The following is a 55,780-nucleotide window of genomic DNA, read 5'->3' on the forward strand; positions in this document are numbered from 1 at the left end:
AGTCTGCGGAATTTTCCCGCCCGATCGGGGTAGGGTCGGCAGGTGCACGTGACCGCCGTGACGCCCTTGGCCGCCGACAGCGGACGGACCCGCCGCCGAGGGAGCCGGAAATGCTGACTTTCGTCTTCAAGCGCCTGGCGTCGGGGGTCCTGCTGCTCGTGCTGGTCACGAGCGGGACCTTCTTCCTCGCGCACCTCGCCGTGGGCGACCCGACCGCCGGGTTGCTCGGCAACAGCGCGACCCCCGCCCAGCAGGCGGCGCTGCGCGCCAAGATCGGCTACGACCAGCCGCTGCTGACCCAGTTCTGGACCTGGTTCTCCCACGCCGTCACCGGCGACTTCGGCACGTCGTGGCGCAGTTTCCAGCCGGTCGGCGACCAGATCGCGCTGCGCGTGCCGGTGACGCTGTCGGTGGTCGTGGCCGCCACCGTGCTCGCCGCCGTGGTCGGTGTCGCTGCGGGCGTGGCGTGCGGGCTGCGCCCGGGCGGCCTCGGCGACCGCGTGCTCAAGCTGGCGTCGGTGGTGCTGTTCGCGCTGCCCGGGTTCTGGCTCAGCCTGGTGCTGGTGACCTGGTTCGCGCTGCGGCTCAAGTGGTTCCCGGCGGTCGGGTACGTCTCGCCGGAGGAGTCGGTGGGCGGCTGGCTGCAGTCGATCACGCTGCCCGCGATCGCGCTGGCGCTCGGGGCGATCGTGCTGATCGCCGAGCAGCTGCGCAACAGCTTTCTGCAGGTCGCCGGCCAGGACTTCGTCCGGACCCTGCGGGCGCGCGGCCTGTCGAAGGCCCGGGTGACCGCGCACGTGCTGCGCAACGCCGCCCCGGCCGCGCTGACCGTGCTGGCGTTGCTGTTCGTCGGGCTGCTCGGCGGCGCGATCGTCGTGGAGATCGTGTTCAACCTGCCCGGCATCGGCAGCCTGACGCAGTCGGCGTCCCAGATCGGCGACATCCCGGTGCTGCTCGGCCTGACCGCCGTGACCGTGGTGTTCGTCGTCATCGTCAACTTCCTGCTCGACCTCGTGCTCGGGTGGGTCAACCCGAAGGTGCGCCAGCGATGACCGCCGTTCCGCTCCCCGCCGGCCCGGTCCCCGTCAAGCGGGTGTCGCTGGGCCGGCGCTACCTCCGCCGCCCGCTCGGGGTGGCCGCCCTCGCCGTGTTCGCGATCGTGGTGGCGGTCGCGGTGCTCGCCCCCTGGCTGGCGCCGTTCGACCCCGACCACCTCGACTTCGCGCTGTCCCACGCCACCCCGGGCAACGGGCATCCGCTCGGCGGCGACTCCGCGGGCCGCGACATCCTCAGCCGGCTGCTGTACGGCGCCCGGACCACGCTCTACGGCGCCCTGATCACCTGCCTCACGTGCGTGGTGCTCGGCGTCCCCGCCGGGGTCGCCGCGGGCTACTTCGGCGGGGTGACCGACCGGGTCGCGTCCTGGCTCAGCGACGCGCTGCAGTCGGTGCCGGTGATGATCGTGCTCCTGGTGGTCGCCGCGGGCACCGGCCAGAACTTCGCGGTCCTGATGGTCACCCTGGGCGTGCTGCTCGCCCCCGGCCACTACCGGATCGCGCGGGCGCGAGCGCTGACCGTCGGCCGGGAGCCCTACATCGACGCCGCACGCGTGTCCGGCGTGACGACCGTGCGCATCCTGCGTACGCACATGCTGCGCGCGGTGTACGCCCCGGTCATCGTGCAGACGGCGTTGACCGCCGGGATCGCCATCGGCCTGCAGGCCGGGCTGCAGTTCCTCGGCGTCGGCTCGGCGTCCACGCCCAGCTGGGGCCAGCTGATGAACGACGGCTTCCAGACCATGCTCAGCTACCCGCTGATCCTGCTCTGGCCCTCGATCGCCCTCGGCCTGACGATCGCCGCGCTGGCGTTCATCGGGTCGACCCTCGCCGACCTGGTCAGCGTCCGGGTCGAGCTGCCGACCGCCCGCCGTCGCGCCCGCGTCCGCCGTGAGCTGGCCGCTGCCCCGTCCGCTCTGCCCGAGGCCGTGGCCAGCGGGACGCACGTGCACGAGGTCGCGGACAGCGCTCTGCGCGTCGAAAACCTCCGGGTGGGGTACGCGACCCGGGACGGCGTCGACGAGGTCGTGCGCGGGGTGTCGTTCGACGCGGCCCCCGGCGAGGTGCTGGGCATCGTCGGCGAGTCGGGCTCGGGCAAGACGCAGACCATCTTCTCCGTGCTCGACCTGCTCCCGGCCGGCGGCACCGCGGTCGCCGGCGGCATCTGGGTCGGCGGCGAGGAGGTCGGGCGCCGGTCGCCGAAGGAGCGCGCCGCCCTGCTCGGCCGGGCGATCGGGTACGTGCCGCAGGAGCCGATGACCAACCTCGACCCGTGCTACCCGATCGGCCACCAGCTCGCCGAGCCACTGCGGCGGGTGCACGGGCTGTCGAAGGCGCAGGCCCGGCAGCGGGCCCGGGACGTCCTCGTGCGGGTCGGGATCCAGGACCCCGACCGGGTGCTGAAGGCCTACCCGCACCAGATCTCCGGCGGCATGGCCCAGCGCGTGCTCATCGCCGGGGCGGTCGCCGGACGGCCGTCGCTGCTGGTCGCCGACGAGCCGACGACCGCGCTCGACGTCACGGTCCAGGCGGAGGTCCTCGAGCTGCTGCGCGAGCTGCAGCGCGAGTACGGGATGGCGCTGGTGATCGTGACCCACGACTTCGGGGTGGTGGCCGACATCTGCGACCGCGTCGTCGTCATGAAGGACGGCCGGGTCGTGGAGACCGGCCCGGTCGAGCGGATCTTCCGCCGGCCGGAGAACCCCTACACCGCGGAGCTGATCGGCGCCTCGCTGGACGACGCCCCTTGCCGCGACGAACTCGACGAAGCGTGTTCCCCGGCCGGGGTGCGCGGAGAGGAAGCCGCCCGATGACCGCACTGCTGGAGGTCGACGACCTCGTGGTGGACTACCGGCTGCGCCGCGGGGTCGCCTTCCGCGCACTGGACGGCGTCTCGCTGTCGGCCGGGCCGGGGGAGTGCGTCGGCCTGGTCGGGGAGAGCGGTTCGGGCAAGTCGACGCTCGGGAAGGCCGTGCTCGGCCTCGCCGGGGTCACCGCCGGGCGGATCACGTTCGCCGGCCGGGACATCACGCACCTGCGCGGCGCCGCCCGCCGCCGGCTGGCCGGCGACGTCCAGGTCGTGTTCCAGGACCCGTACGGCTCGCTGGACCCGACGATGACCGTCGGGGAGGTGCTGGCCGAGCCGCTCGTGGTGGCGGGGACCTCCCGCGCCGAGGCGCGCACGGTCGTGGCCGCGATGCTCGACCGCGTGCGGCTGCCGGCCGGCGCGGTGCACCGCTACCCGAGCGAGTTCTCCGGCGGGCAGCGCCAGCGCGTCGCGATCGCGCGGGCCCTGGTGCGCCGGCCCCGCCTGGTCGTCTGCGACGAGCCGGTCAGCGCGCTGGACCTGACCACCCAGGCGGCCATCCTCGACCTGTTCGTCGACCTGCAGCGCGAAACCGGGGTGTCCTACCTGTTCGTCTCGCACGACCTCGGCGTCGTGCGGCGGGTCTGCCACCGGGTGTGCGTGCTTTACCAGGGGAAGATCGTGGAAACGGGGCCGACCCGCGCGGTGACCGAGGTGCCGGAGCACCCGTACACGCAGCGCCTGCGGCTCGCGTCCCCCGTCGCTGACCCGGCTCGCCAGGCCGAACGCCGCGCCACGTGGCTCAGCCTGCGCGAGCCGGCATGACCTAGAGTCGGTAGCCATGCCGAAGGTCATCGACCACGACGAACGACGCCGCGAAATCGTGGCCGTCGCCAAGAAGCTGATCATCGAAGGCGGCTTCGAGGCGGCGACCATGCGCAGCATCGTCACCGCCGCCGGGTTCGCCAACGGCGCGCTCAAGCACTACTTCGCCAGCAAGGACGAAATCATCGCGGCGACGTTCGAGAGCGTGCTGCGGGAAACCGAGGCGCTCCTGGCCGGCCTGGACCCCGGGCTCGGGCCGGTCGAAGCGCTGCGGGGCTTCGTCGAAGGTGCCCTGCCGCTGACCCCGGACCGGATCGCGGCCGGACGCGTGCTGCTGGCGCTGTGGGACCACTCCGTGGCCAACCCCGGTCTCGCGGCGCAGTACCGCGAGCTGCTGACGAGCTGGCGGGCCGAGCTGTGCCGTCGGCTGGCGGCCGCGCGGGGCAAGGGCGAGCGGACGAACGCGCGCGCGGTCGGCGTGCTCGCGGACGAGATCATCTCGGTGACCATCGGGGCCACGGTGTCGAGCCTGATGTACCCGGTGGGCGAGCTGGTGGCCCGGTACCGCGCCTACGTCGACGGGTTGCTGGCGCGGATCACCGAATGAGCCCTTTTCGTCTACGATTGTAGAATGAACGCTCTCCCCGTCACCCGCACCCCGTCGTCCGGCGCGCCCGTCGGCCCACCTGTCGTGCTGCTGCACGGCTTCGCCTCCAGCGGTGCCGCCGACTGGCCGGCGCCGCGGTGGGCCGGTCCGCTCGCCGAAGCCGGCCGCGAAACCTTCGTCGTGCACCTGCCGGGCCACCGGGACGGACCCGCCGTCGCGGCCGTCGAGGACGTCACGACGGGGGTGGTGCTGCGCCGGCTGGCCGCCGCCGTGCCCGCCGGCGAGCTCGACGTCGTCGGCTACTCCCTCGGCGCCCGGCTGGCGTGGAGCCTGGCGGCCGATGAGGTGCTGCCCGTCCGCCGGCTGGTGCTGGGCGGCCTGAGCGGGATGGACCCCTTCGCCGCGCTCGACCCGGCGGCGCTGCGGGCCGCGGTCCGCACGGGGGCGGCAGAGGACCCGCTGACGGCCGGGATCGCGGGGCTGGTCCGGGCCGGGGACGCGGAATCCCTGTTACGGCTCGTGGAAGGTCTGGGCCGGGAGCCGTTCGACCCGGCGGGCGCGGTCCCGAAGGTGCCGACGTTGTTCCTCGCGGGTGCGGCCGACCCCATGGCAGCGGGCGTTGAGAAGATGGCCGGCCGCCTCCCGGACGCCCGGCTGCAGCACGTGCCCGGCGACCACCAGGGCGCCCTGGCGGCCGACGAACTGCGCACGGCCGTGTTCGGCTTCCTCCTGAACTGACCGGGCTGACCGCTGCGCCGAACGGCGGCATAACACCTCGCGACGGCGGAAGTCATGCCCCCGCCGACCGGCCGCGATGCCGTCGAACCGCCGAAAGTCGGTGCCGCACAACAGAAAGCGCGTCCTAGCATCCGGATCCCCGTGGGCGGGCACCCGGCCGCCCCGTGACGAGGGAGACGCGCCGATGCGGAAGCTGCTTGCCGTTCTCTGCTGTGCCTTCGTGACCACGATCGCGGTGGCCGTCCCGGTGTCCGCGGCACCGGGCGGCACCGTGCCCGGCCTCACCGGCGCCGCCGCCCGAGCGGCGGCCGGGCCGATGGCCGACCGGTTCCGCCAGCTGCGCCAGGCGGATTCGCTGGCGCAGCGGCACACGTTCTGGGGCCCGGAACCCCAGCTGTCCTCGGGCGCCGACGGTGTGGTCGTGACCCAGAGCATCACGCCGGGCCTGCGGCTCTCCAACACCGACGACGTCGTCTACGCCCCGACGATGAAGCCCACCGGACACTCGTGCATCGAAGTCGTGACCGCGTACGGGCTCGGCGAAGCCGCGCAGGTCTGGGCCTGGGACTGGTGCCGTTCGGTGTCGCCGGCGAAGGTCGTCCCGATCGACAGCGCCTTCCTGGCCACCTACACGAGCACGGTGGACGGGCACCCGGCCTACACCGTCCAGGAGGTCCGGACCAGCCCGTCGGGCAACAGCTGGACGGCGTCGCTGCGCAACGTGAAGACGGGCGCGTGGGACAAGCTGTTCAGCCAGAGCGGCAGCGACCAGAGTTCGCTGAACGAGGGCTGGGACATCTTCGAGCTCTACGCGACCCGCAATCCCGCCACCGGCAACGCCTACTACTGCTCGGACGCGCGCGGCGCGGTGTTCGAGTCGAGTTCGCTGCAGCTGCGGATCGGCGGGCGCTGGACCGCCGCGTCGCCGTCGAACTCGCCGCTGAGCCCGACGGCGAACCCGCGTCCGTCCGACTACGACTGCTCGACCCTGCGGTTCGACGTGCCGTCGCCGAACAGCACCTGGCGCGTCACGGTCTGAGCTCAGCCGGCCGGCAGGAGCTCGCGGCCGCCCGCGTGCCACCAGGCGTCGAACGCGGCGCTGCAGCCCTGCCGGCCGGCGTAGCTCGCGACGACGGCCGCGTGGATCTCCTCGGCGTGCGCCGCCACCGGCGTGCCCGGGCGGTAGCACAGCCGCAGCTCCTGCCACAGGGGTGCGCCTTCGATGGCCCGCACGGCGATCGTCCCGGGCCGGTCCCGGCGCGTCGCCAGCGCGGGTGCGACGGCCATGCCGGCGCCGACGAGGTCCAGCAGCGTCGCCAGGCACTGCGGCCGGTGCGGCTGGTCGAGGGCCACACCGCGGCTGCGGCACACCCGCTGCAGGTACGCCGACCACCGCGTGGTGCCCGGCGGGTCGTCGGCCCACGGGTGTTCACCGAGGCCGGCGAACGGCACCGCGCGCGTCCCGGCCAGCGGGTGGTCGGGGGAGAGGATGACGAAAACCGGCTCCCGGGGGTGCACCACCAGCGTTTCGACGCCGTCGGGGATCACGGAACCGGGCAGCGGCGGCAGGTAGACCAGTGCGAGGTCCAGCCCGCCGGCGGCGAGCTGGGCGAGCGTGGCGGTCTCGTCCGGGTCCTCGTGCACGCTGACCCCGTGGCTCCACGGCCGGTCCTGCAGCCAATGCGACACGGAGAGGTGCAGGAAACCGCAGTACCCGCCGACGCGCACGGGCCCGGCGGGCGCCCGCCGTTCCCCGATCCGCTCGGTCAGCGCGGACACCCCGGCCAGCACACCCCGCGCATCGGCCACGACGTCGGCACCGAGCCGCGTGGGCACGCACCCGCTGGGCGACCGGACGAACAGAGCCCCACCGACGGTCCGTTCGACCCGGCGCAGCAGCCCCGAGAGGGCGGGCTGCGAGACGTGGAGAAGCCGAGCCGCCCGGCTGAGACTCCGCGCATCGGCGACGGCCACGAGCGCGCGCAGGTGGCGCAGTTCCAGCTCCACAGGCCCAGTTTAGGCGGCTTGATCACCGGGGACATCCGACTCGAGTCGGGCGGTCCTGCTCGGATGCGGGCGGTGCGGTCAGCGACGCACCAGCTCGACGACCGGGATGAGCCGGTCCACGTTGGCCTGGTACTCGCCGAACTGCGGGCGCTGTTCGACGTTCTTCGCGTAGATCTCGTCCCGTTCGGCCCCCGTGATCTCCACGGCGCGCACCGGGAAGGTTTCGTCGCCGAACTCCACGGTGACGTCGGGGTGCGCCATCAAGTTGTGGTACCAGGCGGGGTTCTCCGGCAGGCCCGCCTTGCTCGCGAAGACGAACAGGCGCGGGCCTTCGGCGTAGCAGGCCAGTGGCGAGACGCGTTCGGTGCCCGATCGGGCCCCGAAGTGGTGGACCAGGATCAAGGTCTCGCCGGCGAAGCCACCGCTCAGCTCGCCACCGTTCGCACGGTACTCGTCGATCACCTTGGCGTTGATCTCATCGAAATCGGGCACGGCTTCCCCCTGTCGTCCGGACGTGCGGCCACGATATCCCGTGACCGCATGGTCCGCCTCGACAACGCCGCCCCCCGGCGACTTTCGAGACGGCTCTACTCAGCGCCGCTCCGTCGCGCTCGGTCGGCGTGCCCTCCAAGCTCGCGCCGCGACGAGTCCGGGAAGCGAACCGTGGCGCTTCCGCAGCCGTCCTTACTATGTGGCGGTGCACCGGGGGCAGATGGCGTTGGCCGACATGCTGGCAGGGCTGCGGAGCAGCCGCGGGCTCTCGCAGGAGCAGCTGGCGGAGCTGAGCGGGGTCAGCGTTCGCGCGATCGGGGAGATCGAACGGGGCGCCACCCGGCGTCCGCAGCGTGAAACCCTGCGGGCGCTCATCGGGGCGCTGGGCCTGACGCCGGAGGAGCAGGAGGCGTTTGCCCGCAGCGCCCGGACCGCGCCGCCGCCAGACACTCGGCGTAGGCGGGCCGTCGTGCGGCCCGCCTTGCCCGCGCCGGTCACCTCGATCGTCGGGCGGGCCGGTGACCTTGCCGCGGTGCTGCGGCTGGTTCAGGATCCCGCGGTGCGGCTGGTCACGATCACCGGGACCGGTGGGGTCGGCAAGACCCGCCTTGCGCTCGAGGTCGGCTGGCGGGCGGCGAGCCGGTTCGAATCCGTGCACGGCCTCGACCTCAGCGCCCTTCGGGACGCCGATGACGTGCCGCAGGCGCTGGCCGAGTCGCTGGGGACGCCCGATCCGGCCGCGCTCATCGGCGACGGGCAGTGGTTGCTCGTGCTCGACAGCTTCGAGCACGTGGCCGCGGCGGCCACCACCGTCGCGACGCTGCTGGCCGGGTGCCCCGGGCTGACCGTCCTGGTGACCAGCCGGTCGCCGGTGCGGTTGCGGGGGGAACACCTCTGGCCGCTGGCTCCACTGTCCACTCCGGACAGTGACGATCCGGCCGGCCTGGCCGGCAACGCGGCCGTCCGGCTGCTGGTCGAACGCACCGCCGCGGTCCGGCCCGGGTTCGCGCTCACCGCGGAGAACGCCGTCGCGGTCGCGGCGCTGTGCCGCCGTCTCGACGGCCTGCCGCTCGCACTGGAGCTGGCCGCCGCGCGGCTGCGGACCCAGGGGCCGGCCCAGGTGCTCGCGCAGGTTCGCGACCTGCACGGCGACGCGGTGGACCTGGCCGACCGGCACGTGAGCCTGCGCCGCACGGTCGAATGGAGCACGCGCGGGCTCACCGACCCCGACCGGCGGCTGTTCGGCCTGCTGGGCGCGTTCTCCGGCGGCGCCGACCCGGCCGACGTCGAGGCCGTGCTGGGCGCACCGCCGCATTCGCTGGCGACGCTGGCCGCGCACAGCCTGGTCACCGTCACCGAACGCGCCGGCAACCCGCGGATCGGCATGCTGGACACCATCCGCGAGGTCGTCGAGGACCAGCTCACCGGAGCGGCCGATCGCGACGCGCACGCCGGGCACTTCCTGCGCCTGGTCCGCGACGGCGATCCCCGGCTGGGCGGTGAGCAGGACAACGTGCGGGCCGCGATCCAGCAGGCCGTCGACGCCGCGCCGGCCCTGCTGTGCGGGGAAACCGTGCGCGCGCTGACCAAGCACTACGTTGCCCGGGGCCGGTTCGCCGAGGGACGGCGGATGCTCACCGGAGCCGCCGGTGCCGCGCGCACCGAGCAGGCCCGGGCGTGGGCGTGGCACGGCGCCGCGGTCACCGCCAACGAGAGCGGCGACCCGGAGGCGGCGCTGGCGCTGGCCGCGTCCGCCGCCGAGGCGTTCGGCGCCGACCCGGACGGCCGGGCCGCGACGCTGACCCTGATCGGCAACGCCCACAAGTTCGCCGGCCGGTACGACGACGCCGCGGCCGCGTACACCGGCGTGCTGGACCAGGCCAGGACCATGGGCGACGCGCGCCGCGAGACGATCGCGCTGAACAACCTGGGCGCGCTGGCGCACGACCGCGGCGCGTTCGCCGAAGCGATCGAGTACCACGCCGCCGCGCTGCGCCGCAAGCGCGAGCTGGGCGACCGGCGCGGCATCGCGGTGGCTCAGCTCAACCTCGGCGCCGTGCGCAACGACACCGGCGACCACGCCGGCGCGGCCGCCCTGCTGGCCGAGGCCGCCGCCACGTTCGCCGCTCTCGGCGAACCGGGCTCGGAGGCGTTCGCGCTGGCCCTGCTGGCCCAGTCGCAGGCCGGCCAGGCCCGCTGGGACGACGCCACCACCACCGGCAAGCGCGCGCTGGAGCTGGCCCGGCGGGCCGAACACGCCCAGGCGACCGGGCTCGCGCTGCTCGCCCTCGGCGAGACGGCTGCCGCCGACGGCGATCACGCCGGCGCCGCCCGGCTGTTCCGCGAGGCGCTGACGTTCCCCCTCGGCCTGCCGGACCAGGCCCGCGTCCGCGCACACCCGGCGATGGCCGCGGACCGCTGATCGGGAAACCGCCCGGTTCTGCCGCCTTTTCCGCCGGTTCCGCCTGGAGCCGGACGGCTGGTGATCCCTAGGGTTCGCGCATGCCTCAGCTCCCTCGCGTGCTCCGCACCGCCGCGCTGGTCCCGCTCGCGACCGCCGCGCTCGTGCTCACCAGTGCCGCGCCCGCCCACGCCGACCGGACCATCTACCCGCCGGTGAGCGGCGACGTGGTGGCCTGGCAGACCAACGAAGGCAGCTGGACCGGCGGCGGCCCCAAATGCGTGCAGGTCGACAAGGGACGGCTCGACGACTTCGCCCCGGTCGACCAGCTTTCCTGCGCGTACGGCAACAACCAGCGGTGGCGGCTGGGGCAGGCGACGGACGACCCGGACGTGTTCTGGGTGCAGAACGTGCGCACCGGCAAGTGCCTGGACGACTACGCCTACGGGACGAACCAGGGGAACCCGATCATCCAGTACACCTGCCTCGTCGGCACGAACCAGCAGTGGCGGATGCGCTGGGACTACTACAACGGCGTCGCGGAGTTCCAGAACGTGAACAGCGGCCTGTGCCTTTCGGTGGACGGCATCACCACCGACAACTACCGCCGGTTGGTGCAGAACCCCTGCTACAGCTTCGTCAACGAGCGGTTCCAGCCGGTCTGGTGAACCACGGTTTCCTTCACAACAAGGAAAGGCAAGGCGGGCACCGGAGCCAGCGGGGAGCCGTCGGTGTCCGCCGACGGCCGGTACGTGGCTTTCCGGTCCGCGGCCCGCAATCTCGTCGGCGGCGACACCAACGGCGTCGACGACGTGTTCGTGCGGGACCGGGTGGCCGGGGTGACCACCCGCGTCAGCGTCGACCGCAACGGAGCCGAGGGCAACAGCGCCAGCTGGGCACCGTCCATTTCGGCCGACGGCCGGTACGTCGCGTTCGTTTCGGACGCGACGAACCTGGTTCCGGGCGACACCAACACGGTCCGGGACGTGTTCGTCCACGACCGGCTGATCGGGTGGACGAGCCGGGTCAGCGGCGGGCTGCTGGGCGCCCCGGGCAACGACGACAGCCTCCACCCGGCGATCTCGGCCGACGGGCGGTTCATCGCCTACGACTCCTTCGCCGGCAATCTCGTCGCCGGCGACACGAACCGCGTCCAGGACGTCTTCGAGTACGACCAGCAGACCGACCGCACCGTCCGCGTCAGCGTCGATCCGGGCGGCGCGGAGGTCCGGGGCGCGAGCCGGTTGCCGTCGATCTCGGCCGACGGCCGCTACGTCACGTTCGAATCCGACGCCGCGACCCTGACGAGCTCCGACACGAACCAGGCCACCGACGTGTTCGTGCACGACAAGCTGACCGGGCTGACCGATCGGGTGAGCGTCAACGCCCACGGTGACCAGGGACAGGGCGCCAGCACCTTCGCCACGATGTCGGCCGACGGGCGGTACGTCGCCTACCAGTCGGCCGCGTGGAACCTGCTGCCGAATCCGGGGGACACCAACGGCAGGATCGACGACTTCCTCGTCGACCGGCAGACGTCGGCGGTCACCCGGCTGAACGTCCTTTATCCGGGCGGCCAGGACGGCGACGGCACCACGCCCGGCGTCCGGCCGTCGATCTCGGCCGACGGCCGGTACACGGCGTTCGGCTCCTTCGCGTGGCGGCTCGTGCCGTTCGACCGCAACAGCGCCGGCGACGTGTTCGTCCGTGACCGCGACACCGCGACCACGACCCGGGCCAGCGTCGCCGGGAACGGCGTGGAGGGCAACGGAGACTCGGCGATGCCGTCGATCTCGGCCGACGGCAAGCACGTCGCGTTCCAGTCCGTCGCCACCAACTTCGCCACCGGCACCGACATGTGGACGCCCAACGTGTACCTGCGCGACCTCGGGTGATCGTCGGCAAGGGGTGCGGAACTCTCCGGCGCGAGCCGCTAGAGTCCGGGGTGCAGCTGGTTCGGTCTCCGCGCGCAGGTGGCGGTGACCGAGGCAAGAGGGAACCCGGTGGGAATCCGGGACTGCCCCGCAGCGGTGAGTGGGAACGACCGCCGTCAGTCCTTCGAGGGACGAGCACTGAGCCACCCGGCTCGGGAAGCGACGGCCAGTAGGAACCCGGCGCACGCGCCGGAACGCCCACGAGTCCGAAGACCTGCCGGCTGCGCACCCCGCGACCGTGGGGTGCTGGCTGCGACCTCGCGGGCAGGTCACGCCGGATCACGACCCGTCACGGGTCGCGGTTTGCCGTGCGCTCCCTCGGGGTCCACGCGGACTCGCGAAGGAGAGCCCCCGTGACTTCGAAATCCCCGACCGGCCGCGCCACCGTGTACGGCTACCCCCGCCAGGGCGCCGACCGGGAACTCAAGAAGGCCGTCGAGGCCTGCTGGAAGGGCCGGATCGACGCCGGCGCGCTGCTCGGCACGGCCCGTGAGCTGCGGCTGCGGAACCTGGCGGAGCTGCGTGACGCCGGCGTCGACGACGACCCGAGCAACTACTTCTCGTGCTACGACCACGTTTTGGACACCTGTGTGCTGCTGGGCGCGATCCCCGAGCGGCACCGCGGGGAAACGAACGAGCTGGACCGCTACTTCGCCATGGCCCGCGGCACCGCGGACGCGCCGCCGCTGGAGATGACGAAGTGGTTCGACACGAACTACCACTACCTGGTGCCCGAACTCGGCCCGGACACCCGCTTCACCCTGGACCCGGGCAAGCCGCTGGAGGAGTTCGCCGAGGCGCTCGAGCAGGGCGTGACGACCCGGCCGGTGCTCGTCGGCCCGGTCACGTTCCTGCTGCTGGCCAAGGACCCGACCGGCACCCCCGGCTTCCGGCCGCTGGACCTGCTCGACCAGGTCGTCCCGTGCTACGTCGACCTGCTGCGGCAGCTGCACGAGGCCGGCGCCGAATGGGTCCAGCTCGACGAGCCCGCACTGGTCACCGACCAGCCGGCCGACGTCCTGGCCGTGGTCACCGAAACCTACGCGACCCTGGCGGCGGCGACCGCGCGGCCGAAGATCCTGGTCGCGTCCTACTTCGACCGGCTCGGCGACGCCTTGCCCGTGCTGGCGAAGTCCCCGGTCGAGGGACTGGCGATCGACTTCACCGGCCACGCCGCCGCCAATCTCGACGGCCTCGCGCGCGCCGGCGGGATCCCGGACAAGCGCCTGGTCGCGGGTGTCGTCGACGGCCGCAACATCTGGGCCGCCGACCTGACCGCCGCGCTTTCGACGCTGGGTACCTTGCTCGGCCTGGCCGGTTCGGTGGACGTCGCCGCGTCCTGTTCGCTGCTGCACGTGCCCTACGACGTCACCCTGGAATCCGGCCTCGACCCGGAGATCGCCGGCTGGCTGTCGTTCGCCCGGCAGAAGCTCGCCGAGATCGTCACGCTGCGCCGCGGCCTGACCGAGGACCGCTCCGCCGTCGAAGACGCGTTGCGGGTCAACGCCGAGCGGCTGGCGTCACGGGCGGCGTCGCCGATCGTGAAGGTGCCTGCGGTGCGGGAGCGGGTTGCCGCGGTCACCGACGCCGACCTGCGCCGCGTCAGCCCGTACGGCAGGCGGCGTCCGGCGCAGCAGGAGCGGCTGCACCTGCCGGAGCTGCCGACCACGACGATCGGGTCGTTCCCGCAGACCGCCGAGCTGCGGAAAGCGCGTGCGGCGCTGCGGGCGGGCAAGCTCGACGAAACCGCCTACCGCGAGGCGATGCGGGCCGAAGTCCGCGCGGTCATCGCCGAGCAGGAGCGGCTAGGGCTGGACGTCCTCGTGCACGGCGAGCCCGAGCGCAACGACATGGTCCAGTACTTCGGCGAGCAGCTGACCGGGTTCCTGGCCACCGAGCACGGCTGGGTCCAGTCCTACGGCACCCGGTACGTGCGGCCGCCGCTGATCGTCGGGGACGTCGCACGGCCCGAGCCGATGACCGTCGAGTGGGCCACCTACGCGCAGAGCCTGACCGGAAAGCCGGTCAAGGGCATGCTGACCGGGCCGGTCACGATGCTCGCGTGGTCGTTCGTGCGCGACGACCAGCCCGAGGGCGACACCGCCCGCCAGGTCGCGCTCGCGTTGCGCGACGAAGTCGTGGACCTGGAGGCGGCGGGGATCGCGGTGATCCAGGTGGACGAGCCCGCGCTGCGGGAGACGCTGCCGCTGCGCACCGCCGACCGGGCGGCGTACCTGGACCGGGCCGTGGCGTCGTTCCGGCTGTCGACGGCGGGGGTGCGCGACGACACCCAGGTCCACACGCACATGTGCTACGCCGAATTCGGGGACGTCCTGCAGGCGATCGTCGACATGGACGCCGACGTGATCAGCCTGGAGGCGGCCCGGTCGACCATGGTGATCGTCGCCGACCTGGCGCGGGCCGGGTACCCGAACGAGGTCGGGCCGGGTGTCTGGGACATCCACTCGCCGCGCGTGCCGCCGGTCGAGGAGATCGCCGCGCACCTGCGCACCGCCGTCGAGGCGTTCCCGGCGGATCGGCTGTGGGTCAACCCGGACTGCGGCCTGAAGACCCGCGGCTACCCGGAGGTCCGGGCGACGCTGGCCAACCTGGTCGAGGCCGCGGTGCGGGCGCGCGCCTGACGAGCGTTTCGCCGCGGCGGGCTTTTCGCCCGCCGCGGTCGACCGCTCGGTGCGGGAACTGCGGACTAGGAGTTGAAGCACTGGTTGCCGGAACTCACCCAGCGGTGGGACCGGACGATGTACTGGGGGCCGGGCACGTACGACTGGCCCTGCGGTACGTAGTACAGCCAGTGCGTGTAGTTCGCGTTGGCGTACAGGCAGACGCCGCTGAAGCTCGAGCTGGTGCCCCGGTTGTTGATGGCTTTCACCGTCTGGCTGGACGACCAGCTGCACACGACCGGCGAGTTCCACCAGTCGTTGTCGCTGTTCACCCAGCTGCAGCGGTTGCGGCTGCCGTCGGTGACCGGCCAGACGCAGAGGTCGCCCGACGGGCAGTCCAGCGCCAGCAGCGCGAAGCCGCGGCCGGGCGTCTGCGCCGAGCTCGTCGCGGCGGGCCGGGCCGCGGCCGTGTCGACGGCGGCGGTGCCCGCGGTGGCGGTGGTGACCAGGCCGATCAGGGCTCCGAAAACCACCACCAGCGTGGCGATCGTCCGTTGTGCGTTTCTCATCTTTCCCCCTTTGGGGTCGACGTGTGGGACGTGGAGTATGCCGAGGCCACCACCCGCCGGAAGGGTCTTTCGAACCTGGTCGAAGCGCTTGTTGCCAGCCCGGCCGAGACCGAGGCATTCCTCGGCCGGCCGGGTGATCACGCCCGGTGGGGTTGTTCGAGGAGGGCCTTGAGGGCGGCGAGGTCCTTGGTGTTGGCCCGCCGCATCGCCCTGGCGATCAGCGGCGCGCTGATCGCGGAAAAGCCCTTCGGCTCGCCGCGGTTGCGCAACGTCACGCGGGTGGCGGCGGTCCCGTGGTCGGCGAAGGTGTAGGTCGTCTCCATCGGAAACGGGCCTTGGGCGGTGCGCATGGTCAGGCGTTCGCCGGGGACGAGGGCGACGATCTCGTAGGTGTAGGCGAGCCGGCGCCCCAGGAACCGCGCGACGAACGCCAGCCGGGAGCCCACGCTCAGCGGCGCGGGAGTCTCCCACTCCACCGACTCGATGTTGGCGTACCACTCGGGCGCGTGGGAGGGATCGATCGTGTACCCGGCCACCAGGTCGCGGGGAAGGCCGATCACCGTTTCGGTCTGCACGTCGACAACCATGCCCGCCTCCGGCCGGGGGAATGCCCGGCACGCTACCGGCCGCGGGAGCCCGGCGCGAACGCAAGCCTGCGCGCCGGTTCGGCGGCCCCGGACCGCCGGGCAGCCGGTAAGAGATCGGTAACCGGCGGCGGGGGCTCGACTGGGTGGTTTGTCCGGTTGACTACGGCGACGGTGGACGACGAAGGAGAACGACATGAACCGCGCGCGACGTCTGCGCACCCGGCCCTGGTTCGCCGGCGTGCTGGTGGCGAGCCTGACCGCGGTCGCCGCGGGCCTGTACTGGTTCCAGCCGTGGCAGCTGTGGGTGGACGAGACGGTGAACGAAAGCCTCCCGGCTGCTGCTGCCCCGGCGGCTTCGACCGCGCAGCCGGTGTCGGCGGCTCCGGTTCCGACGCCGACGCCGACGCCGACGCTGCCCGCCGAGGTGGCGACCGGCACCCTGATCAGCCACGAGCACCGCACCACCGGCACGGTCCGGGTCCTGCGCGGCCCCGGCGGATCGCTGGTGCTGCGCCTGGAGAACCTGGCCACCAGCAGCGGCCCCGACGTGCACGTCTGGCTCACCGACGCGCCGGTGAAACCGGGCAAGGACGGCTGGGGCGTCTTCGACGACGGCAAGCACCTCGACGCGGGCAAGCTCAAGGGCAACCGGGGCAACCAGAACTACGAGCTCCCCGCGGGCACCGACCTGGCCGGCTACCCGAGCGTGAGCCTGTGGTGCGACCGCTTCGACGTGTCGTTCGGCGCGGCGGAACTGACCCGCCCGGCCGCGTGACCGCCGAGGACGGCCCGGTCGTCACTCCGCCATTCCGGTGATCGCTCACAGACCCACAGAAACCAACAGATCATCCGTTTGACTATGCGAAAGACTGTTGACTTCGGGTGGTGGGTAGGTAACGTTCTGCGCGTCGAAGAACGGGGTGGTTCACGATGCCGCAGCAACCGTCCGAGCACCGTCGCGCGCTCAGCCGTCGCACCTTCTTGGGCGGCGGCGCCGCCTTGCTCAGCACACTGGCCTTGCCGGCGACACTCTCATCGCTGGCCTGCCCGGCGGCGGCCGCCACGCGGGACCGGTCCGCGCCGCCCAACGGGCTTCCCGAGTGGAACGGCAACATCGGGATCTTCGACGTCGGCAGCGAACCGCCGCACGCCACCCTCATGCCCTACGCCGACCTGGGGCAGGCGCTCGCCGGTGACCGCACCCGCTCGCCGTTCCGGCAGAGCCTCGACGGCGACTGGAAGTTCCGCCACGCCGACCGGCCCGACGCGCGGGATCCCGATTTCCACCGCGAAGACGTCGACGACAGCTCCTGGGCCACCATCCCGGTCCCGTCGAACTGGCAGCTGCACGGCTACGACTTCCCGATCTACGTCAACATCACCTACCCCTGGTGGGGCGCGAACGGGCAGAACGAGAACGCGCAGCCGCCGTTCGCGCCGACGAAGTTCAACCCCGTCGGCCAGTACCGCCGGACCTTCCAGGTGCCGGCCGCGTGGTCCGGCCGGCGGACGTTCCTGCACTTCGCCGGCGTCAAGTCGGCGTTCTACGTGTGGGTCAACGGCACCCTGCTGGGCTACCGCGAGGACTCGCGCACGCCCGCGGAGTTCGACGTCACCGACCACCTCCGGCCGGGAACCAACCAGGTCGCCGTCGAGGTCCACCGCTTCCCGGACGGCGACTGGCTGGAAGACCAGGACATGATCCGGCTGGCCGGCATCTTCCGGTCCGTCCACCTGTTCTCCACCCCGGTCGTGCACCTGCGCGACTTCCGGCTCGACCCGAAACTGCGCGACGGCTACGCGAACGCCGACCTCGCCGTCACCGCGAGCGTCCGCAACTACGGCGTCGCGGACAACCGCACCTACACCGTCGAAACCCAGCTGTACGACGCCGACCGGCGGCCCGTGTGGCCGCAACCGCTGCGGCAGCAGGCCGGTCTCGGCTCGGCACCGGCCGGGCAGGACGTCACCGTCCACGGGGCCCAGGGTGTTCGCGCGCCGAAGCTCTGGTCGGCGGAACAGCCGAACCTCTACACCGCGGTGCTCGTGCTGCGCGATCCCGCCGGGAACCCCCTCGAGACGCTGTCCGCGCGCGTCGGGTTCCGGGAGTTCGCGCTCACCGGCGGGCTGATGCGGATCAACGGGCAGCCGGTCAGCCTGCGCGGCACCAACCGGCACGAAGAGCACCCGGTCCGCGGCGGCGCGCTCACCCGCGCCGACCTCGTCGAGGACATCCGGCTGATCAAGCGGCTCAACATCAACGCCGTCCGCACGTCCCACTACCCCAACGATCCCGCCTGGTACGAGCTGGCCGACGAGTACGGGCTCTACCTCGTCGACGAGGCGAACCTGGAGACGCACGGCGTCCGGGACCGCTTCCCGGGCTCGAATCCGGAGTGGACGGACGCGGTGCTCGCCCGCGCGAAGGCGATGGTGCACCGCGACAAGAACCACCCGAGCGTCGTGATCTGGTCGCTCGGCAACGAAGCGGGCTCGGGCAGCAACTTTTCGGCGATGTACGACTGGATCCGGTCGTACGACACGACCCGCGTGATCCAGTACGAGGGCGACGACCGGCCGGGGGTCAGCGACATCCGGTCGCAGATGTACCCGACCCCGGCCGCGCTCGAGAAGCGGGCTCTCGACACCGCGGACACCCGGCCCTACGTGATGATCGAGTACGCGCACTCGATGGGGAACTCCACCGGGAACTTCAAGGAGTTCTGGGACGTCATCCGCGCGCACCCGGTGCTGCAGGGCGGGTTCGTCTGGGACTTCGTCGACCAGGGCCTGTACTGGCCGACGCCGGAGCGCAAGCTGCTCACCGAGACCGGCCCCGCCGCCCTCACCGCGGAACTGGCGCCGGGCGCGACCTTCACCGCCGGGCAGGGGCTGGCCGGCGCCGCGGTCTTCGCGCCCGCGCGCAGCCTCGACCTGACCGGGTCGTTGACGCTCGAAGCCCGGATCACCGCCGGGTCCGTCGGCGGCCACCAGCCGATCATCGCCAAGGGCGACCACCAGTACTCGCTCAAGCAGAGCGAGAACAACCTCGAATTCTTCGTGTACGCCGGTTCCTGGATTTCGGCCACCGCACCGCTGCCGGCGGACTGGGTGGGGCGCGAGCACCACGTCGCCGGCGTTCTCGACCACGACGCGAAGACGGTGACGCTGTACATCGACGGAAATGCCGTGGCCCGCACGGACACCGACCGCGTCCCGGACAGCACCGCCGCCCGGCTCGCGCTCGGCACCGACCACGAGCACCCCGAACGGGTCTTCAGCGGCCGGATCCGGGTCGCCCGCGGCTACGCGCGGGCCCTCACCGCGGCCGAACTCGCCGCCGACCGGACCCCGCAGGACCCGGCCGTCCGGTTCTGGTTCGACGCCGCCACGGCCGGCTACGCCGAAGAGCAGCCGGCCGAGCGGACGTACCTGTCCTACGGCGGTGACTGGGGCGACAACCCCAACGACGGCAACTTCTGCGCCAACGGCATCGTCACCGCCGACCGCCGGATCAGCGGGAAGGCCATCGAGGTCAAGCACGTCTACCAGGCGATCACCGTCTCCGCCGGCGCCGGTCCGGCCGCCGGGCAGGTCACGATCACCAACGAAAACCTGTTCACCAACGTCGATGCCCACGACGGTGCCTGGGAGCTGGTGAACGACGGCAAGGTCGTGCAGCGCGGCCGGCTCACCCCCGCCCAGCTCGACGTCCCGCCGCGATCGAGCCGGACGATCACGGTGCCGGTGCGCCGGCCCCCTCGCCCGGCGGGGGAGTACTTCCTCCGGTTCTCCTTCACCACCAGGACACCCACGATCTGGGCCGAACGCGGGTTCGAGGTGGCCAAGCAGCAGCTGCCGGTGGACTTCGGCAGCCCCGCCGTCGTGCCGGTGCCGCTCGCCCGGGTACCGGCGGCCACCGCGCACGACACCGGCCGGAGCGTCGAGATCGCGGGCGCGGGGTTCACGGTGTCGATCGCCAAGGACACCGGGCTGATCACGTCCTACGAAGCCGGCGGCGTCCGGCTCGTCACCTCCGGGCCGGTGCCGAACTTCTGGCGCGCGCCCACCGACAACGACATCGGCAACGGCCAGCCGGGCCGCAACGCCACCTGGCGGTACGCGGGCGCCGACCGGCACGTCACGGACGTCACGGTGACGGCCGGCCGGGCGGTGGTCGTCACGGTCCGCGGAACCCTGCCGACGGCGGTCACCTCCACCTACACCACGACGTACACGGTGTTCGGCAACGGCGAGCTCGAAGTGGACCAGACGGTGCACCCCGGCGCACCCGATCTGCCGTACCTGCCCGAAGTCGGGACCATCCTCTTCCTGCCCGGCGAACTCGACACGCTGGACTACTACGGCCGCGGGCCCGAGGAAAACCACTGGGACCGCAACACCGGCTCGGACGTGGGCGTGTACACCTCGACCGTGGCCCGGCAGTGGACCGGCTACATCCGGCCCCAGGAGAACGGCAACAAGACGGACGTGCGCTGGGTCGCGCTGACGAACCGGCGGGGTGCCGGTCTCCTCGCCAGCGGGGCACCGTTGCTGGAGTTCAACGCGTCGCACTTCACGCCGGAGGACCTGTCGAGCGGAGCACGCCACGACTACCAGCTCACGCCACGCCGCGAAGTCGTGCTCCGGCTGAACCACCGCCAGATGGGGGTGGGCGGCGACGACAGCTGGGGCGCGCAGACGCACGACGAGTACAAGCTGTTCGCCGACCGGGACCACCGCTGCACCTACCGGCTGCGCCCGCTCCCGCGCCGGGACCAGGCCATGGAGTTGTCCCGGAGGCCGACGGCTCCGTCGTAGCCCGGTCGCGCCGGCCCGCCGGTGATCATGCGCTGTGCCAGTCGCGGAAGGCGTCGAGGACGGCGGTGCGGGTTTCGGCGGAGAGCGTTTCCGGGGGGAGGCGGCCGAGCTGGTCGATGGTGGTGCGGAACTGGTCGAGGTAGCGTTCGCAGCCTTCGCAGAGCGCGAGGTGCTCGACGAAACGTGCTTCGGTCCGGGGATCGAGGGCGTCGTCGAGGAACGCGGTGACGAGCTCGACGAATTCGTCGCAGTTCACGTCTTCGCCCCCGTCCCGAGGTACTCGGCCAGCCGTTCCCGCACGGCCGCGCGAGCCCGGTGCAGCAGCACGCGTTGGTTGGCCGCGGAGATCCGCAGCAGGGCACACACCTCTTCGGCGGTGTGGTCGCCGACGTCGCGCAGGCTCAGCACCGCGCGCTGGCGCGCCGGGAGTTCGTCGAGGACGGTGGTGATCACCCGGCGGATCTCGAGGTTCAGCGCGGTGTCCTCGGGGGACGTCCAGGGGGCCGGGGCCGCCCGCCAATGGCCGGGGTAGGCGCCTTCGGCACCCTGGAAACGCGCGGGGTCGACGGTGGGGCCGTGGTCCTCGTCCGGCGGCAGGAGGCTGGCCCAGGGCACGCTCCGGCGTTCGGCCAGGCCGCGTTTCTTGGCGGTGTTGACGAGGATCCGGTAGACCCACGTCTTGAACGCCGACCGGCCCTCGAAGGCGCGGAGGCCGTTGAGCACGGCGAGCCACGTCTCCTGGACGACCTCCTCGGCGGAGGCGTGGGTGGACACGAAGGAGCGGGCCAGCCGGAGCATCGACGCCGACCACGCGTCGAGGACCGCCGCGAACGCCGCGTCGTCGCCGCGGCCGAGCGCGGCGACCAGCTCGTCGTCCGGCGGCAGCTTCGTCACCAGGCGAATATAACCGCGGCAGGCGGGCGGAAGGATGACCGTCATCTTACGGCCGCCTCCTCCCGGCTCCGCAGCAATGCCAGCGCGCCCGCCGGGAAAACCAGCACCGACAACAGGCCGGCGCACACGAGCGCGGCGGCGGTCACGGGCGACATCGCCCCGGTCAGCACGCCGATCTGGGAAGCGGTGACCAGGAACGGCAACGACGTCGCCTGCAGCAACGCCGCCGCCAGCGCCGGGCGCCGGCCGAACTCCCGCGCGTACAGCAGCGCCGGGATCCCGCGGACGGCCAGCAAGGCGGCCAGGAAAAGAGGAACTCGCGCCAGCGCCGCGGGGTTGGCCACCAACCCACCGAGGTCCAGCCGCAGGCCGCTGGTGACGAAGAAGACCGGGATGAGGAAGCCGTAGCCGATGGCGTCGAGCTTGACCCGGAACCTCGGGTGGGCCGCGGTGTCCCGGTCGAGCAGCCCCACCACCGCGCCCGCGAGGAACGCGCCGAGGATGCTCTCCAGCCCGAACGCCTCCGCGAGCGCGACGAACGCGACCAGGAGCACCACCGCCGCCCGGACCCGGATCTCGGCCGTGGTGTCCTGCAGCCGGGTCAGCGTCTCGCCCAGCCGCCGCGACTTCCCGGCCAGGGAAACCACGACCGCCGTCACCGCGACCAGCAGCGCGAACGCCACCAGCAGCACCGCCCGCCCGCCGGTGCTGCCTCCGGAGGCCGAGAACAGCAGCGAAAGCAGCACCACGGCGGCGAAGTCGGCGACCGAGCAGGCGGCGATCACCGCCTGCCCGAGCGTGCTCCCGGCCTGTCCGGCGTCCTTGAGCACCGGCACGACGAGGCCGAGCGACGTCGCCGACAACGCCACCGCGATCAGCAGCGGGCTCAGCACCCAGCCCGCGGCGCCGAACCCGGCCCCGGTGGCCAGGCCGAGAGCCAGCGTGACGGCGTAGCCGAGCACGGCCTGCCGCAGCGCCCGCCCGCGCAGCCGGTGCACGTCGACCTCCAGCCCGGCCAGGAACAGCAGGAACGCCAGGCCGAGCAGCGCGGCGATCTGCACCGGCACGTCGGCGTCGACCCAGCCCAGCACGGACGGCCCGGCGACGATCCCGAGCCCGATCTCCAGGATGACCGCCGGCACGCGCAGTTTCGGGACCAGAGCCGGCAGCAGTGGTGCGGCGAGGGCGATCGCGGCCACGGCGAAGAGGTTGACGAACTCGACGGCGGGCACGGCTCAGCGGTATTCGGGGTTGGTGAAGTCGAACCGGCAGCCGGCGTCCCATTCGCTGCGCTGGTTGCCGTGCGCGGGGATGCCGCCGGCGTCCTTGAGCAGGCGCGCGAGGTGCAGCAGGTTCCACGTCATGAACGTGGTGTTGCGGTTGGTGAAGTCGTTCTCCGGGCCGCCGGAGCCGGGGTCCAGGTAGGACGGTCCGGGTCCGGCCTCGCCGATCCAGCCCGCGTCCGCCTGGGGCGGGATGGTGTAGCCGAGGTGCTGGAGGCTGTAGAGGACGTTCATCGCGCAGTGCTTGACGCCGTCTTCGTTGCCGGTGATCAGGCAGCCGCCGACGCGGCCGTAGTAGGCGTACTGGCCGGCGTCGTTGAGCAGGTGCGAGCAGGCGTAGAGCCGTTCGACGACCTGTTTCGTGACGGAACTGTTGTCGCCCAGCCAGATCGGCCCGGCGAGCACGAGGATGTCGGCCGCCATCACCTTTTCGTAGATGCCCGGCCAGGCGTCGGTGGCCCAGCCGTGCTCGGTCATGTCCGGCCAGACACCGGTGGCGATGTCGTGGTCGATGGCCCGCAGCACCTCGACGCGGACGCCGTTCTTCTCCATGATCCCGCGGCTGACGTCGATCAGGCCGTCGGTGTTGCTGGGCTCGGGCGAGCGCTTGAGGGTGCCGTTGATGAACAGGGCACGCAGGTCGTCGTAGCTCGGCATCGGTTGCCTTTCAGAGGAGTTCCGCGTCCTGTTCGACGCAGAGGAGGGTGGGACCTTCGGCGGCGAAGAGGGCCGCCATGGCTTCGTCCAGCTGGTCGCGCGCGGTGACGCTGATGCCCTTCGCGCCGCACAGCTCGGCGTAGGCCGCCCAGCCGGGGTTGACCAGGGACGTCTGCCAGACCGGGTAGTCGCCGGCCAGCTGTTCCTTGCTGATCTTCCCGAGCGCGTTGTTGTTCAGCAGCACGTGCTTGACCGGGATGCCGTACTTGACGGCGGTGGTCAGCTCGGCCGCGTACTGGCCGAAACCGCCGTCACCGGTGACGGCGACGATCGGGCGGTCCGGCGCGGCCGCCCACGCGCCGAGCGCGGCCGGGTAGCCGAACCCGATCGAGCCGAGGTAGCCCGACATCAGCACCGGCTGGCCCTGCGACTCCAGGTAGCGGCCGAGCGAGTAGGCGTGGTTGCCGACGTCGACGGTGACCACGGCGTCGGCGGGCAGGTGACGCGAGAGGGCGTCGAACACCGCCGCCGCGGCCACCCCGCGGCCGCGGTCGTCCCGCGCCCGGCGGGCCTTCTCCGCGCGCCAGATCGCCCAGCGGGCGGCGACGTCGGGTCGCTGGTCCTCGGCCTTCGGCTCGCCGAGCGCGCCCGTGAGGGCGGTGAGGGTGAGCCCGGCGTCGCCCAGCAGCGACGTCGTCACCGCGGCGAACCGGCCGATCGCGCCCGGGTCATCGTCGATCTGGAGGATCGGCTTGTACGCCGCGATCCCGGTGTGGTTCGAGAACGACGCCCCGACGACGACCAGCAGGTCGGCCTCGTTCATCAGCCAGCTCGCCACCGGGGTGCCGCTGCGGCCGAGGACACCCGCGCCGAGCGGGTGCGTGTCGGGGACCAGGCCTTTCGCCTTGAACGTGGTGAGCACCGGGGCGTCGAGCGTCTCGGCCAGACGCCGGACCTCCGCTTCGGCGCCGCGGGCGCCGTGCCCGGCGATCAGCACCGGCCGCCGGGCGTCGCGGACCAGCGCCGCGGCGGCTTCGACGGCGCTCTGCCCGGGCAGCGTCCGGCGATCGGCGGCCCGGCCGTCCGGGGTGGCCGCGGGCGCGTCGCTCGGCTGGACCTGGACCTCGTCCGGCAGCACGAGGTGCGCGACGCCGCGGCGGTCGGTCGCGTGCTTGACCGCCAGCGCGGCCAGTTCCGCGTGGTCGCTGCCGCTGTGGACGGTCGTGGTGGAGACGGCGACGTCGCGGAACACGGCGGACAGATCCACGTCCTGGAACGCGCCCCGGCCCAGCACCTTCGACGGGACCTGCCCGGAGATCGCGAGCACCGGGGCACCGTCCAGCTTCGCGTCGTAGAGCCCGGTGAGCAGGTTCGTCGAGCCGGGGCCCGCGATCGCGAAACAGGCTGCCGGGCGGCCGGTGAGCTTGCCGTAGGCGCTTGCGGCGAACGCCGCGGCGCCTTCGTGCCGGATCCCGATGTAGGTCAGGTCGCCGCGGTCCTCGGCCCGGCGCAAGGCCTCGGCGAACCCGAGGTTGGAGTGCCCGACCATGCCGAACACGTGCCGGACGCCCCACGCGACGAGCGTCTCGACCAGGACGTCGGCCACCGTCCGCGCGGGCGGCGCGGGCGCCGGAACCCGCACGTACACACCGTCGTCGCGCTGTTCGACCGGGTAGGTCGCGACCCCGTCGGAAAAGCCTTCCGGCGGCCGCCCGGAGAGGGGGTCGTAGTCGTAACCGTGCCACGGGCAGCGCAGCAGCCCCTTCTCGATCGAGCCCTCGCCGAGCGGCCCGCCCTGGTGCGGACAGCGGTTCTCCAGCGCGCCGAGCCGGGCGCCGCACCGCGAGAGCGCGACGGTGTGCCCGCCGACGGTGACGCTGCGGACCCGGCCGTCGTCGGGCACGTCCGCCGGATCGATGCGGTGCCAGCCGTTCTCGGCCATGTAACGCCTCCTGGTTTCGCGGACACTGCGGTGACGGCAGACTCAGTGCCTCGGAAGGGGCCCGGCGTTACACGAGGAGCGGAAGATGACCGGAACCGAGCCGGCGACCACCCGGCGATCCCTGCACGGCGTGGCCGAGCTGCTGCTCGCCGGGCCGCAGCACCGCGCCACCGGCCGGATCGACCTGCGCGTCGTGGACGGCGGATTCGCCACGGCCGCGGGACCGGACCTGCGCGTCGGAGGTGACGGACTCCTCACGGCGGCCGGCCGCTTCGCGCTGAACGGCCGGTCCTACGACGAGGTGGCCAGGTCCGCCGGTCTCGAGGCGGGGGAGCCGGCCGGGGTCTACGGGGGCGGCCCGGGCGTGCGCACCGACGAGGTGATCGCCCTCGACGCCGGTGCGGTCGAGACGGTGCTGACCGCGTTCGCCGACGGGGACCGCGCCCTGCGTGAATTCGCGCCCGGAACCGAGCCGATCCTGTGGCCGGAACACTTCGACGTCGCGATTTCGCTCGATGAGGTGAACTACGGCGTCTCGCCGGGCGATGGGTTCCAGGCCGGTCCGTACGCCTACGTCGGCCCGTTCGAACGCCGCGAGGGCGAGTTCTGGAACGCCCCGTTCGGCGCGGCCCGGACGCTGGCCGAACTCGGGAGCGTGGCCGCGGTGGTCCGGTTCTTCCGCACCGGGCGTGAACGGGCTTCGGTGCCGTAAGCGATTGTTAAGCACCGGCCCGGCCGGAGCGTCGCTACGCTCGGCCGGTGCCGGGTTCACGAGGGTTTCGCGCCGCGCTGTTCGCGGTGCCAGGGCTGCTGCTGGCCGGGTTCGGGGCCGCTCACCCGGGCGTGCTGGACGCGGCCACGGCGCAGCGGTGGGCCGTGCTGCACATCGTTCTGCTGCCGGTGTTCCCGTTGCCGGCCGTGGCGCAGTGGCTGCTGCTGGCACCGGCCTCGCCGTGGCTGCGGTGGCCGGGCCGGGTGGCGGCCTTCGGTTTCGCGGCGTTCTACGGCGGGCTCGACGCGGTCGCCGGGATCGCCGCCGGCACCGTGACCGACGTCCAGCACGGCGTCACCCCGGTCGTCGGCTCCCTCTTCGAGGTCGGCGACCTGCTCGGCCACATCGGCGCCGGGTGCTTCCTCGCCGCCTCCGCGCTGATCGTGCTCGCGGCCATCGCGCGAGCGGGCTGGCGCGCGCTGCCCGGCGCGGTGTGCCTCCTGGTCGCGAGCGTGTCCTTTCTGGACAGTCACATCTTCTGGCCGCGCGGGGTGCTGACCATGGTCGCTGTCGCCGTCGGGATGTCGCTGCTGGACTACGCCGGCTCGGCGGCGACCGCCCGGGCGAGCGGGCCGGCGGTCAGACGTCGCGGCGGCGCACGCACCAGGCTGCCGCGGTCGTCGTGACGGCGAGGTAGGTCAGGCAGACCAGCGCCGCGAACCCGGCCGACGGCCATTCGGGATCGTGGAACGTGGTCCACGTGAGACCTTCCGCCGCGACGCCGGGTGCCCAGCGGATGAGGGCGGCGGAATCGGAGATGCCCTTGAGGACCATGACGGTGAGGAACAGCAGCCCGGCGGTGAGCGCGGTCGCGCCGGCCGTGTGGCGGACGATCAGGCCGATCGCGGCCCCGAGCAGGGCGACGACACCGACGTAGAACCCTTGGCCCAGCACCGCGCGCAGGACGTTCGGGTCGCCGAGGCCGACGTCGAGGTGCTTGCCGGCGAGGGCCGCCTGGCCGGTGAAGAAGGTGAGGAACGCGAGCAGTTCACCGGCGGCGAGGGCGATCCCGCCGACGACGAGCAGCTTGGCCGCGACGACCCGGCCGCGCCGGGGAGTGGCGGCGAAGGTGGCGCGGATCGTGCCCGTGCCGTACTCGGTGGTGACGGCGAGGACACCGAGCAGCCCGAAGGCGAACTGGGCCAGCTGGAACCCGGTGAAGGTGCCGAACACCGGATCGAACTCCGCGCGCGCCCGGGGCCCCCAGCTGTCCCAGCCGCGAACGGCGGAGCGTGCCTGGAACACGGCGAGGGAGAGCGTGGCGACGGCCGCGACGGCCAGGATCAGCGGCGTCGAACGCAGCGAGCGGAGTTTCGTCCACTCGGCGGCCAGGAGGCCACGGCCGGGCAGGATCGAGCTCATCGGGCGTCCTCTCGGTGGGGCAGGGTGCGGTACTGCCGTTCGGGGTCGGTGATCTTCCGGAAGACGTCCTCGAGCGAGGGCGCCCGCGGGGTCAGTTCGAGGAGCGGGATGCCGTGTGCGGCGGCGATCGCGGCGATGTCGCCCGGGGCGAGCCCGGTGACGGCGAGGCCGTGGCCCGGTTCGGCGGTGACGGTGGCACCGCGCGCGGTGAGCAACGACGGGAGCGGCGTGGCGTCGGCCGTGCGGACCAGGACGTCGCCGCCGTCGAAGCGGGTCAGGTCGGCCATGGACGAGTCCGCCAGCAGCCGTCCGCGGCCGAGGATCAGGACGTGGTCGGCGGTCAGCTGCAGTTCGCTGATCAGGTGGCTGGAGATCAGGACGGTGCGGCCTTCGCCGGCCATCGACCGGAGCAGGTCGCGGATCCAGCGCACGCCGTCGGGATCGAGCCCGTTGACGGGTTCGTCGAAGACCAGGATCCCGGGGTCGCCGAGCAGCGCCGCGGCGATGCCGAGCCGCTGCTTCATGCCGAGGGAGAAACCGCCGACGCGGTGGTGGGCGACGTCGGCGAGGCCGGTGGCCGCCAGGACCTCGGTGACCCGGCCGTCCGGGATGCCGTTGGTCCGGGCCAGCCACCGGAGGTGGTCGCGGGCGCGGCGGCCACCGTGCACGGCGGTCGCGTCGAGCAGGGCACCGACCTGCCGCAGTGGCCGCTCGAGCGCCCGGTACGGCCGGCCGCCGACCAGGACGCGGCCGCCGGTGGGGCGGTCCAGGCCGAGGACCAGCCGGATGGTGGTCGACTTGCCGGCGCCGTTGGGGCCGAGGAATCCGGTCACCCGGCCGGGGTGGACGCGGAAGGTCAGGTCGTCCACGGCCGTGCGCCTGCCGTAGGTCTTGGTCAGCCGGTCGGCTTCGATCATCGGGTCCTCCTGGGTCGCGCTGCCGGTTCACCGTGCCCGGCGGGGGGCGGTGCGGTCATCGCCGCCGGGGCGTGGGCGGCGCGGGGTATGCCTGGCGGCATAGGCCGGTTGACCGATGTGCGGGACCCGCGGCCTGGCTACGGTCGGGCGATGACCACCGAGGTGCGCGCGCCGCTGTTCGCGCGGTGGCGGCCGGGGCACTGGATCGCCCTTGACTGCGCCGCCGCGTTCGTCGTCGCGGCCGTGTGGGCTGCCCCGTTGCTGACCGGCCACGGGGACGGCCCACCGGAGGTGCGGTGGCGTGCCATGGCGGGGTTGCTCGGCGCGGCGGTCCTGGCCGTGCCGCTCGCGCTGCGCCGCCGGTGGCCGCGGTCGGCGTTCGCGGTGGCGGTGCCGGCGTTCGGGCTGTCCCTGGCGACCTCGGTCGTGCCGGTGGTCCCGCTGGCGTCCGTGCCGATGGCCGCGGTCGCGTATTCCTTGGTGGTGCAGGCATCCCGGCGCGCCGCCGGTGCCGGGCTCGGCGCTGTCGCGGTCCTGGTCGCCGCGGCCACGAGTGTCCGGAGTGGACAGTGGGCCTGGCCGGCGGTGACGGTGCTGCTGCCCGGCGCGGTGGTGGTCCTGGGTGCGACGATCGGGATCCTGGTCGCGCAGCGCCGCGCGTATGCCGAAGCGCTGCGCGTGCAGCGCGTCCGCGACCTCGACAGCCGGGTGCGCCTCGCCGTGACCGACGAACGGCTGCAGATCGCGCGGGAGCTGCACGATGTCGTGGCGCACAGCATGAGCGTGATCACGATCCAGGCGGACATGGGCCGCCTCGTGCTGGACCAAAAGCCCGCGGTGGCCGGCGCCGCGCTCGGCGTGATCGAGACGACCGGCCGGGCGGCCCTGACCGAGCTGCGCCGGATGCTGGGTGTCCTCCGCGAAGACGACGGCGCCCTCGCCCCGGTGCCCGGGCTGGCGGGGCTGGCCGGCCTCGTCACCCGCACCGCGGCGGCCGGGGTCGAGGTGGACGTCGTGGTGCGCGGCACGCCACGGGCGCTGCCGGCGGGGGTCGACCTGTCCGCTTACCGGATCGTGCAGGAGGCGCTGACCAACGTCGTCAAGCACGCCGGTACCGCCGGCTGCCGGCTGGCGGTCGCGTACGAGGAGGACGCGGTGGTCCTGGTGATCACCGACCACGGCCGCGGCGGCTCGCCCCGGTCCGGCGGCCACGGGCTGGTCGGCATGCGGGAGCGGGTCCTGCTGTGCGGCGGCGAGTTCGCGGCGGGGCCGGCGCCGGGCGGCGGGTTCGAAGTCACCGCGCGCCTGCCGGACCGGGACGGCCGATGACCCGGGTGCTCATCGCCGACGACCAGGTGCTCGTGCGCGCCGGATTCCGCGAGATCGTGAGCTCGGCCGGGGACCTCGACGTGGTCGGTGAGGCGGCCACCGGCGCCGAGGCGGTTTTGCTGGCGTCGAGGTCACGGCCGGACGTCGTCGTGATGGACGTCCGCATGCCGGTCATGGACGGCATCGAGGCGACCCGGCGGATCACCGCCACGATGCCGGACAGCCGGGTCCTGGTGCTCACGACGTTCGACCTCGACGAGTACGTGTTCGCGGCGTTGCGCGCCGGCGCGGCGGGGTTCCTGCTCAAGGACACCCCGTCGGCGGACCTGCTGACCGCGATCCGCACGGTCGCGGCCGGCGACGCGTTGCTCGCGCCGGGGGTGACGCGCCGCCTGATCGCCGAGTTCGTCACCCGCTCCGCGGCACCGCAGCCCCCGGCCGGGGTGCTGCCGGCCGCGATCACCGCCCGCGAACGCGAGGTGCTCGTGCTGGTCGCCGAAGGGCTGACGAACGCGGAGATCGGGCAGCGCCTGCACATCACGGCCGGGACCGCGAAGACCCACGTCGGCCACCTGCTGCTCAAGCTGGCCGCGCGGGACCGGGTGCAGCTGGTGATCGTCGCCTGCCAAGCCGGTCTGGCCCCCTGGGGCCGGACGAGCCCGGCTCCGTAGACCGGCGGCGCTCAGGTCGAGCGGATACGCCGGCCGATCCCGGCGGGCGTCGGCCCCCGCGATGTCGGTGCGGCCGGCCTTTCAAAGCGCCGGATCCGGCGGGCGTAGGAACACCGGCGCGGCAAGGAGACACAGCCCGAAGCAGGCCGTCGCCGGGGCCGGGCCCGTTGCGGCGGCGGCCAGCTGTGCCGCGCCGATGGTGGCGGCCGACGCGGCGAGCAGCCGGATGCCGAGGCGGAACGCGCGCGGGTTCGGTGTCACGCGGAGTTCGGCCACCGTCCGGCCCGCCTGGATCACCGCCAGGGCCCACGATCCCCACCAGCTCCAGAGCAGGGCGAGCCGGAGCGGTGGGGCGAAGGAGCCGTCCGTGCCGTGGACCACGGCGACGACTGCGATACACACCGCGGCCGGTGCCACGAGGCGGAGCGCGAGCCGCCGGCCCGCGGCCAGAGCCGGTCGGGGGGCGACGAGCAGCAGGCCGGCCACCACCGCGACCGCGCAGCCGTCGAGCACGCCGGGCAGGGTGTCTTCGACGGCCAGGTGCGCCACGAACCAGCCGATGCCCGTCACCATGACGGCCATCGCGGCGACCCGGGCTCGGCGCTGGGCCGCGGAGCGTGCCGGCCACGCGGCCGGGTGCAGCCACATGCCCACCGCGTTCACGAGCACGTTCGGCCACGACCGAGGCTGCGCCCGGATCTCCTCGGCGAGGTCGGCGCCCCAGCGCTCCCGGAAGGCACGGGGGTAGAGGCGGACCAGCCAGGTCATGCCGGCCGGACGCCGAGGCGGCGCAGGCCCGCGTCGGCCACCCGGGCCATGGCGCGGAGCTCGCGTTCCAGGACGGCGCGGCCCTGCTCGGTGATCCGCACCGGACGCTGACGGCCTTCGCCGTCGAGGGCCTCGACCAGGCCTTTCGCCTCCAGGCGGGCGAGCGCGCCGTAGAGGCTGCCGGGGCCGAGGCGTTCGCCGGTGAGCTCGTCGATCGCGGTGTTGATGGCGTAGCCGTGCCGAGGCCCGTCGGTGAGGGCGTAGAGCACCAGGATCTGGGCGTCGTTCGGCATGGGTGACTCCTCCGCGGTAGTACGTTCAGCGTACTACGTGCGGCGTACCACCAGGCCGACGTCGTAGGCCAGGACCACGGCCTGGACCCGGTCGCGCAGCTCGAGCTTGTTGAGGATGCGCCCGACGTGGGTCTTCACGGTCGCCTCCGAGAGCACCAGCTCGTCGGCGATCTCCGCGTTGGACAGGCCGCGGGCGACCTTGCGGAGGACTTCGAGCTCGCGCTCGGTCAGCCGGTCGAGGCCGCCTTCGGTGAGCGGGGCCCCGTCGGCCGCCGCCGGGTCGGGGAGGCGGTCGGCCATGGCGTCCAGCAGCCGGCGGGTGACGCTCGGCGCCACGACCGCGTCACCGCTCGCCACGGCGCGGATCGCGGAGATCAGGTCCTCGGGCGGGACGTTCTTCAGCAGGAACCCGCTCGCGCCCACCTTGAGCCCGGGGAAGGCGTACTCGTCGACGTCGAAAGTGGTCAGGATCAGCACCCGGGAGCGGGCGTGCGAGCGGACGATCTCACGGGTGGCCTCGATCCCGTCCATCCCGGGCATGCGGACGTCCATCACGACGACGTCGGGGTCGAGTTCGGCGGTCCGGCTGACCGCGGCCGCGCCGTCGGCGGCCTCCCCGACGACGGTGAAGTCCGGCTGGGACTCCAGGACGAGCCGGAAACCCAGGCGCAGCAACGGTTCGTCGTCGACGAGCAGGATGCTGATCACGTCGCGGCCGCCGATCCGGCGTCACCGGGGACGCGCCCCGGTTCGAGCCGGGCGGTCACCCGCCAGCCGCCACCCGGGCGCGGTCCGGCGGTGACTTCGCCGCCGAAGACGCCGACGCGTTCGCGCATGCCGCTCAGGCCGTGCCCGTGCGGTGTGCCGGTGGGGGTGCCGGACCCGGCGCCGTTGTCGTCGACCTCCAGGGTGACGACCGGCTCGGCGTAGGTCAGGCGGATGTGCGCGGCCGCGGGCCGGACGGCGTGTTTGAGCACGTTGGTGAGCGCCTCCTGCGCGATGCGGTAGAGCGTCAGCCCGGCGGTGGGGGAGAAGGGGAACCGTTCGCCGCGGATCGTCCACGACGTCGGCAGGCCGGTCGTGCGGACCTGGGTGACGAGGTCGTCGATCTGGGCGACGCCGGGTTGCGGCGTGCGCGGGCTGTCGCCACCGGTGCCGCGCAGCACGCCGAGCAGCCGGTGCATTTCGTCGAGTGCCTGGCGCCCGGTCGCCGACACGTGGAGGGACGCCGTTTCGGCCGCGGCGGCGTCGCTGCGCGCGGCGTAGGCGGCGCCGTCGGCGAGCGCGATCATCACCGAGAGGTTGTGCGCGACGATGTCGTGCATCTCCCGGGCGATGATCGCGCGTTCGCGGGCGGCGGCGATCTGCGACTGCTGGTCGCGTTCGCGTTCGGCCCGCAGCGCCCGATCGCGCAGCGACGCCAGGTACACCCGGCGCATCCGCACGTTCACCCCGAGCACGAACGCGGCGACGACCACGGCGGCGGCGAACACGAACCGGGCGGCGGACTCGGCGACCTCGTCGTTGCGGAAGACCACGACCGCGATCACCACGCCGAGTGCCGCCAACGCGATGAGCGCCCGCCGGCGCCCGGCGTGCCCGCCGACCGTGTAGACGGCGACGAGCACCGCGATCACGGTCGGCGGGAACGCCGGGCCGAGAAAACCCTGGACCAGGGCGAACCCGGCGGACGCGGCGAGGGTCGTCAGGGGGAGACGGCGGCGGAACGCGAGCGTCGAGACCAGCAGGACGCCGAGGACGAACAAGACCGGCCGGGTGCCCGGTGTGACCCCGCGGTGCTCGACGGCCAGGGCGAGCGGCAGCAACGCGCAGGCCAGCAGCACGTCGGTGGCCAGGGGGTGGCGCCGGGCCCAGCTCCGGAGTCCGTCCGCTCCGGGCCACCCGGTGACCAGGCCGTGCTCGGAGACCGGCCACACCGCACCCGCGTCGCTCACCCCGCCATCATCCTCCACCGGCTCAGGCGTCGCGGCGATCGAGCAGGACGACCGCGGCGACGAGCGCGACCGCGACGTAGGCGCAGAAGACCGCGAAGCCGGTCCACGGCGCGAGCATCGCCGAGTCCGGGCGCACCGTGATCAGCGCCTGCCCGGCGTTGCTCGGCAGGTACGGCACGATGTGCGGCGCCCAGCTGTCCGGCAGCGCCTCGGCGATCCCCGGCAGCACCAGCAGCAGGCCGAACAGGGTGGCGATGGCGCCGGCGGTGTGCCGGATCAGCCAGCCGAGCGCGACCCCGAGCATGCCCACCACCGTCAGGTAGAGGCCGACGCCGGACACCGCCCGGAACACCCCGGGTGCCGACAGCGTCGTCTCGATGTGCTGGGAGCTGAGGAAGAACTGCCCGCCGAGGAACGCGGCGAACGAGCTGACCGTGCCCACCACGAACGAAACGACCGCGAAGATGACGAGCTTCGCCCACAGCACCGGCGTCCGCGTCGGGACGGCGGAGAAGGTCGCGCGGATCATCCCCGTCCCGTACTCGCCGGACACGACCAGCACGCCCAGGACGCCGAGCACCAGCTGCGCGAGGACGTAGCCGCGGATACTGACGTCGGTCGGGTCGAAATGCGCCTTGGCCTGCGGACGCATGACCGGCCACCGGCTCGCGTCGGCGGCGGAGAAGATCCAGCCGAGGGCGATCATCCCGACCACGGTCACCGCGACCGCCAGCGGTGAGGAGCGGACGGTGCGGAACTTCAGCCATTCCGAGCGCAGCACCCGGGCGGGCGTCACCTTGAGGTCGTCCGGCAGGGATGCCCGCGCACCGCCGCTGGGGGCCGGGGCGATGGTGGTCGTCATGACGCGGGCCTTTCCTGGGTGGGGTGGACGCGGTATTCGAGGGCGTCGTCGGTGAGCTCCATGAACGCCTCTTCCAGGGACGCCTGGACGGGCGTGAGCTCTTCGAGCGGGATGGCTTCGCGGCAGGCGATCCGGCCGACCTCGGCGCCGTCGAGCCCGCTGACCTCCAGCAGGGCCGGTGCCAGGCTGGTGACGCTGACCCCCGGCCCGGCGACCAGGTCACGCAGCCGCTCCGCCTCCGGGGTGCGCACCCGCACGACCCGGCTCGACGCGCGCTGGATGAAGTCCTCGACCGAGGTGTCGGCGATGAGCCGGCCCTTGCCGATCACGATCAGGTGTTCGGCGGTCAGGGCCATCTCGCTCATCAGGTGCGAGGAGACGAAGACGGTCCGGCCCTCCGCGGCCAGGCCGCGCAGCAGGTTCCGGATCCAGAGGATGCCCTGCGGGTCGAGGCCGTTGACCGGCTCGTCGAGCACCAGCGTCGAGGGGTCGCCGAGCAGCGCGGCGGCGACGCCGAGGCGCTGGCCCATGCCGAGGGAGAACCCGCCGACGCGCTTGCGGGCCACGCCTTCGAGGCCGACCAGGTCGATGACCTCGTCGACCCGACGGCGGGGGATCCCGGTGCTCAGCGCGAGGGCGAGCAGGTGGTTGTAGGCGGACCGTCCGGTGTGGACGGCTTTGGCCTCGAGCAGGGCCCCGACCTCGTGCAGCGGGGCAGAGTGCTTGCGGTAGGCCTTGCCGTTGACGGTGACCGTGCCGGACGTCGGGGCGTCCAGGCCCATGATCATCCGGATGGTCGTGGACTTGCCGGCCCCGTTGGGACCGAGGAACCCGGTCACCACACCGGGTTTCACCGTGAACGTGAGGTCGTCGACGGCGGTCTTCTCGCCGTAGCGTTTCGACACGGCCCGTGCTTCGATCATGAGTGTTTCGTCCTTCCGGTGGTGCGTGGCCGAACCCTAGGACCGCGGTGGCCGCGGGATCGACGGTCTGACGGGCGATCTGTGCGACACGGGAGTGCGACTTGCGGCGTAGCTCGTACGCCGCAGGTCGCATCTTCGGCCGGGACGCCGCTGTCCCGTGCGAGAGTGGGTTCGTGAAACCGGGAACTCGGGTGCTGAAGGGCGCGCTGGTGGGCGCGCTCGCCGTCTGGGCGAGCAGCTGGCGGATCATGTACCTCGAAGTGCACCGGTGGCACCACCTGGACGCGCGGCTGCGCTTCGCCCCACCGCCCACGCCGCCGGGGTTTCCGCCGGCGCGCGCCGGGGTGCCGGTGCGGGCGGCACGGGCCGCGGCCGTGCTCGCGCCGCCGGTTTCCGTGGCGCTGGCGTGCTCGTGCCTGCGGGCCGCCCGGCTCACGGGGCCGGCGGCTGGCCCTCCACCTCGGGGAACGGCGACGGGCCGGTGAGCAACGGCTCGGGTTTGCCGCGGGTCACGTGGTCGGCGAACGCGCCGAGGTAGGCGTTGACAAGGGTTTCGGCGCCGGTGATGTCGCCGAGGGGGAGCACCGACCGGATCGGTGTGGCGAGGTAGTAGGCGTTGTAGTCGCTGAAATCGAAGTGCTCGGCGCCGCGGACGCGGAAGCGCCAGGCCGGGCCGCGGCTCGCGGCCAGCATGGTCCGGGCGGTCGTTTGGTCCGCTTGGTCGGCGGGCGTCGCCGGACGGCACACCCCGGTGATGCAGGAGTTCTCGCTGCCGATGAGCAGCGCCGGCCTGGTCAGTCCGGTGTGGACGACCGTGCCGTACTGGGTCCCGTCGAGGTCGGCCGCCCCCGCGCAGTGCGGGTCGGTCCGGCACGCCTCCAGCGCGGCCGCTCCGCCGAAGGAGTGACCGATGTAGACGGTCGAAGCCGGGTCGGCGAACGGCTTCGCCGCCGCCTGTGCCGCGGCGAAGCGGGCGTCCGCCGCCCAGACGTCGACCAGCCGGTCGCCCGCGGTCTGCGCCGCACCCTGGTGCAGGTCCGCGGCCTCGAACGCCGGCGGGTTGCCCGCTTCGGTCGCCGCCACCGCGGCCCCGTCGAGCACGCTCAGGTTGGCGCTGTAGGTGGGTGTGACGCCCAGGACGAGATATCCCCGGCCGGCCAGGGATTCCGCGAACGCGGTGTACTGCGGCGCCGAGAAGCCGAGGCCGGGTTCCAGGACGAGCACGGGGAACCGGCCCGCCGCCACCGGTGCGTCGGCGGTCGAATGAGTGCGGACGTCGGCGAGGCTCGTTTCGCCCCAGCCCAGCGGGGCGCCCAGCTGGAGCCCGGCCCAGAGCCCGGGGGCGTACGGGGCCGGGTTCGCGTCCGCGGAAACCGTCGTGGGGTACCACATCCACACGGACAGGCGCCGGGGCGTGCCGGGGTGGGGTGCCAGGGGATCGGCGCGGGTGCGGTCGGTCCACTCGGTGATCGTGCGGCCGACCGCGTACGGCCCGGCCGGGGCGGGCAGGGTGACCGGCCGGGACGCACGGATGGCGGCGTAGCCGAGGTAACCGCCGCTCAGCACGACCACGGCGACGACCAGCACGAGGAGTACCCGGAGCACGCGAGCCATGCCGCGATAGTACACGGCGCGTAGTACGCGACGCGTAGTAGGCGGTCACGCCGGTGGTCCGAAGGTGAGGCCGCGGCCGCGGCAGTCGGCGATGATCGCGGGAAGCGCACCGAGGGTGGCGCGCCACGCGCCGTTGCCGGTGGTCACGTCGCTGTCGTGCAGGAGGATCGTGCCGCCGCGGCCGAGCCGGGCGCAGACCCGGCGGTGGATCGACTCCGGCGTGCAGCCCTCGGTCCAGTCGAAGCCCCAGGTGCTCCAGAGCAGGGGGACGAGTCCGAGACGTCGCGCGGAGACCAGGGACGCGGTGCTGAAGACGCCGTACGGCGGCCGGAACCAGCGTGGCGGCGTGCCGGTGAGGCGGTGGAGCAGATCGCGGGTGGCGCGCAGGTCGCGATGGGTGGCGCGAGGGGTTCGGCGCAGCAGGCAGCGGTGGTCCCAGCCGTGGACGCCCAGGTCGTGGCCGCCGTCGACGATCCGGCGGACGACGTCCGGCGATTTCCGGGCCTCGGCGCCGAGCAGGAAGAAGGTGGCGCGCACGTCGTGCTCGGCCAGGACACGCAGGAACTGCGGGGTCGAGGCGGGGTCCGGGCCGTCGTCGAAGGTCAGGGCGACCCGGCCGGGCTCGGTGACGCCCGCCAGGCGGGGCAGCAGGGCGCGGCGCGGGCCCGGCAGGAACGCGGCCGCGGGCGCGGCGTGGGCGGCGAGCGCGAAGGCGGAGGCCGCGACGACGGCTTTCATGCGGCCTCCAGGAGCTTTTCGAGCAGCGGGACCACGTCGGTCGCCGGCCGGGGGTGGTGGTCCGGGCGGGCCGAGCGGAGGGCGGCGGTGAGGGCGTTCCCGGAGTGCAGCCACGGAACCAGGCCGAGCCGGTCGAGGGTGGCGGCGTTGGCTCGCCCGTGGCCGGGCAGGCACCGGTAGGTCACCACCGGCAGCCCGCTGGCCAGCGCTTCGGACGTGGTCAGCCCGCCGGCGTTCTGCACCACCACGTCGACGGCGTGCAGCAGCCGGGGCATGTCCTCGACCCACCCGAAAGCGTGCCGGTGGCCCGTCACGGCGAGCTGCTCGCGCAGCGCGGTGTTGCGGCCGCAGGCGACGACCGGGATCGCGGCGCCGGACGCGGCGACGTCGGCGGCCGTCTCGCGGACGTCGCCCACGCCCCACGATCCGGCGACGACCAGGGCCAGGCGACCTCGCTCGGGCAGCCCGAAAGCTCGGCGCGCTTCGCCGCGTTCGGCGGCCGTCGGCGGCCGGAACCGCCGGCCGACCAAGGGGGCGGCCACGGCCACGTCCGGGGCGCCGAACGCCCGGGCCTCGCTCGCCGCGTGGTGGTTCTGGGCCAGGTGCAGGTCGGCCGCGGTGTGCACGCACAGCCGGTGCACGGCGGGATCGGTGAGGTACACCGCGAGCGGAACCGTCCGGTCGCGGCCGCCGCGCAGGGCCCCGAGGGCCTGGGTGGCGAGCGGGTAGGTCGACACGGCGAGGCCGGCGCCGTCGAGGGCCGCGGTCGTCCGGGTGCGGGCGAGCGTGGCGGCCCGGCGGGCCAGGCCGGCGCCCCAGGTCGTGCCGAGCGCGGCCAGGGTCCAGTCCCAGCTGCGCGGCACCACCTCCAGCTGCCGGTGGTAGAAGCCGCAGAGGCGGCGGCCGAACGAGCCGGGTAGGAGGTCCAGGAAGTCGATCACCTCGACGTCGTGGCCGGTCAGCCGGTCCGCCAGGGCGTGGGCCGCTCCGTCGTGCCCGGCGCCCACGCGCGCCGAGACGATCACGATGCGCGTCATGATCCTCCTTCTACGACTAGCCAGTAGAAGTTCTACACGTCGGTAGATTAAAGTGGGGTTTACGGCCGGCCGGCGTCGCAGGTGGCACGAACGGCAGGCGGTGCTTTGCCGTGCCTTGAACAATCCATTGTGGACAGTTGGGATCCGGTTGTTCACCCGCTGTTCGTGCGGTGCTCCTCCGGTGGCCGGGTCGGGGGCGTGGGATGCCGGGGAGGCCCTGCCTGGGCCCGCACGAGGAGGAACCCTTGACCCGGAACCGGATTCGCGCCGCGGCCGCGCTCGCCGCCCTGGCGCTGCTCCCCATCACGGCGCCCGCCGCCACGGCCGCCGACGCACGCCACGTCCTGCTGATTTCCGTCGACGGCATGCACGAGGCCGATCTCGTCGCGTACGCGGCCGGGCACCCGGACTCGGCGATGGCCGGTCTGCTGGCGCGCGGCACGGCTTACCGCAGCGCGAGCACGCCGGTGCCGTCGGACTCGTTCCCGGGCCTCGTCGGCCAGCTGACCGGCGGCGATCCCGGCGTCACCGGCATCTACTACGACGCCACCTACAACCACGGCCTGCTGCCCGCGGGCACCACCGACTGCGCCGGCGTCCGCCCCGGCGCGCCGGTCGACCTCACCGAGGACCTCGACCGCGACCAGACCAGGCTCGACGCCGGTCAGGGCCTGGCCGGGCTGCCGGACTCGGTGCTGGGCATGACCGGCACCCCGCAGACCCTGCTGAACCCGGCCGGTCTCCCGGTCGACCCGCGCACCTGCCGCCCGGTCCAGCCGCACGAGTACCTCAAGGTCAACACCGTCTTCGAGGTCGCCCGCCGCGCGGGCCTGCGGACGGCGTGGTCGGACAAGCACCCGGCCTACGAGATCCTCGACGGGCCTTCGGGCACCGGGGTCCAGGACCTGTTCACCCCGGAAATCAACAGCACGCTCCCGGCGGGCACCGGCGACTGGACCACCGACAACGCCGCCACCCGGCAGTACGACGCCTACAAGGCGCAGGCCGTGCTCAACGAGATCGACGGCTACGACCACTCCGGCACCCACCGCGCCGGCACGCCGGCAATCTTCGGGCTCAACTTCCAGTCCGTGTCCACGGCGCAGAAACTGCCCCTCTCGGGCGGGCAGCGCGGTGGATACCTGCCCGGCGGCACGGTGCCCGGACCGGTCCTGACGTCGGCACTGGACTTCGTCGACGCGAAGCTCGGCGCGTTCGTCACCGAGTTGCGCCGCCGGCACCTCGACCGCACGACGACGATCATCCTGTCGGCCAAGCACGGCCAGTCGCCGACCGACCCGGGCGCGCTGACCCGCGTCGACGACGGCAAGCTGCTCGACGGCCTGAACGCCGCCTGGACGGCCGCCCACCCCGGGGCCGGTGCGCTCGTCGTCCAGGCGACCGACGACGACGCGATGCTGCTCTGGCTCGCCGACCGCTCGCCGGCCGCGACGGAATTCGCGAAACGCTACCTGCTGGCCCAGAACGGCACCGGCACGGACCGCGACGGCGCGCCCAAGGCGTTCGTCGATTCAGGGCTGCGGCAGGTGTACGCGGGCGCGGACGCCGCTCGCCACTTCGGCGTCCGGCCGGGCGACGACCGGGTGCCCGACCTGTTCGGTGTCGTGCAGTACGGCGTCGTCTACACCGGTGGCAAGAAGAAGATCGCCGAACACGGCGGGGCCGCCCCGGACGACCGGGCGGTGCCGCTCGTGGTGAGCGGGCCCGGCGTCGGGCGGCGGACGATCTCCGCCCCGGTGGCGACGACCCAGATCGCGCCCACGATCCTCCGGCAGCTCGGCCTGGAGCCGCGCTCGCTGCAGGCCGTCCGCGCCGAAGGCACGCGGGTGCTGCCGGGCCTCGGCTGAGGCGGGTCAGCGGCCGATCTGCGCGATCTCGATCCCGTCGTGCAGGTCGGCCGCGCTGTCGAGGGCGGTCTCGGCGGACAGGCCCGCCAGCCCGACGACCAGCGCGCTCAGCAGCGCCACCGGGACCCGGCCGCGGACCCGCGGCTGGGGCGTCAACAGGGCCGAGACCCGGCGGGGGACCGGGCCGCCGGTCGCGGCGAGCGCGAACCCGTGGTGTGGCCGGCCGGCGAGGGCGGCCTTGGCCACCGCGTGCGCGACCACCGTGCGGTCGCCGACCCGCCGGGCCGCGGTTTCGTCGGCCCAGCGTTCGAGGGCGAACCGGGCCGACGAGCTCAGCGGCCGCAGCAGCGGGTTCAGCGTGACCGACAGCGTCAGGGCGATCAGGAACAGGTGGTGCCGGAAGGTGAGGTGGGCCCGTTCGTGGGCCAGCAGCGCGGCGCGTTCCCGCGGGTCGAGCGCGGCGAGCATGCCGGACGAGACCGCGACGCGCCCGCCTCGCCCCGGCACGGCGAAGGCCACCGGATCGGCACCGGGCAGCAGCACGAGCTCGCCGCCGCCGTGCGCGTCCAGCTCGCGCGAGAGACGCCGAGCCCACCGCGCGTACCGGAACACGGCCCGCGTCAGCAGGACCAGGAGCACGCCGAGGACCGCACCCGCGGCGATCGACGTGGGGACGTCGACGCCGTTCTCGGTCCGCAGGGTCTGCGGTGACCAGTGGCCGAGGTCGGCGACCACCGGCAGCAGGGACAGGCCGGAGAACGCCAGCAGCGCCAGCACCGCGGTGCTGCCGGCCGCCAGGACCAGGCAGGCGCCGGTGAGCAGCCAGCTCGCCGTCCGCGGCGGCAGGTGGGGTTCGACCAGCCGGGCCGCGGGCCACGCCAGGAGCGGCAGCAGCAGCGGGATCAGCAGGTCGACGGTCATTTCTTGCCGCGCAGGAGGGCTCTCAGCAGGGCCTCGTCGGAGTCCGACAGCTGGGTGACGAACCGGGCCAGGACGCTGTCGCGGTCGGGCTCGGCGTCGAGGACCTTGGTCATCTTCCGGGCCGCGAGGCCGGCTTCGTCGTCGACGGCGTGGTAGCGGTAGGAGCGCCCGTGCTTCTCCCGGGTCGCGGCGCCCTTGTCGTGCAGCCGGGTCAGGATCGTCACGACGGTGGTGTAGGCGAGGTCGCCGGCCAGCCGGGCCTGGACGTCGGCGGGGGTGAGGGGCCCGGCCGCGCTGCCCAGCACGCCCAGCACCTCGGCCTCCAGCGTTCCGGGTGCGCGCCGCGCCGGTTCCTTCCGCATACGCCCGAATCTACACCGCTGTCGTATCAGCGAAGGGTGAGCACGGCCAGGGCGCCGGCGCCGGCCAACACGCAGTACAGCGCGAACCGGCTCAGCGTCCGGGTGTGGAAGTAGCGGGTGAGGAACCGGACCGCGAGGTAGGCGCTGACGAACGACGCCACGCTCCCGGCGAGCACCTGCCCGTGGATGCCGGCGCCGAGCGGGCCGAACAGGTCGGGGATCTTCAGCACCCCGGCGGCCAGGATCACCGGCGTCGCCAGCAGGAACGAGAACCGGGCGGTGTCCTCGTGCGACAGCCCGCGCAGCAGGCCGGCCGCCATGGTGACGCCCGAGCGGCTGATCCCGGGCAGCAGGGCGAGCACCTGCGCCGTGCCGATCAGGGTGCCGCGGCCGAAGGACATCCGGGACAGCCGGTCGTCGGCCAGGGCGTCCGCGTCCGCCGCGGCACCGGGGGAGTCGGCGACCGCGGGTTCGGTCGTGGCGGCCCGCCGGCGCAGGCGCTCGGCCAGGTACAGCAGCACGCCGTTGGCGATCAGGAACGCCGCCGCCGGGACGGGCTTGCCGAGGGTGGTGCGGAACAGGTGTTCCAGCAGCAGGCCGCTGACGCCGACCGGGATGGTCGCGAGGATGATCAGCCAGGCGAGCCGTTCCGCGGAGGTGCGGACCCGGCGGTGCCGGATCGAGCTGGCAAACCCGCCGATGATCCGCACCCAGTCCCGCCAGAAGAACAGCAGCAGCGCGGCCGCGGTCGCGACGTGCAGGCCGACGATGAACGCCAGGTAGGGCGACTCGGGCGCGGACACGTCGAGGTCCCGCGCCCACTGCCCGCCCACCACGGCGGGGATCAGCACGGAGTGCCCGAGGCTGGAGACCGGGAACAGCTCGGTCACGCCCTGGAAGGCGCCGACGACGATCGCTTCGAAGTAGTCCAGCACGGTGCCTTCCGGGGGTGAGCGCGACTCGGTCAGCCAAATACTACACGGTCGTAGAAGTTGCCTCGGCCGTGGCCTGACCGGTTCTCGCCGGAACGGGGGTTTCGGGTCGTCGGTGCCGGGCGATCGGCCCGGGGCGACCCGCTGGTTGATCGAGTAGCCCGCCCACCGCTCGCGCGGCGCGTTCGGGGAGAATCGGCCGTCCGCCACCGAGGGGGTTCGTCATGCGCCTGCTGCCTGGCCCCGGGCCCGCTGCCCGGGGCATGGTCCCCGACGCCGACCTGACGGCCGATCCCGGCTACGCCGACTCCGGGCTGGCCGCCGCCTGCGCTGCTGCCCTGGCCGGCGACTGGCGGCCGGCCGCCGAGCTGGTCGCAGCCCGGCACGGCGACTGGGACCGGCGTACGGCCGCCGTCGACGCCCTTGCCACCGTTGCCACCACCGAACGTCAGTGGCTGCGCGACTGGCTCGCCGAGCGGGACGGGGATCCCGACGCCACCGTAGTGCAGGCGCAGACCTTCGTCGCCCTGGCCTGGCAGCGGCGGGGCGCCGCGCCCGCCCGGTACACCAGCCGCCAGCAGGCCGGGCCCTTCCTGCAGTTGCTGGAGTACGCCCGGGACACCGCCTGGAAAGCCGCCGAGCTCGCCGAGGCGGACCCGACGCCGTGGGCGACGCTGGTCACCGTCTCGATGGGGCTGGGGGTGCGCTACCAGCCGTTCGACGGGATCTGGTCCGGGCTCATCGTCCGCGCGCCCACCCATCGGCCCGGGCACGACCGCGCCCTGCGCTACTGGTGCCCGAAGTGGCACGGCACCGAAGAACGCCTGCTCGACTTCGCGGCCGGGGGCGCGGCTCTCGCACCGTCGTTGACGCCGCTGCCCTTGCGGGCGGCGTTCGAAATGGCGATGGAGGGCAACCCGATCTGGCGGAGCCGCTACGTCCAGGAGGCCCTCGACGCGGCACTGCCCTGGCTGGACGGCGAAGGTGCCCAGCACCCGGCGACCAGGGAAGACCGCGCCTACGCCCTCTATGCGTTGCACCACAACGGCCGCCACGACGAGGCGCTCGCCCAGTTCCGGAAGCTCGGCGGTCACGCCGACGGGTACGTCTGGAACTTCAGCGCCGACGTCCGGCGCGCCACGGACCCGGTGAAGCAGTTCGCGGACCTGCGCGCGCTGACTTGCCGGAAAGCGAACCGCGACGCGTGAAGTAACCGGGCGCGGCCGTCAAACATCACTTTCGGCTGATTCTTCACCGGAGTCGAATTGCCGGCCGGCTCGATGGTGCCGAGACTCGGGGAATGGAGAAGACCGTTTCCGAACCCGAGACGCTGCTCGAACCCGACGTCCGGTTCCCGATCGTCCTGCGCGGCTACGATCGCCGGCAGGTGGACGAGTACGTGCGGGTTGCCGAGAAGCGCGCGGACCGGCAGGAGAAAGCGCGGCGGGTCGCGGAGCGCCGGCTGGCCAAAGCCCAGGTTCCCGCACCCCGGGCCGCGGAACCGGACGATGCCGCCGGGCTGGGGCAGCGGATCGACAAGATCCTCCAGGTCGCGCGGGCCGAGGCCGCGGCGATCAAGGACCAGGCCCGCCAGGAAAGCGCGGAACTGCGGGCGGCCGCGGAGCAGGCGGTCGCCGAGGCGGAGGCCGCCGGGGCGGAGACCGAGCGCGCCGCCCGGCGGGAGGCGCAGACGATCCTCGCCCGCGCCGAAGAGGAAGCCACGACCATCCGGGCGACCAACCAGGCCGTGCTGGACCAGCTGAGCCTCATCGCCGGCGTGGTCGAAGAGGTGCGCGACCGGTTCGGCACCGAGCCCGGGGCGGAGAGCCCGGCCGGCCACGGCGCCGATGACGTCAGCGAAAGCCGAGGCGCCGGGACGACCTGATCCGGCGACCGCCACCCGGTCACAACCCGGCTGCAACCGGGACGCGGTACCCATGGCGGACGGCACGCTCCTCGCGGGCCCGGACGCAAGGGGGACTTCGATGAGAACAGCGGTGCTCGCGCTGGTCGTGCTCCTGCTCGGCCTGGGGACGGCGGCCCCCGCGGGCGCGGTGGCCGCCGGCTGCGGGCCCGCCTCCGTGGCCGTCGCCGATCGGACCCTCTACGAAGGCACCCCGGGGCTCGGGGAGCCCAATCCGGCCTACACCACCTTCGCCTTCACCGTGTCCGTCACGGCCGCTGCGGGGTGTACGCCGACCGGGTCGGTCTCCTACAAGACCGAGGACGCCACGCCCGGCGCCACCAGCCCGGCCGACTACGTGCCCGTCGCGGGCCAGCTGAGCTGGGCCGGCGACGCCGGCTCGCGGACCGTCGCCGTCCAGGTCGTCAAGGACGCCGCCGGGGAGCCGAACGAGCCGTTCCTGCTGCACCTGGTCAACCCGGTCGGGCTGGTCCTCGCCGACGACCTGGCCGCGGGCGGGATCCTCGACGACGACGGCCTCGGCGGGCCGCCGGTCGTGGTGTCCACCGACGGCGGCAAGATCTGCTGGCGGGTCTGCACCGTCGGGGTGGGGCTCGGCGGCCCGGCCGGGGCACCGGTCACCGTGCACTACCGGACCCTGCCGCTCGGCACCGGCGAACCTGCTTACGTGCCGGTCAAGGACGCGACGGTGACGATCCCGCCCGGCGCGTCCGGTGGTGGCGCCGTGGTCGAGCTGCTGGACGGCAAGCAGGGCGAGTCCCGGTTCGTGCTGGAGCTGTTCAGCACCTCGGCCGGCAAGCTGGGGAACGCGCGGACGGAGGTGACGATCAAGCCCGGCGGTTAGTCACCTCGCGGGCCTCGGCCGTCGCGTTGGCCTGGGTGTACAACGCGGCGGCCGTGGCCCACTGCCGGGCCGCGTCGGCGGCCCGGCCGAGCCGTGCATCGAGGTCGCCGAGGTCGCGGTGCAGGTGCGCCTGCTCGTAGCCGTCGGGGACGGTGGCCCGCACGGCCAGCGCCCGTTCCAGGTGCTCGCGCGCCGCGGCCAGGTCGCCCGCCCCGAGCCGGGCGCGGCCGAGGTGCTCCAGCGCGGCCGCCTCGCCGTGCCGGTCGCCGACGTCGCGGCTGAGGTCGAGGGCCTGCCCGAAGTGGCCCGACGCGGTGGCGAAGTCGCTCCGGTCCAGGTGGACCCGGCCGGTGTCGAGCAGCGACTCCCACTCCAGCCAGCGGTCGCCGAGCACGCGGCTGACCGCGAGCGCCGCGCGAAGGTGTGCCAGCGCCGCCCCGTGGTCCCCGCGCTGCAGGTGCGCTTCGCCGAGCGTGTCGAGCGTCGCCGCCTCCAGCCGGGCGTTGCCGAGGGAGCGGAACGTCGTCAGCGCCGCCGTCAGCGGTTCCAGGCTTTCCGAAGCGCGGCCCATCCGGACGTAGGTGTGGCCGAGGTTGCGCTGGGACAGCGCGTGCCCGAGGTCGTTGCCGGCCGCGGCGTTGCGGGCCACCGCGAGCCGGTGCGCGGCGATGGCTTCGTCGAAGCGGCGCAGTTCGGCGTAGGCGTTGGCGGTGTTGTTGTGGATGTGCCCCTCGCCTTGGACGTCCCCGGCGGCCCGCGCCGTCCGCAACGCCGCCGCGTTGGTCTCCAGGGCCTCCGGCAGCCGCCGGGTCATGAAGTAGGCGACGCCCAGCGCCCGCAGCATCTCCGCCTCGGCCAGCGGGTCGCCGAGCCCGGTCGCGGCGGCGGCGCCCTCGCGGCACAGCTCGACGCGGGTGTGCCAGTGCCCGGCCGTGTCGTAGAAGCTGGTCAGCAGGTACGTCAGCTGCCACGCGGCCTCGGCGCGGCCGTGCTCGCGGGCGAACCGCACGACGGGCAGCAGGTTGTCGCGCTCGGCGGTGAGGAAGGTCAGGGCGGCGTGCCGGCCGTCGCCGACCGGCGCCTCGGGCGCGGCGAACCGCGGGGCCGGCGTGACGAGGTCGCGGTCCGGGTCGATGGCCCGGTTCGCCGCCGCCGCGGCGACCAGGTACCAGTCGACGAGCCGGTCGGCGATCTCCGCGCGGGCGGCCGGGGGCTCCTCGGCCCGTGCGCACTGCCGGGCGAACTCGCGGATCAGGTCGTGGAACCGGAACCGGCCCGCGCCGGCGGCCGTGACGAGGTGCGCGGCGGCGAGCCCGGCCGCGGCGCGCTCGCCGTCGGCGCCCGGCACCTCGCAGAGCGCGGCCCCGAGGGCGGCGCTGAACGTGGCCCCCGGGCCGAGGGCGGCCCGGCGGAAGAACCGGGCCTGCGCGGCGCCCAGCGGGCGGTAGGCGGTGGCGAGCACCGTCCGGACCGTGCGGGAATCCCCTTCCACCGCAAGGGTTTCCAGCCGTCCCGCGCCGGCCAGCTCGGCGGCGAGCTCGGCGATCGGCCGCTTCGGCGCGCCCACCAGCCGGGCGGCCGCGATGCGCAGCGCCAGCGGCATCCCGCCGCACAGCCGCGCCACCCGCGCGGCCGGGCCCCGCTCGCGCCGCACCCGCTCGGCGCCGAGCACCCGGTCCAGCAGCGCGACGGACTCGGCGTGCCCGAAGGCGTCCAGGGCGATCGGGCGCACGGCGTGGCGGGTGCCGAGCGCGGCGAGGTGTTGCCGGCTGGTGACGACCAGCAGGGCCGGGCCGGTGCCCGGGATCAGCGGCAGGACGTCGTCGAGCCCGGCGGCGTTGTCCACCACGACCAGGCACCGGCGCCCGTGCAGCAGCGACCGGTACAGCGCGGCGCGCCCGGCCTGGTCGGCCGGGATGTTCTCGTCGGGCACGTCGAGGCTGCGCAGCAGGTGCGTCAGCGCCCGGGCGCCCGGCAGCGGCTCGGCCGGGTCCTCGCCGCGCAGGTCGAGGAACAGCCGGCCGTCGGGGAAGCGGGCGGCGACGCGGTGCGCCCAGTGCAGCGCCAGCGCGGTCTTGCCCATGCCCGCCGCGCCCGAGACCACCACCACCGGCCGTTCGGGCTCGTCGAGCACGGCGTCGAGCGCCGCGAGCTCGGCTTCGCGGCCGGTGAAGTGCCCGACGCCCGCGGGCAGCTGCGAAGGCCCGGTCGCGGCCGGGCGGAGGTCCAGGGCGGGGTCCCGCCGCAGGATCGCGGTGTGCCGGGCCAGCAGTTCGGGGCCGGGGTCGACGCCGAGCTCGTCGGCGAGCCGCCGCCGCAGCCGCTGGAAGACGTCGAGCGCGTCGGTGTGCCGCCCGCAGCGGTAGAGGGCGAGCATGTGCAGCCCGGTCAGCCGTTCCCGGGCGGGGGCGTCGGCGAGCAGCCGGGGCAGCTCGTGGACGGCCTGTTCGTGGTGGCCCAGCCGCAGTTCGGCGTCCCAGAGGTCTTCCAGCGCGCCCAGCCGCAGTTCGTGCAGCCGGTCGACCTCGCGCCGGCCCCAGCCCGCCGGTTCCGCGTCGGCGAAGGCGTCCCCGCGCCAGAGCGTGACCGCCGCGCGCAGGGTGGTGGCCGCCCGCTCGACGGCGCCGGCCGCGAGGTCGGCCGCCCCCGCGCGGACCTGCTGTTCGAAGCGGTGCGCGTCGACCGCCACCGGCGGGACGGTCAGCAGGTAGCCCGGCTCGCGGGTGACCAGGACGCCCGGGAACCCGCAGCCTTCCAGGGCCTGGCGCAGCCGGGCGACGTGGCTGTGCAGCGTCTTGACCGCGGTGCGCGGCGGGTCTTCGCCCCACAGGACGTCGACCAGCCGCGGGATCGGCAGCACGGTGCCCGCGTGCAGGGCCAGCACGCCGAGCACGACCCGTTGCCGCGTCCCGTGCAGGGTCGCGGGTCCGGCCGGGCCGACCGCTTCGACCGGCCCCAGCACGCGCAGCTCCCCGGGTTGGGACACCCCCGCTCCTTCCCGCGCGGCACCACCGCTCAGCGAGCGTAACCAGCGCGAGAAGGGGCGAAAACAGCCAACCAGCTGATCCGCGGGGTCAACGACAACCGGTTCACAACCGGGCGCGGTGACGCTCGGTTCCCGTCCCTGTTCCGACTCTGTGAGGGAAGACCGGATGAGCACCAGATCGCGGCCCCGGCGCCGCAGACCGTTCACCGCCGCGCTCGCGTTCGCCGCCGCGGCCGCGTTCCTGCCCGTGGTCCCCGCGGCGGCGGCCCCGGCCGCCGCCCCGCCGCCCACGTCGCCGTGCGGGCCGCTCGACGTCGCGTTCGTCATCGACGACACCGGCAGCATGGGCCCGGCCCTGACCAACATCAAGAACGAGCTGGGCAACATCGCCGCGGCGGTGCAGGCCAACTCCGGCAACGACTACCAGCTCGGCCTCGTCACCTTCAAGGACGACGTGACGGTCCGGACCGACCTCGCGCCGCTCAACCTCGGCGCGGTCACCCCGCAGATCAACGCGCTGACCGCGACCGGCGGCGCTGGTGAGCCCGAAGCGTCCGACGAGGCGGTCAACACCGCCGTCAACGACCTGCCCGCCACCGGGCGCCCGCAGACCGGCAACTTCTCCGGCACCTGGCGCAGCAACGCCACGAAGATGGTCATCCTGGTGACCGACGCCCACCCGGGTGGCTTCGACGACACCTTCACCGCGGCCGACCAGGCCAACGCCCACCTGCGGGCGGTGCAGGCGGCGAACAAGGGCATCAAGGTCTCGGCGGTGTACGTCCAGACGAACACGCTGCCCGGCATCGCGCCGATCATGCAGGACTACGCCACCACCACCGGCGGCACGTACGCGGCGACGCCGGCCAACGGCACGGGGGCCGGCGCGGCGATCCTCGACGCGCTCAAGAACTGCCGCAAGACCGACGTCTTCATCAAGGACGCGCCGGCCGACACCGGCGTCGCGCCGCACGGCCTGAACCCGATCTGGACGAGCCCGGACATCAAGGTGTGCACGTCGCCGCCGCCGTGCGCGGGCACCAACCCGGTCGTCGGCGCGACGAACTACGTCGTCGTGACGCTGAACAACCCGGGCCCGGGCGGGTCCGGCGCGTCGACCGGCCACGTCGAGGTGTCCTACACCGCCCAGGGCGGGGCGGCGCTGTGGCCGATGGACTGGACCCCGATCGGCTCGTCGGCGACGGTGACCGTGCCGGCGGGCACCACCCAGGTGACGATCCCGTGGACGGCGGTGCCCGGACCGGGCCACTTCTGCCTGCTCGCCCGGTGGATCTCGGCGACCGACCCGATGACCTACCCCGAGGTGACCGGCTCCAACACGCTGGTCAACACGCGGAACAACAACAACATCGCGTGGCGCAACGTGGACACGGTCAAGCTCAAGCCCGGCACGCCGGTGACGCACCCGTTCACCCTCGGCAACCCGGTCCTCGAGCGGGCCACGACGACCGACCTGGTCTTCACCCAGCCCGGCAAGCCGTTCGCGGGCGGCGCCGGCAAGGTGGTCGTCGACCTCGGCAAGGTGCTGGCCGAGCGCTGGCGCCAGAGCGGGCAAAAGGGGGTCGGCGTGCGTCCGGTGGGGGAGACGCAGGTCGAGATCACCGGTGGGCAGCAGGCGGTCCTGCAGGGGCTGGTGATCCAGCCGAAAGAGCGCTGGGAAACGGCGGTGACGTTCACGGCGACGGACGCGGCGGTGGGCACGGACTTCGTCGTCCGCGTCTCCCAGTCCAGCGGTGACGAGGACCTCGGCGGCGTCGAGTTCCAGCTGTCGACCGAATAGTGACCCGAGCCGGGCGGCCCCCTCGATCCGTCGAGGGGGCCGCCCGCGCCTGTCAACGGCCGAGGAACCCTTCCAGGATTTCGGTGAACCGGGCCGGCTGCTCTTCGGCGACGTAGTGGCCGCAATCGTCGACGATCGCCTCGGTGACGTCGTCGGCGGCCAGGCGCATGGTTTCGGCGACCTGCGGGCCGCAGTACCGCGCGCCGCCGATGGCGAGCACCGGCAGCGTCAGCCGGGTCTCCCGGCGCTTTTCGTTCTGCGCGATCGTTTCGTCCAACGCCCGGTAGTACGCGAAGCTCGCCCGCAGCCCGCGGGGGTGGGCGACGATCGCGTCGACGTAGACGTCGACGGCGTGGGCGGGGATCGCGTCCGGGGTGGCGGCCTTGGTGGCGAACTGGGTGCCGAAGTAGAGCCGTTCCCGCCCCCGGACCAGCTCTTCGTTGAGGCCGTCGAGCCGGTTGAAGCCGAAGTGCCACAGCCGCTGGTTGACCGCGGCGGAGCCGAAGACCGACGGGGTCGGCGTGAGGCCGGGGATGATGGCGTCGACGACGGTGAGCCGGCCGACCCGCTCGGGGTGGTCGGCGGCGAGGGCGTATCCGGTCCACATGCCGACGTCGTGGCCGACCACGTCGAACCGGTCGTGCCCGAGCGCGGCCATCAGCGCGACCAGGTCGGCGGCCAGCGTGCCGGCGTCGTAACCGTCGTCGGGCCGGTCGGAGAGCCCGGCCCCGCGCGGGTCGACGGCGACGACGGTGTGCCGGCGGGCGAGCGCGGGCATCACCTCCCGCCAGGCGTACCAGGTCTGCGGCCACCCGCCGACCAGCAGCAGCGGCGGGCCGTCCCCGCCGGTGACCGCGTGCAGCCGCAGCCCGTCCAGCTCCACGAGCCGGCTCGTGAAGACGTCGGTGAACCCGGCGGGCAGCGGCATCTTGGAACGTTCAGTCCAACTTGTCATGGGGCGACCATAGCCATGTTGGAACGATCGGTGCAAGATGTGTAGGGTGAGGAACCATGGCGGGTCGCAAGCAGTTCGACGTGGACGAGGCGTTGCGCGGCGCGATGCACGTCTTCTGGCGCTGGGGCTATTCGGAGGCCTCGATCGACCGGCTCGTCGAGGGCACGGGCCTGGGCCGCAGCTCGCTCTACGGCACCTTCGGCGACAAGAGCGCCCTGTTCCGGCAAAGCCTGCAGCGGTACGCGCAGACCTACCACCCGCAGTACGACCGGGCCCTGGCCGGCCCGCACGCGAGCCCGGGGGCCGTGATGGCGGCCTACCTGCAGGTCACGCTGAACCGCATCGCGGACCCGGCGGTCCCGGACGGCTGCCTGATCACGGTGTCGGCCACCCAGTTCCCGGCCCTCGACGTGGAGAGCCAGTCGATGGTCCGCGGCCTGATCGACGCCTTGCGGGCGATGCTGGAGGCGGCGTTGCGGGCGGCGGGGGCGGGCGAGCGGGAGGCGGCCGAGCTGGCGTTGTGCACGCTGGCCACGAACAAGTCCCTGGCGGTGCTGAGCCGCGCCGGGTTCTCGGGCGAGGACCTGGCGACGGTGGCCGCGGTCGCCGCCCGGATTCCCGAGCGGCGGCCTTAGGTGCCGGTTTCCCCGGTCACCGATCAGGAATCCGGCGTCAGGTCGTCAGTTCCGGTAGCCCTCGTACCGCCGAAAGGATCGATGACCATGACCGACGCCAGACCGCCGGGTGCCGACGAGGCCGCGTTCCTCGCGGCGGTCCGCTCGGACGACCCGGCGCGCTTCGCCGGCGTCACGGAGCGCCACCGGCGTGACCTGCAGCTGCACTGCTACCGGATGCTAGCGAACTACGAGGACGCCCAGGACCTGACGCAGGAGACGTTCCTGCGCGCGTGGCACAAGCGGGCGTCGTTCCGGGGGCACGCCGCGCTGCGGACCTGGCTGTACCGGATCGCGACGAACGCCTGCCTCGACTTCCTGGCCAGGCACACCGACCGCACCCTCCGGCCGGCCGAGCTGCCGGGCGCGGCCGCGGACGTGCTGCACCTGCAGCCCTACCCCGATCGGATGCTGCCCGAGGACCCGCAGGAATCGGTGGTGGCGCGGGAGACGGTCGAGCTGGCGTTCATCGTCGCCGTGCAGCACCTGCCGCCGCGGCAGCGGGCGGTGTTCATCCTGCGTGACGTTCTCGGCTGGCCGGCGTCGAAGGCCGCCGGCTCCCTCGAGCTGACCGTCGCGTCGGTGACCAGCGCCCTGCAGCGGGCGCGCGTGACGGTGCGCGGGCAGCTGCCCGGCCGCCGCCTCGACTGGCGCAGCCCCGCCCCCCACGAGCTGTCGGACGACGAGCGCGGCGCGGTGAAGTCCTACATCGCCGCCCACGAGCGCAACGACCTCGACGCGCTGATCGCCCTGCTGCGCGACGACCTGCGGTTCGCGATGCTGCCCGAGGCGGGCACCGGCACCACGACGGCCCGGGACGCGGTCGACGGCTGGGTCTCCGGTGGGCTCTTCCGGCCCGGCCACGACGACTGGCGCGGGATCGCCACGACGGTCAACCGCATGCCGGCCGCCGCGCTGTACCTGCGCACCCCCGGCGACCCGGAGCACCGGCTGTTCGCCGTGGCGGTCCTGGACGTCGTCGACGGGAAGATCGCCGAGCTGACCGGATTCGCCGCCGGCGGCAAACCCTGGCTGGGCCTGCCGCCGGTGTGGTGACTCAGCGTCTCGTCTCGTACCGGGTCAGCACCACGCCGCCGGGAAACGTCCGCGTCTCCACGAGGTTCAGGTTCACCCACCCGTCCAGCGCCGTGAAGAACGGCGTGCCGCCGCCCACCAGGACCGGGTGGGTGACGATCGCGTATTCGTCGATCAGCCCGGCCCGCATGGCCGCCGCGGCGAGGGTGGCACCGCCGATGCTCATCGGGCCGCCGTCCCCGGCCTTGAGGCGGGTGATCTCGGCGACGGCGTCCCCGGTGACCAGGCGGGTGTTCCAGCCGACCTGGTCGACCGTCGAGGAGAACACCACCTTCGGCGTGTCCCGCCAGTTCCGCGCGAACGCGACCTCCGCCGGGGTCGCGCCGGGCCGCTGGTCGCCGGTCGGCCAGTGGGAGCTCATCGCCTCCCACAGTTTGCGCCCGTAGAGCGTCAGCGCGTAGGCCAGCTCCTGGTCGAGCCACCACTGGAACAGCTCGTCGCTCGGCGCGCCGCTCCAGCCGATGTCGTCGCCGATCGCGGCGGTGTAGCCGTCCAGCGTCAGGTTCATGCCGAAGATCAGTTTCCGCATCGTGTCCGCCTCCTGTGAGTCGATCTCACCACCTACAGACGGCCGCGGCGCGGAAACCTGATCGGTCTTCGGCTCGGGGCGGCGTGCGGCGGCCCTGAGCCGTCGAATCAGTCGAACCGGCTTCCCGTTGCTTCCGCGGTCTTGACGGCGGTGTTCTGACTGCGTAGACATGTCAGCGCAGTCACACGGCTCACCAGGCACGATGTCCGGTGAGCGAGGACCGGGAGAAGCAATGACGCGATCGGGCCGGAGCGGGAGTTCGCCCGCACCCAGCAGCAAGGACGTGGCTCTGGCCGCCGGCGTCTCGCAGAAGACCGTCTCCCGCGTCTTCAACAACGAGCAGTACGTGTCCGCCGACGTGCGCCGCCGCGTGCTGGCCGCGGCGGAGGAGATCGGCTACCGGCCCAACAACGCCGCCCGGGCGCTGGCCTCCGGCCGCACCCGGTCGATCGGGGTCGTCACGCTGGGAACCGGGCTTTACGGGCCCGCGTCCCTGCTGGTGGGCATCGAACGCGCGGTGCAGAACGCCGGCTACGCGCTGCGCGTGGTCAGCACCCTCGAAGGGGACCCGGCCGGCGTCGCCGGCGCCGTCGAATCGCTGCTCGAGCAGGGCGTCGACGGGATCGTCATCTCCGAGCCGATCGACGAGGGCCCGCTGGCCCTGCAGGTCGACGTGCCGGTGCTGGTGTTCGGTGCGCCGCCGTCGTTCACCGCGCCCCGGCTGATCACCGCGGGGGTGGTCTCCGAAGAACTCGCCCGGCTCGCCACGAACCACCTGCTCGACCTCGGGCACGAGACCGTCCACCACATCGCGGGCCCGCGGCGGTGGTACGCGGCCCGGGACCGGACCGAGGGCTGGCGCCAGGCACTGCGGGCGCGCGGTGCCGTGGTGCCCCCGGTCGTCGACGGCGACTGGTCGGCCCGGTCCGGCCACGCCGCCGGCCGGGTGCTGGCCGCCGACGACGTCACCGCGGTGTTCGCGGCCAACGACGACATGGCCATCGGGCTGATCCGGGCGCTGCTCGAAGCGGGCAAACGGGTCCCCGAGGACGTCAGCGTCGTCGGTTTCGACGACACGCCCATCTCCGCGTACGTCACCCCGCCCCTGACCACCGTGCGGCAGCCGTTCGACGCGATGGCGGCCGCGGGCCTGCGCCTGCTCGTCCACGCCGTCGAACAGCCGCAGGCGGACGACCTCGAGCCGGAAGACCCGCCGCTCGACCTCGTCGTCCGCGCCTCGACCGCCCGAAACCCGGGCTGAGCGCAAAAACCTTTTCGCACCACCACTTTCCGGTGTGCCCCGGCACGCCGCCGTCCGCCGTCTGGAGTTCCGTCATGCCCGAACTCGTTCCCCAGCACGCTCTCAGCCGCCGGTCCTTCCTCGCCGCGGCCGGCGCGGTCTCGCTCGGCGCCGCGCTGGCCGCCTGCACCGGCAGCGGGGGCAGCGCCGCGCCCGCCGCCGAGCGGGTGAGCCAGGCCGACATCGACAAAGCGATGGCGACCCCCACCGAGCTGGTCTTCTGGAGCTGGGCCCCGGAGATCGAGCAGGAGGTCGCCCTGTTCACCGCGAAGTACCCGGCGATCAAGGTGAAGGTGCAGAACGCGGGCCAGGGCACGCCGCAGTACACGAAACTGCGGACCGCGCTGCAGGCGGGCACCGGCGCCCCCGACCTGGCCCAGGTCGAATTCCAGTACCTCCCGACCTTCACGGTCCTGGACAGCCTGCTCGACCTGCGGCCCTACGGGGCCGACGCGCTGAAGAGCAAGTTCGTCGACTGGACGTGGGGACAGGTCAGCGGCGCGGGCGGGGAGATCTTCGCGATCCCGCAGGACACCGGTCCGATGGGCCTGCTGTACCGGCAGGACATCTTCGACGCCCACGGCATCACCGTGCCGAAGACGTGGGACGAGTTCGCGGCCGCGGCGCGGAAGCTGCACGCCGCCGCGCCGGACGTCTACCTGACCAACCTCGCCGCGAACCAGGCCGCGGCCTGGCACGGCCTGCTCTGGCAGGCCGGCGAGAAGCCGTACACGCTGTCCGGCAAGAGCGACATCACGGTCGCCGTCGACAGCCCGGGCGCCCGGAAGCTCGCCGGCTACTGGGGCGGGCTGGCCAAGGAAGGCGTCATCGGGACCGAGACGGACTTCACCGACTCCTGGTACGCCTCGCTGAACAACGGCAAGTACGCCACCTGGATCACCGCGGCGTGGGGGCCGGCCTTCCTGTCCGGCTCGGCCAAGGCCACCGCGGGCAAGTGGCGGGCCGCGCCGCTGCCGCAGTGGGACCCGGCCAAGCCGAGCTCCGGCAACTGGGGCGGCTCGACCACGGCGGTGCTGAAGAGCACCAAGAACCCGATCGCGGCGGCGTTGTTCGCGCAGTTCCTCAACACCGACCCCGCCACCACGAA

At 73.4% G+C, this 55,780-nt stretch carries 52 protein-coding genes and 1 riboswitch (1 of these 53 cut by a window edge); of the genes, 26 read left to right on the top strand and 26 right to left on the bottom strand.

Features of this window, described 5'->3' with window-relative positions; translation table 11 throughout:
• Nucleotides 1–110 precede the first annotated feature (110 nt).
• From ABZW17_RS22460 to ABZW17_RS22485, 6 genes are all read left to right on the top strand, one after another.
• A complete protein-coding gene (locus tag ABZW17_RS22460; RefSeq protein ID WP_354817246.1) occupies nt 111–1,052 on the top strand; it encodes an ABC transporter permease in 942 nt (313 codons plus the stop codon).
• The gene (locus ABZW17_RS22465; RefSeq protein ID WP_354817249.1) at nt 1,049–2,869 is read left to right on the top strand and encodes a dipeptide/oligopeptide/nickel ABC transporter permease/ATP-binding protein; all 1,821 of its coding nucleotides are present in this window, start codon (nt 1,049–1,051) and stop codon (nt 2,867–2,869) included. Before ABZW17_RS22460 ends, ABZW17_RS22465 begins: the two co-directional genes overlap by 4 nt.
• Entirely contained in the window at nt 2,866–3,687 is an 822-nt protein-coding gene (locus tag ABZW17_RS22470) for an ABC transporter ATP-binding protein (RefSeq protein ID WP_354817252.1), read from the top strand. Before ABZW17_RS22465 ends, ABZW17_RS22470 begins: the two co-directional genes overlap by 4 nt.
• 16 nt (nt 3,688–3,703) lie before the next feature.
• The gene (locus ABZW17_RS22475; protein ID WP_354817255.1) at nt 3,704–4,294 is read left to right on the top strand and encodes a TetR/AcrR family transcriptional regulator; all 591 of its coding nucleotides are present in this window, start codon (nt 3,704–3,706) and stop codon (nt 4,292–4,294) included.
• A 24-nt stretch (nt 4,295–4,318) separates the two neighbouring features.
• A complete protein-coding gene (locus tag ABZW17_RS22480) occupies nt 4,319–5,032 on the top strand; it encodes an alpha/beta fold hydrolase (RefSeq protein WP_354817258.1) in 714 nt (237 codons plus the stop codon).
• Between the two features lie 184 nt (nt 5,033–5,216).
• A complete protein-coding gene (locus ABZW17_RS22485; protein WP_354817261.1) occupies nt 5,217–6,071 on the top strand; it encodes a carbohydrate-binding protein in 855 nt (284 codons plus the stop codon).
• Between the two features lie 2 nt (nt 6,072–6,073).
• Here ABZW17_RS22485 and ABZW17_RS22490 read toward each other — a convergent pair whose 3' ends face one another.
• Both ABZW17_RS22490 and ABZW17_RS22495 read right to left on the bottom strand, forming a co-directional pair.
• Entirely contained in the window at nt 6,074–7,039 is a 966-nt protein-coding gene (locus ABZW17_RS22490; protein ID WP_354817264.1) for a LysR family transcriptional regulator, read from the bottom strand.
• A gap of 78 nt (nt 7,040–7,117) precedes the next feature.
• Nucleotides 7,118–7,531 (bottom strand): nitroreductase/quinone reductase family protein, encoded by a 414-nt coding sequence (locus ABZW17_RS22495; protein WP_354817267.1) that lies wholly within the window; start codon nt 7,529–7,531, stop codon nt 7,118–7,120.
• Nucleotides 7,532–7,736: 205 nt separating this feature from the next.
• On the opposite strand from ABZW17_RS22495, the gene ABZW17_RS22500 reads away from it, so the two are divergent.
• The 4 genes from ABZW17_RS22500 to metE all read left to right on the top strand — a co-directional run bounded on the left by ABZW17_RS22500 (nt 7,737) and on the right by metE (nt 14,508).
• Nucleotides 7,737–9,953, top strand: a complete 2,217-nt coding sequence (locus ABZW17_RS22500) for a tetratricopeptide repeat protein (RefSeq protein ID WP_354817270.1) — start codon at nt 7,737–7,739, stop codon at nt 9,951–9,953.
• An 80-nt stretch (nt 9,954–10,033) separates the two neighbouring features.
• Nucleotides 10,034–10,600 (top strand): RICIN domain-containing protein, encoded by a 567-nt coding sequence (locus tag ABZW17_RS22505; protein WP_354817273.1) that lies wholly within the window; start codon nt 10,034–10,036, stop codon nt 10,598–10,600.
• Nucleotides 10,601–10,663: 63 nt separating this feature from the next.
• Nucleotides 10,664–11,827: a hypothetical protein gene (locus ABZW17_RS22510; protein ID WP_354817276.1), complete on the top strand. Its 1,164-nt coding sequence runs from the start codon at nt 10,664–10,666 to the stop codon at nt 11,825–11,827.
• A 59-nt stretch (nt 11,828–11,886) separates the two neighbouring features.
• Nucleotides 11,887–12,103, top strand: a riboswitch (cobalamin riboswitch).
• 116 nt (nt 12,104–12,219) lie between these two features.
• Nucleotides 12,220–14,508, top strand: a complete 2,289-nt coding sequence (gene metE, locus ABZW17_RS22515) for a 5-methyltetrahydropteroyltriglutamate--homocysteine S-methyltransferase (protein ID WP_354817279.1) — start codon at nt 12,220–12,222, stop codon at nt 14,506–14,508.
• Nucleotides 14,509–14,573: 65 nt separating this feature from the next.
• Here metE and ABZW17_RS22520 read toward each other — a convergent pair whose 3' ends face one another.
• The gene (locus ABZW17_RS22520) at nt 14,574–15,056 is read right to left on the bottom strand and encodes a peptidase inhibitor family I36 protein (protein ID WP_354817282.1); all 483 of its coding nucleotides are present in this window, start codon (nt 15,054–15,056) and stop codon (nt 14,574–14,576) included.
• Between the two features lie 137 nt (nt 15,057–15,193).
• Nucleotides 15,194–15,643, bottom strand: coding sequence for an SRPBCC family protein (locus ABZW17_RS22525; protein ID WP_354817285.1), 450 nt, complete (start codon nt 15,641–15,643; stop codon nt 15,194–15,196).
• A gap of 193 nt (nt 15,644–15,836) precedes the next feature.
• Here ABZW17_RS22525 and ABZW17_RS22530 point away from each other — a divergent pair, with 193 nt between their 5' ends.
• Nucleotides 15,837–16,418, top strand: coding sequence for a DM13 domain-containing protein (locus ABZW17_RS22530; protein ID WP_354817288.1), 582 nt, complete (start codon nt 15,837–15,839; stop codon nt 16,416–16,418).
• 155 nt (nt 16,419–16,573) lie between these two features.
• Nucleotides 16,574–20,464, top strand: coding sequence for a glycoside hydrolase family 2 TIM barrel-domain containing protein (locus ABZW17_RS22535; protein WP_354817291.1), 3,891 nt, complete (start codon nt 16,574–16,576; stop codon nt 20,462–20,464).
• A 25-nt stretch (nt 20,465–20,489) separates the two neighbouring features.
• On the opposite strand, the gene ABZW17_RS22540 is transcribed toward ABZW17_RS22535, so the two are convergent.
• The 5 genes from ABZW17_RS22540 to ABZW17_RS22560 are packed head-to-tail and all read right to left on the bottom strand — an operon-like array spanning nt 20,490 to nt 25,240.
• Nucleotides 20,490–20,720 carry a zf-HC2 domain-containing protein gene (locus tag ABZW17_RS22540; RefSeq protein ID WP_354817294.1) on the bottom strand — a complete coding sequence of 77 codons (231 nt, stop codon included), beginning with the start codon at nt 20,718–20,720 and terminating at the stop codon, nt 20,490–20,492.
• On the bottom strand, nt 20,717–21,358 hold the full coding sequence (locus tag ABZW17_RS22545) for a sigma-70 family RNA polymerase sigma factor (protein WP_354817297.1): 642 nt from the start codon (nt 21,356–21,358) through the stop codon (nt 20,717–20,719). The genes ABZW17_RS22540 and ABZW17_RS22545 overlap by 4 nt, the downstream gene beginning before the upstream one ends.
• Nucleotides 21,359–21,399: 41 nt before the next feature.
• Nucleotides 21,400–22,590 carry a cation:proton antiporter gene (locus ABZW17_RS22550; protein WP_354817300.1) on the bottom strand — a complete coding sequence of 397 codons (1,191 nt, stop codon included), beginning with the start codon at nt 22,588–22,590 and terminating at the stop codon, nt 21,400–21,402.
• Nucleotides 22,591–22,593: 3 nt separating this feature from the next.
• Nucleotides 22,594–23,298: a flavodoxin family protein gene (locus ABZW17_RS22555; RefSeq protein WP_354817303.1), complete on the bottom strand. Its 705-nt coding sequence runs from the start codon at nt 23,296–23,298 to the stop codon at nt 22,594–22,596.
• Between the two features lie 10 nt (nt 23,299–23,308).
• Nucleotides 23,309–25,240, bottom strand: a complete 1,932-nt coding sequence (locus ABZW17_RS22560; protein ID WP_354817306.1) for a thiamine pyrophosphate-binding protein — start codon at nt 25,238–25,240, stop codon at nt 23,309–23,311.
• Nucleotides 25,241–25,325: 85 nt separating this feature from the next.
• Between ABZW17_RS22560 and ABZW17_RS22565 the strand changes: the two genes are divergently transcribed.
• A complete protein-coding gene (locus ABZW17_RS22565; RefSeq protein WP_354817309.1) occupies nt 25,326–25,952 on the top strand; it encodes a hypothetical protein in 627 nt (208 codons plus the stop codon).
• Between the two features lie 47 nt (nt 25,953–25,999).
• The gene (locus tag ABZW17_RS22570; protein ID WP_354817312.1) at nt 26,000–26,638 is read left to right on the top strand and encodes a hypothetical protein; all 639 of its coding nucleotides are present in this window, start codon (nt 26,000–26,002) and stop codon (nt 26,636–26,638) included.
• On the opposite strand, the gene ABZW17_RS22575 is transcribed toward ABZW17_RS22570, so the two are convergent.
• Both ABZW17_RS22575 and ABZW17_RS22580 read right to left on the bottom strand, forming a co-directional pair.
• On the bottom strand, nt 26,592–27,374 hold the full coding sequence (locus ABZW17_RS22575; protein WP_354817315.1) for an ABC transporter permease: 783 nt from the start codon (nt 27,372–27,374) through the stop codon (nt 26,592–26,594). The two genes, ABZW17_RS22570 and ABZW17_RS22575, sit on opposite strands and share 47 nt — an antisense overlap.
• Complete coding sequence (locus ABZW17_RS22580; RefSeq protein ID WP_354817318.1) at nt 27,371–28,291, bottom strand: ATP-binding cassette domain-containing protein; 921 nt, start codon at nt 28,289–28,291, stop codon at nt 27,371–27,373. Before ABZW17_RS22580 ends, ABZW17_RS22575 begins: the two co-directional genes overlap by 4 nt.
• Before the next feature lie 150 nt (nt 28,292–28,441).
• Between ABZW17_RS22580 and ABZW17_RS22585 the strand changes: the two genes are divergently transcribed.
• Together ABZW17_RS22585 and ABZW17_RS22590 are read left to right on the top strand one after the other, a co-directional pair.
• A complete protein-coding gene (locus ABZW17_RS22585) occupies nt 28,442–29,620 on the top strand; it encodes a histidine kinase (protein WP_354817321.1) in 1,179 nt (392 codons plus the stop codon).
• Entirely contained in the window at nt 29,617–30,291 is a 675-nt protein-coding gene (locus ABZW17_RS22590; RefSeq protein ID WP_354817324.1) for a response regulator transcription factor, read from the top strand. The genes ABZW17_RS22585 and ABZW17_RS22590 overlap by 4 nt, the downstream gene beginning before the upstream one ends.
• A gap of 81 nt (nt 30,292–30,372) precedes the next feature.
• Here the strand turns inward: ABZW17_RS22590 and ABZW17_RS22595 are convergent, their stop codons facing one another.
• Genes ABZW17_RS22595 through ABZW17_RS22620 form a run of 6 tightly spaced genes read right to left on the bottom strand, consistent with a single transcriptional unit; the run spans nt 30,373 to nt 35,092 of the window.
• Nucleotides 30,373–31,059, bottom strand: a complete 687-nt coding sequence (locus tag ABZW17_RS22595) for a hypothetical protein (protein WP_354817327.1) — start codon at nt 31,057–31,059, stop codon at nt 30,373–30,375.
• Nucleotides 31,056–31,352 (bottom strand): PadR family transcriptional regulator, encoded by a 297-nt coding sequence (locus ABZW17_RS22600; protein WP_354817329.1) that lies wholly within the window; start codon nt 31,350–31,352, stop codon nt 31,056–31,058. The genes ABZW17_RS22595 and ABZW17_RS22600 overlap by 4 nt, the downstream gene beginning before the upstream one ends.
• 33 nt (nt 31,353–31,385) lie before the next feature.
• Nucleotides 31,386–32,060, bottom strand: coding sequence for a response regulator transcription factor (locus ABZW17_RS22605; protein ID WP_354817332.1), 675 nt, complete (start codon nt 32,058–32,060; stop codon nt 31,386–31,388).
• Nucleotides 32,057–33,307 carry a histidine kinase gene (locus ABZW17_RS22610; RefSeq protein ID WP_354817335.1) on the bottom strand — a complete coding sequence of 417 codons (1,251 nt, stop codon included), beginning with the start codon at nt 33,305–33,307 and terminating at the stop codon, nt 32,057–32,059. The genes ABZW17_RS22605 and ABZW17_RS22610 overlap by 4 nt, the downstream gene beginning before the upstream one ends.
• Before the next feature lie 22 nt (nt 33,308–33,329).
• Entirely contained in the window at nt 33,330–34,169 is an 840-nt protein-coding gene (locus tag ABZW17_RS22615) for an ABC transporter permease subunit (protein ID WP_354817338.1), read from the bottom strand.
• A complete protein-coding gene (locus ABZW17_RS22620; protein ID WP_354817341.1) occupies nt 34,166–35,092 on the bottom strand; it encodes an ABC transporter ATP-binding protein in 927 nt (308 codons plus the stop codon). Before ABZW17_RS22620 ends, ABZW17_RS22615 begins: the two co-directional genes overlap by 4 nt.
• A gap of 173 nt (nt 35,093–35,265) precedes the next feature.
• On the opposite strand from ABZW17_RS22620, the gene ABZW17_RS22625 reads away from it, so the two are divergent.
• Nucleotides 35,266–35,577, top strand: coding sequence for a hypothetical protein (locus tag ABZW17_RS22625; protein ID WP_354817344.1), 312 nt, complete (start codon nt 35,266–35,268; stop codon nt 35,575–35,577).
• Here ABZW17_RS22625 and ABZW17_RS22630 read toward each other — a convergent pair.
• Genes ABZW17_RS22630 through ABZW17_RS22640 form a run of 3 tightly spaced genes read right to left on the bottom strand, consistent with a single transcriptional unit; the run spans nt 35,525 to nt 38,481 of the window.
• Nucleotides 35,525–36,706: an alpha/beta hydrolase gene (locus tag ABZW17_RS22630; protein ID WP_354817347.1), complete on the bottom strand. Its 1,182-nt coding sequence runs from the start codon at nt 36,704–36,706 to the stop codon at nt 35,525–35,527. The two genes, ABZW17_RS22625 and ABZW17_RS22630, sit on opposite strands and share 53 nt — an antisense overlap.
• Before the next feature lie 45 nt (nt 36,707–36,751).
• A complete protein-coding gene (locus tag ABZW17_RS22635) occupies nt 36,752–37,444 on the bottom strand; it encodes a polysaccharide deacetylase family protein (protein WP_354817350.1) in 693 nt (230 codons plus the stop codon).
• Nucleotides 37,441–38,481, bottom strand: a complete 1,041-nt coding sequence (locus ABZW17_RS22640; RefSeq protein ID WP_354817353.1) for a glycosyltransferase — start codon at nt 38,479–38,481, stop codon at nt 37,441–37,443. The genes ABZW17_RS22635 and ABZW17_RS22640 overlap by 4 nt, the downstream gene beginning before the upstream one ends.
• Nucleotides 38,482–38,726: 245 nt before the next feature.
• Here ABZW17_RS22640 and ABZW17_RS22645 point away from each other — a divergent pair, with 245 nt between their 5' ends.
• Nucleotides 38,727–40,349 (top strand): alkaline phosphatase family protein, encoded by a 1,623-nt coding sequence (locus ABZW17_RS22645; RefSeq protein ID WP_354817356.1) that lies wholly within the window; start codon nt 38,727–38,729, stop codon nt 40,347–40,349.
• A 6-nt stretch (nt 40,350–40,355) separates the two neighbouring features.
• Here ABZW17_RS22645 and ABZW17_RS22650 read toward each other — a convergent pair whose 3' ends face one another.
• Genes ABZW17_RS22650 through ABZW17_RS22660 form a run of 3 tightly spaced genes read right to left on the bottom strand, consistent with a single transcriptional unit; the run spans nt 40,356 to nt 42,567 of the window.
• Entirely contained in the window at nt 40,356–41,270 is a 915-nt protein-coding gene (locus ABZW17_RS22650; protein WP_354817359.1) for a M56 family metallopeptidase, read from the bottom strand.
• Nucleotides 41,267–41,632 (bottom strand): BlaI/MecI/CopY family transcriptional regulator, encoded by a 366-nt coding sequence (locus ABZW17_RS22655; protein WP_354817362.1) that lies wholly within the window; start codon nt 41,630–41,632, stop codon nt 41,267–41,269. Before ABZW17_RS22655 ends, ABZW17_RS22650 begins: the two co-directional genes overlap by 4 nt.
• Nucleotides 41,633–41,658: 26 nt before the next feature.
• Nucleotides 41,659–42,567, bottom strand: a complete 909-nt coding sequence (locus ABZW17_RS22660) for an undecaprenyl-diphosphate phosphatase (RefSeq protein WP_354817365.1) — start codon at nt 42,565–42,567, stop codon at nt 41,659–41,661.
• 221 nt (nt 42,568–42,788) lie between these two features.
• Here ABZW17_RS22660 and ABZW17_RS22665 point away from each other — a divergent pair, with 221 nt between their 5' ends.
• The 3 genes from ABZW17_RS22665 to ABZW17_RS22675 all read left to right on the top strand — a co-directional run bounded on the left by ABZW17_RS22665 (nt 42,789) and on the right by ABZW17_RS22675 (nt 45,332).
• A complete protein-coding gene (locus ABZW17_RS22665) occupies nt 42,789–43,772 on the top strand; it encodes a DUF4034 domain-containing protein (RefSeq protein WP_354817368.1) in 984 nt (327 codons plus the stop codon).
• Nucleotides 43,773–43,864: 92 nt separating this feature from the next.
• Nucleotides 43,865–44,449 (top strand): hypothetical protein, encoded by a 585-nt coding sequence (locus tag ABZW17_RS22670; RefSeq protein ID WP_354817371.1) that lies wholly within the window; start codon nt 43,865–43,867, stop codon nt 44,447–44,449.
• Between the two features lie 100 nt (nt 44,450–44,549).
• Nucleotides 44,550–45,332 (top strand): Calx-beta domain-containing protein, encoded by a 783-nt coding sequence (locus tag ABZW17_RS22675; RefSeq protein ID WP_354817373.1) that lies wholly within the window; start codon nt 44,550–44,552, stop codon nt 45,330–45,332.
• On the opposite strand, the gene ABZW17_RS22680 is transcribed toward ABZW17_RS22675, so the two are convergent.
• Complete coding sequence (locus tag ABZW17_RS22680; RefSeq protein WP_354817672.1) at nt 45,316–48,294, bottom strand: BTAD domain-containing putative transcriptional regulator; 2,979 nt, start codon at nt 48,292–48,294, stop codon at nt 45,316–45,318. The genes ABZW17_RS22675 and ABZW17_RS22680 overlap by 17 nt on opposite strands.
• A 190-nt stretch (nt 48,295–48,484) precedes the next feature.
• Here ABZW17_RS22680 and ABZW17_RS22685 point away from each other — a divergent pair, with 190 nt between their 5' ends.
• The gene (locus ABZW17_RS22685; RefSeq protein ID WP_354817376.1) at nt 48,485–50,119 is read left to right on the top strand and encodes a vWA domain-containing protein; all 1,635 of its coding nucleotides are present in this window, start codon (nt 48,485–48,487) and stop codon (nt 50,117–50,119) included.
• 52 nt (nt 50,120–50,171) lie between these two features.
• Here the strand turns inward: ABZW17_RS22685 and ABZW17_RS22690 are convergent, their stop codons facing one another.
• Nucleotides 50,172–51,074, bottom strand: a complete 903-nt coding sequence (locus tag ABZW17_RS22690) for an alpha/beta hydrolase (RefSeq protein WP_354817379.1) — start codon at nt 51,072–51,074, stop codon at nt 50,172–50,174.
• A 56-nt stretch (nt 51,075–51,130) separates the two neighbouring features.
• On the opposite strand from ABZW17_RS22690, the gene ABZW17_RS22695 reads away from it, so the two are divergent.
• Both ABZW17_RS22695 and ABZW17_RS22700 read left to right on the top strand, forming a co-directional pair.
• On the top strand, nt 51,131–51,709 hold the full coding sequence (locus ABZW17_RS22695; RefSeq protein ID WP_354817382.1) for a TetR/AcrR family transcriptional regulator: 579 nt from the start codon (nt 51,131–51,133) through the stop codon (nt 51,707–51,709).
• An 87-nt stretch (nt 51,710–51,796) separates the two neighbouring features.
• On the top strand, nt 51,797–52,804 hold the full coding sequence (locus ABZW17_RS22700; RefSeq protein WP_354817385.1) for an RNA polymerase subunit sigma-70: 1,008 nt from the start codon (nt 51,797–51,799) through the stop codon (nt 52,802–52,804).
• 1 nt (nt 52,805) lies between these two features.
• Here ABZW17_RS22700 and ABZW17_RS22705 read toward each other — a convergent pair whose 3' ends face one another.
• Entirely contained in the window at nt 52,806–53,372 is a 567-nt protein-coding gene (locus ABZW17_RS22705; protein ID WP_354817388.1) for a dihydrofolate reductase family protein, read from the bottom strand.
• A 232-nt stretch (nt 53,373–53,604) separates the two neighbouring features.
• Here ABZW17_RS22705 and ABZW17_RS22710 point away from each other — a divergent pair, with 232 nt between their 5' ends.
• Entirely contained in the window at nt 53,605–54,633 is a 1,029-nt protein-coding gene (locus ABZW17_RS22710) for a LacI family DNA-binding transcriptional regulator (RefSeq protein ID WP_354817391.1), read from the top strand.
• 74 nt (nt 54,634–54,707) lie between these two features.
• On the top strand, nt 54,708–55,780 hold the 5' portion of the coding sequence (locus ABZW17_RS22715) for an extracellular solute-binding protein (protein ID WP_354817394.1). Its footprint extends 307 nt past the window's final position; only the first 1,073 of its 1,380 coding nucleotides appear in the window; it begins with the start codon at nt 54,708–54,710; the stop codon falls past the right edge of the window.

The organism is Amycolatopsis sp. NPDC004625 (genome assembly GCF_040609695.1).
Taxonomy (GTDB): domain Bacteria; phylum Actinomycetota; class Actinomycetes; order Mycobacteriales; family Pseudonocardiaceae; genus Amycolatopsis.

Excerpts from the sequence above, each read along its gene's own strand:
- ABZW17_RS22535 (WP_354817291.1), top strand. The coding sequence starts at position 16,574 with ATGCCGCAGCAACCGTCCGAGCACCGTCGCGCGCTCAGCCGTCGCACC.
- ABZW17_RS22620 (WP_354817341.1), bottom strand. The coding sequence starts at position 35,092 with ATGATCGAAGCACGGGCCGTGTCGAAACGCTACGGCGAGAAGACCGCC.
- ABZW17_RS22705 (WP_354817388.1), bottom strand. The coding sequence starts at position 53,372 with ATGCGGAAACTGATCTTCGGCATGAACCTGACGCTGGACGGCTACACC.
- ABZW17_RS22590 (WP_354817324.1), top strand. The coding sequence starts at position 29,617 with ATGACCCGGGTGCTCATCGCCGACGACCAGGTGCTCGTGCGCGCCGGA.
- ABZW17_RS22520 (WP_354817282.1), bottom strand. The coding sequence starts at position 15,056 with ATGAGAAACGCACAACGGACGATCGCCACGCTGGTGGTGGTTTTCGGA.
- ABZW17_RS22615 (WP_354817338.1), bottom strand. The coding sequence starts at position 34,169 with ATGACGACCACCATCGCCCCGGCCCCCAGCGGCGGTGCGCGGGCATCC.
- ABZW17_RS22695 (WP_354817382.1), top strand. The coding sequence starts at position 51,131 with ATGGCGGGTCGCAAGCAGTTCGACGTGGACGAGGCGTTGCGCGGCGCG.
- ABZW17_RS22675 (WP_354817373.1), top strand. The coding sequence starts at position 44,550 with ATGAGAACAGCGGTGCTCGCGCTGGTCGTGCTCCTGCTCGGCCTGGGG.
- ABZW17_RS22700 (WP_354817385.1), top strand. The coding sequence starts at position 51,797 with ATGACCGACGCCAGACCGCCGGGTGCCGACGAGGCCGCGTTCCTCGCG.
- ABZW17_RS22480 (WP_354817258.1), top strand. The coding sequence starts at position 4,319 with ATGAACGCTCTCCCCGTCACCCGCACCCCGTCGTCCGGCGCGCCCGTC.
- ABZW17_RS22470 (WP_354817252.1), top strand. The coding sequence starts at position 2,866 with ATGACCGCACTGCTGGAGGTCGACGACCTCGTGGTGGACTACCGGCTG.
- ABZW17_RS22560 (WP_354817306.1), bottom strand. The coding sequence starts at position 25,240 with ATGGCCGAGAACGGCTGGCACCGCATCGATCCGGCGGACGTGCCCGAC.
- ABZW17_RS22595 (WP_354817327.1), bottom strand. The coding sequence starts at position 31,059 with ATGACCTGGCTGGTCCGCCTCTACCCCCGTGCCTTCCGGGAGCGCTGG.
- ABZW17_RS22475 (WP_354817255.1), top strand. The coding sequence starts at position 3,704 with ATGCCGAAGGTCATCGACCACGACGAACGACGCCGCGAAATCGTGGCC.
- ABZW17_RS22585 (WP_354817321.1), top strand. The coding sequence starts at position 28,442 with ATGACCACCGAGGTGCGCGCGCCGCTGTTCGCGCGGTGGCGGCCGGGG.
- ABZW17_RS22670 (WP_354817371.1), top strand. The coding sequence starts at position 43,865 with ATGGAGAAGACCGTTTCCGAACCCGAGACGCTGCTCGAACCCGACGTC.
- ABZW17_RS22525 (WP_354817285.1), bottom strand. The coding sequence starts at position 15,643 with ATGGTTGTCGACGTGCAGACCGAAACGGTGATCGGCCTTCCCCGCGAC.
- ABZW17_RS22485 (WP_354817261.1), top strand. The coding sequence starts at position 5,217 with ATGCGGAAGCTGCTTGCCGTTCTCTGCTGTGCCTTCGTGACCACGATC.
- ABZW17_RS22555 (WP_354817303.1), bottom strand. The coding sequence starts at position 23,298 with ATGCCGAGCTACGACGACCTGCGTGCCCTGTTCATCAACGGCACCCTC.
- ABZW17_RS22460 (WP_354817246.1), top strand. The coding sequence starts at position 111 with ATGCTGACTTTCGTCTTCAAGCGCCTGGCGTCGGGGGTCCTGCTGCTC.
- ABZW17_RS22685 (WP_354817376.1), top strand. The coding sequence starts at position 48,485 with ATGAGCACCAGATCGCGGCCCCGGCGCCGCAGACCGTTCACCGCCGCG.
- ABZW17_RS22665 (WP_354817368.1), top strand. The coding sequence starts at position 42,789 with ATGCGCCTGCTGCCTGGCCCCGGGCCCGCTGCCCGGGGCATGGTCCCC.
- ABZW17_RS22650 (WP_354817359.1), bottom strand. The coding sequence starts at position 41,270 with ATGACCGTCGACCTGCTGATCCCGCTGCTGCTGCCGCTCCTGGCGTGG.
- ABZW17_RS22640 (WP_354817353.1), bottom strand. The coding sequence starts at position 38,481 with ATGACGCGCATCGTGATCGTCTCGGCGCGCGTGGGCGCCGGGCACGAC.
- ABZW17_RS22565 (WP_354817309.1), top strand. The coding sequence starts at position 25,326 with ATGACCGGAACCGAGCCGGCGACCACCCGGCGATCCCTGCACGGCGTG.
- ABZW17_RS22710 (WP_354817391.1), top strand. The coding sequence starts at position 53,605 with ATGACGCGATCGGGCCGGAGCGGGAGTTCGCCCGCACCCAGCAGCAAG.
- ABZW17_RS22580 (WP_354817318.1), bottom strand. The coding sequence starts at position 28,291 with ATGATCGAAGCCGACCGGCTGACCAAGACCTACGGCAGGCGCACGGCC.
- ABZW17_RS22600 (WP_354817329.1), bottom strand. The coding sequence starts at position 31,352 with ATGCCGAACGACGCCCAGATCCTGGTGCTCTACGCCCTCACCGACGGG.
- ABZW17_RS22655 (WP_354817362.1), bottom strand. The coding sequence starts at position 41,632 with ATGCGGAAGGAACCGGCGCGGCGCGCACCCGGAACGCTGGAGGCCGAG.
- ABZW17_RS22630 (WP_354817347.1), bottom strand. The coding sequence starts at position 36,706 with ATGGCTCGCGTGCTCCGGGTACTCCTCGTGCTGGTCGTCGCCGTGGTC.
- ABZW17_RS22530 (WP_354817288.1), top strand. The coding sequence starts at position 15,837 with ATGAACCGCGCGCGACGTCTGCGCACCCGGCCCTGGTTCGCCGGCGTG.
- ABZW17_RS22635 (WP_354817350.1), bottom strand. The coding sequence starts at position 37,444 with ATGAAAGCCGTCGTCGCGGCCTCCGCCTTCGCGCTCGCCGCCCACGCC.
- ABZW17_RS22465 (WP_354817249.1), top strand. The coding sequence starts at position 1,049 with ATGACCGCCGTTCCGCTCCCCGCCGGCCCGGTCCCCGTCAAGCGGGTG.
- ABZW17_RS22575 (WP_354817315.1), bottom strand. The coding sequence starts at position 27,374 with ATGAGCTCGATCCTGCCCGGCCGTGGCCTCCTGGCCGCCGAGTGGACG.
- ABZW17_RS22690 (WP_354817379.1), bottom strand. The coding sequence starts at position 51,074 with ATGACAAGTTGGACTGAACGTTCCAAGATGCCGCTGCCCGCCGGGTTC.
- ABZW17_RS22505 (WP_354817273.1), top strand. The coding sequence starts at position 10,034 with ATGCCTCAGCTCCCTCGCGTGCTCCGCACCGCCGCGCTGGTCCCGCTC.